Annotated in this window: 50 protein-coding genes and 1 pseudogene (1 of these 51 running past the window's edge); 33 read left to right on the top strand and 18 right to left on the bottom strand. The window is 65.6% G+C overall.

Features of this window, described 5'->3' with window-relative positions; all coding sequences use genetic code 11:
- The 5 genes from J7367_RS01620 to gvpU form a co-directional block, all read left to right on the top strand.
- Positions 1-169, top strand: the end of a protein-coding gene (locus J7367_RS01620; RefSeq protein WP_057658552.1) for an adenosine deaminase. Its footprint begins 1,388 nt before the window's first position; the window shows 169 of its 1,557 coding nt (coding positions 1,389-1,557); its start codon lies beyond the left edge, outside the window; the stop codon is at positions 167-169.
- Between the two features lie 148 nt (positions 170-317).
- Entirely contained in the window at positions 318-1,433 is a 1,116-nt protein-coding gene (locus J7367_RS01615; protein ID WP_057658549.1) for a nucleoside hydrolase, read from the top strand.
- 212 nt (positions 1,434-1,645) lie between these two features.
- On the top strand, positions 1,646-3,106 hold the full coding sequence (locus J7367_RS01610; protein ID WP_057658547.1) for an AtzE family amidohydrolase: 1,461 nt from the start codon (positions 1,646-1,648) through the stop codon (positions 3,104-3,106).
- Entirely contained in the window at positions 3,106-4,686 is a 1,581-nt protein-coding gene (ggt, locus tag J7367_RS01605; RefSeq protein WP_057658545.1) for a gamma-glutamyltransferase, read from the top strand. The genes J7367_RS01610 and ggt overlap by 1 nt, the downstream gene beginning before the upstream one ends.
- A 221-nt stretch (positions 4,687-4,907) precedes the next feature.
- Positions 4,908-5,366, top strand: a complete 459-nt coding sequence (gene gvpU / locus J7367_RS01600; protein ID WP_039574116.1) for a gas vesicle accessory protein GvpU — start codon at positions 4,908-4,910, stop codon at positions 5,364-5,366.
- Between the two features lie 187 nt (positions 5,367-5,553).
- Here the strand turns inward: gvpU and J7367_RS01595 are convergent, their stop codons facing one another.
- Positions 5,554-6,441 (bottom strand): alpha/beta hydrolase, encoded by an 888-nt coding sequence (locus tag J7367_RS01595; protein ID WP_057658543.1) that lies wholly within the window; start codon positions 6,439-6,441, stop codon positions 5,554-5,556.
- Between the two features lie 365 nt (positions 6,442-6,806).
- Here J7367_RS01595 and J7367_RS01590 point away from each other — a divergent pair, with 365 nt between their 5' ends.
- The 9 genes from J7367_RS01590 (at position 6,807) to J7367_RS01550 (ending at position 14,930) form a co-directional block, all read left to right on the top strand.
- Positions 6,807-7,739, top strand: coding sequence for a LysR family transcriptional regulator (locus tag J7367_RS01590; protein ID WP_057658541.1), 933 nt, complete (start codon positions 6,807-6,809; stop codon positions 7,737-7,739).
- Positions 7,740-8,306: 567 nt separating this feature from the next.
- Positions 8,307-9,527, top strand: a complete 1,221-nt coding sequence (locus J7367_RS01585) for an allantoate amidohydrolase (RefSeq protein ID WP_254894390.1) — start codon at positions 8,307-8,309, stop codon at positions 9,525-9,527.
- Positions 9,517-10,773 carry an alanine--glyoxylate aminotransferase family protein gene (locus J7367_RS01580; RefSeq protein WP_057658537.1) on the top strand — a complete coding sequence of 419 codons (1,257 nt, stop codon included), beginning with the start codon at positions 9,517-9,519 and terminating at the stop codon, positions 10,771-10,773. Before J7367_RS01585 ends, J7367_RS01580 begins: the two co-directional genes overlap by 11 nt.
- On the top strand, positions 10,770-11,660 hold the full coding sequence (puuE, locus tag J7367_RS01575; RefSeq protein WP_057658534.1) for an allantoinase PuuE: 891 nt from the start codon (positions 10,770-10,772) through the stop codon (positions 11,658-11,660). The genes J7367_RS01580 and puuE overlap by 4 nt, the downstream gene beginning before the upstream one ends.
- Positions 11,657-12,052, top strand: coding sequence for an oxalurate catabolism protein HpxZ (gene hpxZ, locus J7367_RS01570; RefSeq protein ID WP_057658533.1), 396 nt, complete (start codon positions 11,657-11,659; stop codon positions 12,050-12,052). Before puuE ends, hpxZ begins: the two co-directional genes overlap by 4 nt.
- The gene (gene uraD, locus J7367_RS01565) at positions 12,049-12,540 is read left to right on the top strand and encodes a 2-oxo-4-hydroxy-4-carboxy-5-ureidoimidazoline decarboxylase (RefSeq protein ID WP_057658531.1); all 492 of its coding nucleotides are present in this window, start codon (positions 12,049-12,051) and stop codon (positions 12,538-12,540) included. Before hpxZ ends, uraD begins: the two co-directional genes overlap by 4 nt.
- Positions 12,537-13,958 carry an FAD-dependent urate hydroxylase HpyO gene (gene hpyO / locus J7367_RS01560; protein ID WP_057658529.1) on the top strand — a complete coding sequence of 474 codons (1,422 nt, stop codon included), beginning with the start codon at positions 12,537-12,539 and terminating at the stop codon, positions 13,956-13,958. Before uraD ends, hpyO begins: the two co-directional genes overlap by 4 nt.
- On the top strand, positions 13,928-14,287 hold the full coding sequence (uraH, locus tag J7367_RS01555) for a hydroxyisourate hydrolase (RefSeq protein WP_081022932.1): 360 nt from the start codon (positions 13,928-13,930) through the stop codon (positions 14,285-14,287). Before hpyO ends, uraH begins: the two co-directional genes overlap by 31 nt.
- A gap of 169 nt (positions 14,288-14,456) precedes the next feature.
- Positions 14,457-14,930 carry a DUF1456 family protein gene (locus J7367_RS01550; RefSeq protein WP_057658527.1) on the top strand — a complete coding sequence of 158 codons (474 nt, stop codon included), beginning with the start codon at positions 14,457-14,459 and terminating at the stop codon, positions 14,928-14,930.
- Between the two features lie 181 nt (positions 14,931-15,111).
- On the opposite strand, the gene J7367_RS01545 is transcribed toward J7367_RS01550, so the two are convergent.
- Entirely contained in the window at positions 15,112-15,396 is a 285-nt protein-coding gene (locus tag J7367_RS01545; RefSeq protein WP_057658525.1) for a hypothetical protein, read from the bottom strand.
- A gap of 231 nt (positions 15,397-15,627) precedes the next feature.
- On the opposite strand from J7367_RS01545, the gene hrpB reads away from it, so the two are divergent.
- From hrpB to J7367_RS01530, 3 genes are all read left to right on the top strand, one after another.
- Positions 15,628-18,129 (top strand): ATP-dependent helicase HrpB, encoded by a 2,502-nt coding sequence (gene hrpB, locus J7367_RS01540; protein WP_057658522.1) that lies wholly within the window; start codon positions 15,628-15,630, stop codon positions 18,127-18,129.
- Positions 18,130-18,353: 224 nt separating this feature from the next.
- The gene (locus J7367_RS01535) at positions 18,354-18,785 is read left to right on the top strand and encodes a hypothetical protein (RefSeq protein ID WP_057658520.1); all 432 of its coding nucleotides are present in this window, start codon (positions 18,354-18,356) and stop codon (positions 18,783-18,785) included.
- Positions 18,786-19,071: 286 nt separating this feature from the next.
- Positions 19,072-22,065 carry a TonB-dependent receptor gene (locus J7367_RS01530; protein ID WP_057658517.1) on the top strand — a complete coding sequence of 998 codons (2,994 nt, stop codon included), beginning with the start codon at positions 19,072-19,074 and terminating at the stop codon, positions 22,063-22,065.
- A gap of 124 nt (positions 22,066-22,189) precedes the next feature.
- Here the strand turns inward: J7367_RS01530 and J7367_RS01525 are convergent, their stop codons facing one another.
- Both J7367_RS01525 and J7367_RS01520 read right to left on the bottom strand, forming a co-directional pair.
- The gene (locus J7367_RS01525) at positions 22,190-22,762 is read right to left on the bottom strand and encodes a pseudouridine synthase (RefSeq protein ID WP_007975003.1); all 573 of its coding nucleotides are present in this window, start codon (positions 22,760-22,762) and stop codon (positions 22,190-22,192) included.
- 92 nt (positions 22,763-22,854) lie between these two features.
- Positions 22,855-23,709: a class I SAM-dependent methyltransferase gene (locus J7367_RS01520; RefSeq protein WP_057658515.1), complete on the bottom strand. Its 855-nt coding sequence runs from the start codon at positions 23,707-23,709 to the stop codon at positions 22,855-22,857.
- A gap of 234 nt (positions 23,710-23,943) precedes the next feature.
- Between J7367_RS01520 and J7367_RS01515 the strand changes: the two genes are divergently transcribed.
- The 3 genes from J7367_RS01515 to xopE all read left to right on the top strand — a co-directional run bounded on the left by J7367_RS01515 (position 23,944) and on the right by xopE (position 27,455).
- On the top strand, positions 23,944-24,915 hold the full coding sequence (locus J7367_RS01515; protein ID WP_057658513.1) for an aldo/keto reductase: 972 nt from the start codon (positions 23,944-23,946) through the stop codon (positions 24,913-24,915).
- A 131-nt stretch (positions 24,916-25,046) separates the two neighbouring features.
- Positions 25,047-26,075: an NADP-dependent oxidoreductase gene (locus tag J7367_RS01510; protein ID WP_022557954.1), complete on the top strand. Its 1,029-nt coding sequence runs from the start codon at positions 25,047-25,049 to the stop codon at positions 26,073-26,075.
- 177 nt (positions 26,076-26,252) lie between these two features.
- The gene (xopE, locus tag J7367_RS01505; protein WP_057658511.1) at positions 26,253-27,455 is read left to right on the top strand and encodes a XopE/AvrPphe family type III secretion system effector; all 1,203 of its coding nucleotides are present in this window, start codon (positions 26,253-26,255) and stop codon (positions 27,453-27,455) included.
- Positions 27,456-27,762: 307 nt separating this feature from the next.
- Here xopE and J7367_RS01500 read toward each other — a convergent pair whose 3' ends face one another.
- Positions 27,763-28,179, bottom strand: a complete 417-nt coding sequence (locus J7367_RS01500; protein WP_057658510.1) for a hypothetical protein — start codon at positions 28,177-28,179, stop codon at positions 27,763-27,765.
- Positions 28,180-28,341: 162 nt separating this feature from the next.
- On the opposite strand from J7367_RS01500, the gene J7367_RS01495 reads away from it, so the two are divergent.
- Positions 28,342-29,205 carry a DUF2884 family protein gene (locus J7367_RS01495; RefSeq protein ID WP_042806243.1) on the top strand — a complete coding sequence of 288 codons (864 nt, stop codon included), beginning with the start codon at positions 28,342-28,344 and terminating at the stop codon, positions 29,203-29,205.
- Between the two features lie 264 nt (positions 29,206-29,469).
- Here J7367_RS01495 and J7367_RS01490 read toward each other — a convergent pair whose 3' ends face one another.
- The 5 genes from J7367_RS01490 to J7367_RS01470 form a co-directional block, all read right to left on the bottom strand.
- Entirely contained in the window at positions 29,470-30,171 is a 702-nt protein-coding gene (locus J7367_RS01490; protein ID WP_057658508.1) for an alpha/beta fold hydrolase, read from the bottom strand.
- 279 nt (positions 30,172-30,450) lie between these two features.
- The gene (locus J7367_RS01485; RefSeq protein WP_003488682.1) at positions 30,451-30,879 is read right to left on the bottom strand and encodes an organic hydroperoxide resistance protein; all 429 of its coding nucleotides are present in this window, start codon (positions 30,877-30,879) and stop codon (positions 30,451-30,453) included.
- Between the two features lie 99 nt (positions 30,880-30,978).
- Positions 30,979-31,440, bottom strand: a complete 462-nt coding sequence (locus J7367_RS01480; protein WP_022557949.1) for a MarR family transcriptional regulator — start codon at positions 31,438-31,440, stop codon at positions 30,979-30,981.
- A gap of 390 nt (positions 31,441-31,830) precedes the next feature.
- Entirely contained in the window at positions 31,831-32,925 is a 1,095-nt protein-coding gene (zapE, locus tag J7367_RS01475; RefSeq protein WP_022557948.1) for a cell division protein ZapE, read from the bottom strand.
- 78 nt (positions 32,926-33,003) lie between these two features.
- The gene (locus J7367_RS01470) at positions 33,004-33,666 is read right to left on the bottom strand and encodes an alpha/beta fold hydrolase (protein ID WP_057658554.1); all 663 of its coding nucleotides are present in this window, start codon (positions 33,664-33,666) and stop codon (positions 33,004-33,006) included.
- A 66-nt stretch (positions 33,667-33,732) separates the two neighbouring features.
- Between J7367_RS01470 and J7367_RS01465 the strand changes: the two genes are divergently transcribed.
- Together J7367_RS01465 and xopR are read left to right on the top strand one after the other, a co-directional pair.
- Positions 33,733-34,608, top strand: a complete 876-nt coding sequence (locus J7367_RS01465) for a membrane protein (RefSeq protein ID WP_007974993.1) — start codon at positions 33,733-33,735, stop codon at positions 34,606-34,608.
- 96 nt (positions 34,609-34,704) lie between these two features.
- On the top strand, positions 34,705-35,922 hold the full coding sequence (xopR, locus tag J7367_RS22475; RefSeq protein ID WP_280515201.1) for a type III secretion system effector protein XopR: 1,218 nt from the start codon (positions 34,705-34,707) through the stop codon (positions 35,920-35,922).
- A gap of 167 nt (positions 35,923-36,089) precedes the next feature.
- Here xopR and J7367_RS01455 read toward each other — a convergent pair whose 3' ends face one another.
- Positions 36,090-37,415 (bottom strand): GTP-binding protein, encoded by a 1,326-nt coding sequence (locus J7367_RS01455; protein WP_007974991.1) that lies wholly within the window; start codon positions 37,413-37,415, stop codon positions 36,090-36,092.
- 52 nt (positions 37,416-37,467) lie between these two features.
- Between J7367_RS01455 and J7367_RS01450 the strand changes: the two genes are divergently transcribed.
- Positions 37,468-37,863 (top strand): MerC domain-containing protein, encoded by a 396-nt coding sequence (locus tag J7367_RS01450; protein ID WP_176214988.1) that lies wholly within the window; start codon positions 37,468-37,470, stop codon positions 37,861-37,863.
- Between the two features lie 293 nt (positions 37,864-38,156).
- On the opposite strand, the gene J7367_RS01445 is transcribed toward J7367_RS01450, so the two are convergent.
- Both J7367_RS01445 and J7367_RS01440 read right to left on the bottom strand, forming a co-directional pair.
- Positions 38,157-39,875 carry an ExeM/NucH family extracellular endonuclease gene (locus J7367_RS01445; RefSeq protein ID WP_057658500.1) on the bottom strand — a complete coding sequence of 573 codons (1,719 nt, stop codon included), beginning with the start codon at positions 39,873-39,875 and terminating at the stop codon, positions 38,157-38,159.
- Between the two features lie 272 nt (positions 39,876-40,147).
- Positions 40,148-40,666: a c-type cytochrome gene (locus tag J7367_RS01440; protein WP_022557941.1), complete on the bottom strand. Its 519-nt coding sequence runs from the start codon at positions 40,664-40,666 to the stop codon at positions 40,148-40,150.
- A 282-nt stretch (positions 40,667-40,948) separates the two neighbouring features.
- Here J7367_RS01440 and J7367_RS01435 point away from each other — a divergent pair, with 282 nt between their 5' ends.
- From J7367_RS01435 to J7367_RS01420, 4 genes are all read left to right on the top strand, one after another.
- A complete protein-coding gene (locus J7367_RS01435; RefSeq protein ID WP_057658498.1) occupies positions 40,949-41,593 on the top strand; it encodes a DUF4198 domain-containing protein in 645 nt (214 codons plus the stop codon).
- Between the two features lie 181 nt (positions 41,594-41,774).
- Positions 41,775-42,086: a DUF3649 domain-containing protein gene (locus J7367_RS01430; RefSeq protein WP_042676199.1), complete on the top strand. Its 312-nt coding sequence runs from the start codon at positions 41,775-41,777 to the stop codon at positions 42,084-42,086.
- A complete protein-coding gene (locus tag J7367_RS01425; protein WP_057658496.1) occupies positions 42,083-43,699 on the top strand; it encodes a PepSY-associated TM helix domain-containing protein in 1,617 nt (538 codons plus the stop codon). Before J7367_RS01430 ends, J7367_RS01425 begins: the two co-directional genes overlap by 4 nt.
- A complete protein-coding gene (locus tag J7367_RS01420; protein WP_007968299.1) occupies positions 43,696-44,031 on the top strand; it encodes a DUF3325 domain-containing protein in 336 nt (111 codons plus the stop codon). The genes J7367_RS01425 and J7367_RS01420 overlap by 4 nt, the downstream gene beginning before the upstream one ends.
- 322 nt (positions 44,032-44,353) lie before the next feature.
- On the opposite strand, the gene J7367_RS01415 is transcribed toward J7367_RS01420, so the two are convergent.
- From J7367_RS01415 to J7367_RS01405, 3 genes are all read right to left on the bottom strand, one after another.
- Positions 44,354-44,881: an RES family NAD+ phosphorylase gene (locus tag J7367_RS01415; RefSeq protein ID WP_007974984.1), complete on the bottom strand. Its 528-nt coding sequence runs from the start codon at positions 44,879-44,881 to the stop codon at positions 44,354-44,356.
- Positions 44,878-45,252: a hypothetical protein gene (locus tag J7367_RS01410; RefSeq protein WP_005912295.1), complete on the bottom strand. Its 375-nt coding sequence runs from the start codon at positions 45,250-45,252 to the stop codon at positions 44,878-44,880. The genes J7367_RS01415 and J7367_RS01410 overlap by 4 nt, the downstream gene beginning before the upstream one ends.
- Before the next feature lie 86 nt (positions 45,253-45,338).
- On the bottom strand, positions 45,339-45,959 hold the full coding sequence (locus J7367_RS01405) for a TetR/AcrR family transcriptional regulator (protein WP_007968293.1): 621 nt from the start codon (positions 45,957-45,959) through the stop codon (positions 45,339-45,341).
- 128 nt (positions 45,960-46,087) lie between these two features.
- Here J7367_RS01405 and J7367_RS01400 point away from each other — a divergent pair, with 128 nt between their 5' ends.
- The 4 genes from J7367_RS01400 to J7367_RS01385 all read left to right on the top strand — a co-directional run bounded on the left by J7367_RS01400 (position 46,088) and on the right by J7367_RS01385 (position 53,324).
- Positions 46,088-47,251: an isovaleryl-CoA dehydrogenase gene (locus J7367_RS01400; protein ID WP_007974979.1), complete on the top strand. Its 1,164-nt coding sequence runs from the start codon at positions 46,088-46,090 to the stop codon at positions 47,249-47,251.
- Between the two features lie 10 nt (positions 47,252-47,261).
- Positions 47,262-48,872: a carboxyl transferase domain-containing protein gene (locus J7367_RS01395; RefSeq protein ID WP_057658493.1), complete on the top strand. Its 1,611-nt coding sequence runs from the start codon at positions 47,262-47,264 to the stop codon at positions 48,870-48,872.
- 240 nt (positions 48,873-49,112) lie between these two features.
- Positions 49,113-51,140: an acetyl/propionyl/methylcrotonyl-CoA carboxylase subunit alpha gene (locus J7367_RS01390; RefSeq protein WP_057658491.1), complete on the top strand. Its 2,028-nt coding sequence runs from the start codon at positions 49,113-49,115 to the stop codon at positions 51,138-51,140.
- A 99-nt stretch (positions 51,141-51,239) separates the two neighbouring features.
- Positions 51,240-53,324 (top strand): S9 family peptidase, encoded by a 2,085-nt coding sequence (locus tag J7367_RS01385; RefSeq protein WP_057658489.1) that lies wholly within the window; start codon positions 51,240-51,242, stop codon positions 53,322-53,324.
- Positions 53,325-53,553: 229 nt separating this feature from the next.
- On the opposite strand, the gene J7367_RS01380 is transcribed toward J7367_RS01385, so the two are convergent.
- On the bottom strand, positions 53,554-54,714 hold the full coding sequence (locus J7367_RS01380; protein ID WP_007963149.1) for a putative peptide maturation dehydrogenase: 1,161 nt from the start codon (positions 54,712-54,714) through the stop codon (positions 53,554-53,556).
- Between the two features lie 163 nt (positions 54,715-54,877).
- Here J7367_RS01380 and J7367_RS01375 point away from each other — a divergent pair, with 163 nt between their 5' ends.
- A complete protein-coding gene (locus J7367_RS01375; protein ID WP_033481077.1) occupies positions 54,878-55,177 on the top strand; it encodes an NHLP-related RiPP peptide in 300 nt (99 codons plus the stop codon).
- Between the two features lie 27 nt (positions 55,178-55,204).
- On the opposite strand, the pseudogene J7367_RS01370 reads toward J7367_RS01375, so the two are convergent.
- Positions 55,205-56,652, bottom strand: a pseudogene (locus tag J7367_RS01370) (tetratricopeptide repeat protein); the annotation flags it as partial.
- Positions 56,653-56,726: the final 74 nt, after the last annotated feature.

The following is a 56,726-nucleotide window of genomic DNA, read 5'->3' as shown; positions in this document are numbered from 1 at the left end:
GGACGCCGACGGTAAAGCTGCGCAGGCCTGCGCCACTGCGTTGCAGCGCGAAACAGATGATGCTGCCTGTCGAGCATTCCGCCAGGGCAGCGAGAAGGCTCGGCTGCAATGGCAGCTGGAAACCGACCTGGCCCAGTACGAGCGCACGCTGTTGCTGCAACACAGATAGCGCCGACAACGAGACATATGCAACGTAGGAGCGCGCCCGAGCGCGAACGGGCTTTACCGGTAACGCCCCGTCGCGCGCAGGCACGCTCCTACAAATGCCTCTGTCCATCGCCGGTGCAATGCCTTCAACCTTCCACGACAACAACGCAATGACCGACCCGCACCTCCCCTCATCCAAACGCCGCGTCATTCTCGAAGACGACATCGACGGCTTCACCCCCGCACAGCTGCTGCTGTTGCAATCGCCCGACGTCGAGGTGTTGGGCATCAGTGCCGTCAGCGGCAATATCTGGCGCGATGAGGTGCTGGCGCATACCTGCCGCCTGCTGGAACTGGCTGGCCATCCGCAGATTCCCGTACTTCCCGGCCCGGTGCATCCGCTGCTCAACAGCGAGTTGGCCACCGAACGCTGGGAAGCGCTGTACGGCAAACTCGTGTGGAAAGGCGCATGGACCAAGCACTGGGTGGACGGCGACACCGTGCAAAGCGCGCCGCGCTATCACGCCCCCGATGTGGTGCCCGATCTGGCCTTGGGCAATCCCAGTGTAGTGCGCCCCTCAGACGAGCCGGCCGCGTTGTTCATGCTGCGCATGGTGCGTCAGTACCCGCGCGAGGTAAGCATCATTGCCACTGGCCCGTTGACCAATCTGGCGCTGGCGCAATCGCTGGACCCGGCCTTTGCCACGCTGGCGCGCGAGCTGGTCTATATGGGTGGCAGCCTCAATCCGCGGCAGCAACGCAACAGCGTGAGTGCGCAGCAATTCGCACGCGAATTCGTCAATTCGCCGCGACGCGAGTTCAATATCCGCTGGGATCCCGAAGCGGCCAGCATCGTCATGCGCGCGCCGTGGCGCCAGATCACCATGGTGCCGGTCGACCCGTCCACCGCCACCGAACTCACCGCCGAGTTGCTGGCGCGCATGAGTGCGGCCGACACCACGATTGGCCACGCACTGCGCAGTCGCGAGCCGGGCTTTCCGATGTGGGACGAACTGGCCACGGCCGTGTGGCTGCGCCCGGAATTGGCGAGGCATACGGAAACGCTGTACGTGGACACCAACACTGCCTTCGATGCCGGGTACGGCGATATCTTGTCGTGGGCACCGGGGTATCAGCCCGGGCTGGGCGAGCGGGCGCAGACGGTGGTGCATGCGGTGGATGTGCCAGCATTCGAGCAGCTGCTGGTCGACCGCCTCACTGCTCCACAGCCGCCGGCAGTGGGATCGCCCCTCCCCGTCCTCCCTTCGGGTCCTCGATTCCCTTGATGGGGAGAAGGGGCCCGCAGGGCGGATGAGGGTGCGCTGCGCTGATGACGGCGCGGCGCTGATCTGAGGAGATCGCAAGCTATGTGGAGGAAAACGCCTGATACATCCCAACTCCCGGGGCATGCCCTCACCTCACAACCTGCACAGCACGCAGGCAAGCAGGCGAATCTCAAATCCCGACTCCCCCATCCCCGCTTTCCAACAGGTGATTCATGCAACTCCCAGCGCAGTGGCAGGCCGGCGTCGATCGCAATACCGAAGTGCTGCGCGGGCACGCGCAGCTGCTGGCCACCTTCCATGCGCCGCCTGCAACGGCGCATGATGGCAGCGGTTTGCGCGGCCAGATCGCCTCCATCGTCAGCACCACGCGCAGCCAGCCCACGCTGGCCGCGCGACTGGCCACCCAGACGCTGACACGCATCAACCAGGCCAACGACCGCCTGTGCGCCATTACCCACCTGCTGCCGGCGCGTGCCGCGGCCGATGCCGCGCGCGTGCAGGCTGCGCTTGCCGGTGGCAGCGACGGTGGCGCGTTGGCCGGCGTGCCGTTCGTGGTCAAGGACCTGTTCGATGTCGCCGGGCAGGTCACCACCGCCGGCGCCGCAGTGCGTGCGCATTGCCCGCCTGCCAGCCGCGATGCAGCGGTGGTGCAACGGCTCGGCGAAGCCGGCGCCGTGTTGGTGGGTACCGCCAACATGGACGAATTCGCGTACGGCTTCGCCACGGTCAATGCGCATTACGGCACCACCGCCAATCCGCACGATGACCAGCACCTGGCAGGCGGCTCATCGGGCGGCTCGGCGGCAGCGGTGGCCGCCGGGCTGGTGCCGTTCGCGCTTGGCTCGGACACCAATGGCTCCATCCGCGTGCCGGCCGCGCTGTGCGGCATCTACGGCCTGCGCCCCACGCACGGCGCCGTCCCCCTGGATGGGGTGTTTCCGTTTGTCGATGCGCTGGATGTGGTCGGCCCATTCGCCACCTCGGTGGCCGACCTGCGCCGCGTCTACGACGTACTGCGCGGGCAGCCGCTGCCTGCGTGCCATGCCGGCAAGCTGCGCGTCGCGCGGTTGGGCGGCTGGTTTGAGCGCAATCTGGATCCGGATCTGGAGGCCGGGCTGCAGACCCTGCTCGCCGCCTGCAACAGCCTTTCGTCGATCGACCTGCCCGAGGCCGAACGCGCACGCGCCGCTGCCTTCGTCCTGACCGCTGCCGAAGGCGGGCATCGTCACCGCAGCGCGCTCACCGCGCACGGCGCGCAGTTCGACCCGGCCACCCGCGACCGCCTGCTTGCCGGCTTGCAGCTGCCTGCCAGCGCCGTGGCCGATGCGCACCGCTTCGCGCAGTGGTTTGCCGATGCCATGCATGCGCTGTGGGACCAGGTGGATGTGCTCATCGCGCCAGCCACACCCTGCGTGGCGCCACGCATCGACCAGGACACCATCCAGATCGACGGTTTGCCCGTCTCTGCGCGTGCGAATCTGGGTATTTTCACCCAGCCACTCGGCCTGGCGGCCTGCCCGGTGCTGGCCGCACCGCTGCCGCGTCCCGGGCGCCTGCCACTGGGCGTGCAACTGATCGCCGCGCCCGGCCGTGAAGACCGCCTGTTTGCGCTGGCCGCGCAACTCGAGCGCGACGGCCTGCTCGCCTTCAGCCCACCGCCGGAGCCACGCTGATGTTGCATACCCTGCGCGCGCGCCGCGGCATGGTGGTCGCACCGCACCATCTTGCCGCACAGGCCGGACGCGATGTCTTGCGCGACGGTGGCAATGCCATCGAAGCGGCCGTCGCCACCGCTGCCTGCCTGGCGGTGGTCTACCCGCACATGACCGGCATCGGCGGCGATGGCTTCTGGCTCATCCACGAACCCGATGGCCGCGTGCATGCCATCGATGCCTGCGGCCGCGCGGCGCAGGCGGCCACACTGGATTTCTATCGCGGCCACGCCCACATTCCGTGGCGCGGGCCTGGCGCGGCCAATACCGTGGCCGGTACCGTCTCCGGCTGGGCGCTGGCCCTGCAGCAGGCAAACGGCAGCGTGTCGCTGCAACGCCTGTTGAGCGATGCGATCCATCACGCCAGTGCCGGCGTACCGGTCACGCTGGGCGGCGCGCAGGTGGCCGCCAGCAAGCGCGCAGAACTGCGCCCACAACCCGGCGCCTATGCCCAGATCTTCGAGCCGCACGGCGCGCCGCTGCGCGAAGGCGCGCTGCTGCGCCAGACGCAGCTCGCGCGTACCTTGCAGCGGCTCGCCGATGAAGGTCTGGAGAGTTTCTATCGCGGCGCGATTGCCCACGACATCGCCGCAGACCTGCAGGCATTCGACAGCCCGCTCGGCGCACACGACCTGGCGACCCATCGCGCCGACGCCAGCGTGCCGTTATCGGTTGTCATCCAGGGCGCGCGCCTCTACAACCACGCGCCGCCCACGCAGGGGCTTGCCTCGCTGTTGATCCTGGCACTGTTCGATCGCCTGGAGGCAGAAGACGCAGACAGCTACGCACACCTGCACGGGCTGATCGAAGCCAGCAAGCAGGCCTTCCTGATCCGCGACGCACACCTCGGCGACCCCGCCTGGATGACGCTCGACGCACAAGCCCTGCTCGACGACAGCGCCGCGCTCAATGCGCTCGCCGCACGCATCGACATGCGCGCCGCACTGCCGTGCCCACAGCCCTCGCAGGCAGGCGACACCGTCTGGTTCGGCGCCATCGACGCGCACGGCCGCGCGGTCAGCTGCATCCAGTCCACCTATTTCGAATTCGGCTCCGGCCTGGTGCTGCCGCGCACCGGCATCACCTGGCAGAACCGCGGCTGCAGCTTCCGCCTCGCCCCCGATGGCTGGAATGCGCTTGCCCCGGGACGCAAGCCCTTCCACACGCTCAACCCGGCGCTGGCCACCTTCGACGACGGCCGCGTGATGGCCTACGGCACCATGGGCGGCGAAGGCCAACCGCAAACCCAGGCCGCCGTGTTCTCCCGCTACGCCCGCTTCGGCATGCCGCTGCAGCAGGCGGTCAGCGCACCGCGCTGGCTGCTGGGCCGCACCTGGGGCGAAGACAGCACGGCGTTGAAGCTGGAAGACCGCTTCGACCCGGCCGTGGTGCAGGCCCTGCGCAATGCCGGGCATGCGGTGGAACTGCTGCCGGCGTACAGCGCGGTGATGGGACATGCCGGTGCCTTGGTGCGCGAGCAAGATGGCGTCCTGAGTGGCGCCAGCGATCCGCGCTCGGATGGAGCAGTGGCGGCGTGGTGACCACAGTGGTCGTTCCGCTGCGGCCGCGTCCCACGTGCGCCATGGGCGCGCACCGGATGAAAGCGTCCATGTGTCGCAAGACCGTGGTGCGGAAGCCTTCGTAGCGAACCCAACCACGGCAACTTTGGCGATCCGTGTGCCATGCTTAAGCACGCCAAGGGCGCGCCATCCACATCTGCGTTACGGCTAACGCGTCGTCCAATCCACTCAAGGAGAGCAACATGACAGACCAAGATCAACATCAACCGTCGCTGGAAGACGTCAAGCTGGCGTTCGATGGCCAGAGCGTGGATTGGTATCTGCAGAAGCTGGTCGGCATTGCCAACACCTCGGACGTGCAGTTCGGCGTCACCCTGTTTGTCGAAGGCATCGTCATTTCCGGCCAATTGGTCAGCGGGAAGCGCTATTTCGAGGCGTTCGCGCAGGAGTTCTCTGCTGCCTATCCGGGCGATGCCGATGAAAAAGAGGATATCCGTCGCGCGTTTGCCAGCCACGCCAGCATCTACGATGCCGAAGACGACACGCAGCAGAGCAGCACGCCGCCGCAGTTCATCCACCTGATCGATGCGCGTTGCTTCTCACCGGGCGGCCAGCCGCTGCCCAGCAACCGTGGCGTGTTGTGGCGCGGCAAGGTCAATGCGGTTTCCGGATTCACCCTTGGCTCGCTGTCGGCAGACTGAGCCCGCTGCCGTCTGCTCCAGTGTGAGTGCCCGCCATCTCACACTGGGCGACCAAACACTTGCTCAAGGCAGTGCAACGCCGCGCCAGGACGGCAGCAGGTAGCGGACATTGTGTCAGGCCGCCGCCGTCGGACCTCGGCGCACGATGGCGATGCAGCGTCCACGACGGCATCGGCCACGGCCCGCGTCATGCCGACGGCGCGAGGGTCCGCGACAAGAAATCACCGATGTAGTGCGCAATCTCCAGCGCATGCGTCTCCAAGGCGAAGTGCCCTGTCTCCAATAGATGCACTTCGGCCCTTGGCAGATCCGTGCGGTAGGCCTGCGCGCCGGCCGGGATAAAGGCGGGATCGTACTTGCCCCACACGGCCAGCAACGGCGGCTGATGGGCACGAAAATACGCTTGAAATGCGGGGTACGCCGCCACATTGCTGCGGTAATCCAGAATCAGGTCGAGCTGGATCTCTTCGGCGCCCGGGCGCGCCATGTAGGCGATATCCAGGGTGTAGCCGTCCGGCGACAGTGTGCCGGGCGCGACACCGGTGCCGTATTGCCACTCACGAATGGTCTGCGCCGACAACGATGCGCGGCAGGCCTCGCGATTGGCGGCGCTCGGCTCCCGCCAGTAGGCCTGCCAGGCGTCCCATTGGTCGCTGAAGCCCTCCAGGTAGGCATTGCCGTTCTGGCTGACGATGGCGCTCACCCGATCCGGATGCGCGGCCGCAAGGCGGAAGCCGACCGGTGCACCGTAGTCGAACAGGTACAGGCTGTAACGCGTCAGTCCCAACGCTTCGGTAAAGCCTTCGATCACCTTGTAGAGCGCATCGAAGGTGTAATCGAACTGCCCACGCGGCGGTGCCTTGGTCATGCCGAAGCCGGGGAGATCCGGGGCGATCAGACGGTATTGGCTTGCCAGCAACGGCATCAGGTCGCGGAACATGTGGCTGGCACTGGGAAACCCGTGCAACAGCAACAGGACCGGCGCGTCCTTGCGCCCTGCTTCGCGATAGAACACCTCGACATCGCCAACCTGCTCGGTGCGATAGCTGATGCGCTGGGTGGCGTCGTGGGACATGCTGCCTCCGTCAGTAATGGGGTGTGGGCGCCGCACCTGTCGGCTGCACGCAATCTGCCGGCCCCCAGCAACAGTGCGGTGCCAACCCAGCACAGGCGCAGGATGGAGCGACGCGCGTCCACCGACGGCGCATGTTGCCGGCGGGTGTTGATGGATGGGGCGGCGCAGATGCGGGTGCGGCAACGCGTGTGCAATGTCGGCCATGCTAGGTGCGCCGGCCTGGCACGAGAACCACCCTGGCGTTCAATGGAGCATTGCATCGCGCGCAATGCCGCAACCACTGTTGCGTTCGCATGCGCTGCATGGCGCATATGGCATCCAGGGGTTGATCACATCGGGCTGCTAGGCTGCGTGCCCGGTCGAAGGTGATTGTCGAAGACGAGGCGCAGGTGGACCGCATCCAGGAAATGACGCTGTTTGCCGCGCTGGCCGAGCACACCAGCTTTGCGGGTGTGGCGCGCCATCTGGGCATTTCCACCGCCACGGTCACGCGCACCATCGCTCAGCTGGAATCGCGGCTGGGCGTGCTGCTGGTGGTGCGCAGCACACGCACCATGCGGTTCACCGCGGCAGGGCAGCAGTATGCAAGCGACTGCCGGCGCCTGTTGGCCGAGCTGGAGGATGTCGAAAGCCGCGCCGCCGGCCTGCATGCGCTTCCCAGCGGCTTGCTCACCGTGACTGCGCCGCAGATGTTCGGCGCTCTGCATGTGACACCTGTCGTGGCGCACTTCCTCGGCCGCTATCCGGCCATGCGCGCCCGTGCCCTGCTGGTGGACCGTGTCGTGCCGCTGCTGGAAGAAGGCATCGATGTGGCGATCCGGATCGGCACGTTGCCCGATTCGTCGCTGACTGCCATCCCGGTCGGCAGCGTCCGTCGCATGGTGTGTGCCTCGCCCGGCTATCTTGCAGAACACGGCATACCGCAGCACCCGGACATGCTGCCGCAGCACGCAACGATTTCCACCGCTGCGGCAGAACGCACGCCCAGGTGGGCGTTCCGTCTGGATGGACGTGCGCATGAGGTGGAGGTTGCCTCGCGCCTGAGCGTCAGCGCATTCAACGCCGCCATCGTTGCCGCGGTGGATGGGTGGGGCCTCACACAAGTGCCGTCCTACCAGGTTCGCCAACACCTGCAGGACGGAACGCTGGTCAGCGTGCTGGATGCCTTCGAGATCGCGCCCGAACCGGTGCACGTGGTCTATGTCGAAGGCCGCCGCGGCTCGTCGAAGGTGCGCACGTTCGTGGACGAGTGCGTGGCTGCATTACGGCACGACCTTGGATGTGCGGACGGCGGTTGAGCGGCGCCAGGCAGCCCGGTCATGCCGTTGGCTGCCGCACGCGCGCGAACGCGCGCCTGACCGCAGCAGCGCCATGCAGTCGATCAGCAGATGCAGTTGCAGTGCGATCCTCCCGAACTCTACGACCAGCCGTCTCCGCCCACGTGCGCGCTTTTTCCCGACGTTTTCCTTCGCACGGGGTGTTCGCATGGCCTGCGCGTGATGCAGGCACCCGCGGCGGTGCGGTGCGTCCGCTGCGTTGCTGACGACGGGTGCGGGCAAGACGTGACCTACGGGCCGCTGGCACGCGCACGCGTTCGCAGGATGCAGTCGTCGCAGGGGCATGCCTGCGCCGGCAGCCCCATGCCAGCGGGCCAAGCCCGCGTTGCATTTTTTGCAGCCCAAGCCCGCGAAAAAACTCTTTGATGGCGACAGGACTGCCTCCCTATAGTCGAGGCGCCACCTCTCCCACCTGCTCCCGGACTGCACTTGCGCCCTCCGCGAGCCCCCGTTGGTCCGTCGATGCCCGCTGCCCTGCCGTCCCGCCAAGTCGCTCCCGACCTCGCTGCTCCTGGCGGTGCGCGTGCGGTGGCACGCTGCGACGCGCTGGGCGTTGGGCCCTACAGCGACAGCGATACCGGGCTATTCCGCGGCTGGCTTGGTCCTGCCCACCGTGCCGCGGTGGAACAGGTAGGCACCTGGATGCAGGCGGCCGGCATGCAGGTGCGCATCGATCCCCTGGGCACATTGGTGGGCCGATACGCCGGCACGCAGCCAGACGCACCGGCGCTGCTGATCGGCAGCCACCTGGACAGCGTGCGCGATGCCGGGCGCTACGACGGCCCGCTCGGCATCCTGCTCGGCATCGAATGCGTCGCCGCGCTGCATGCGCAGGGACGCCGGCTGCCCTTTGCCATCGAGGTCATCGCCTTCGGCGACGAAGAAGGCTCGCGCTTTCCCGCGTCCATGTTCTGCAGCCGCGCGGTGGCCGGCACGCTCGACCCCACCGCGCTGGCGGTCACCGATGCCGCCGGCATCACGGTGGCCAGCGCGCTGGCCGCGTGGAACCTGGACATCGCCCACGTGCACCACGCCGCCCGCGCCCCGGGCAGCGTGCTGGCGTATCTGGAAACGCATATCGAACAAGGCCCGGTCTTGGAAGCGGAAGGAGTGCCGCTGGGCATCGTCAGCGCCATCGCCGCGCAACGACGCTTCGCCCTGCGCTTCGAAGGTCGCGCCGGACATGCCGGCACCACCAGCATGGCGCTGCGCCGCGACGCCTTGAGCGCCGCGGCCGAAGCGCTGCTGGCCATCGAACGGATCGCCCGCGCTGGCAGCAGCGACCTGGTCGCCACCGTCGGCAAGCTGCAGGTGGCGCCCGGCGCCGCCAACGTGGTGCCGGGGCGTGTGGACTGCTCGATGGACGTACGTGCGGGCAGCGATGCAAGCCGCGACGCCGCCGTGCAGCAGATCCAACAGGCACTGGCGCAGATCGCCATCCACCGCGGCGTCGCCATCGCCATCGAGCCACTGCAGACGCTGGCCGCCAGCCCCTGCGCCCCGGCACTGATCACGCGCCTGGAACACGCGGTTGCCGCGCAAGGCATCGCACCGCGCCACCTGGTCTCCGGTGCGGGCCACGATGCCATGGTGATGGCAGCGCTGTGTCCCACGGCGATGCTGTTCGTGCGCTGCGCCGGCGGGATCAGCCATCATCCGGACGAACATGTCGATCCGGCCGATGCCGAGATCGCTTTGGCGGTCATGCGCCACTTTATCGACCACCTGGGAGATCCCCTTGTCACCTGATCTGCGTCAGCTGCACACCTTCGGCGAACTCGATCCTCCGCAGCGCCTGTTGATGGGCCCGGGCCCGGTCAATGCGCATCCGCGCGTGCTGCGTGCGATGGCGGCCGATCTGCTGGGGCAGTTCGATCCGGAAATGACCACCTACATGAACGAGGTGATGGCGCTCTATCGGCCGTTGTTCGGCACCGAGAATCGCTGGACGTTCCTGGTCGATGGCACCGCGCGCGCCGGTATCGAAGCGGCGCTGGTCTCGTTGGTCAGCCCGGGCGAGCGCGTGCTGGTGCTCAACTTCGGCCGCTTCGGCTTGTTGCTCACCGAAATCCTGGGCCGCCTCGGCGCCGAGGTGCACAGCGTGGATGCGCCGTGGGGCCAGGTGCTGCCGCTGGGCGCGATTGCCGAGGCCATCGAGCGCGTGGCACCCAAGCTGGTGGCCACCGTACACGGCGATACCTCCACCACCATGGCGCAGCCGCTCGATGGCGTCGGCGCACTATGCCGCGCAGCCGGCGCGCTGAGTTATGTGGACGCCACCGCCACCATCGGCGGCATGCCCATCGCCAGCGATCGCTGGGACGTGGATGTGGTCACCGGCGGTTTGCAGAAATGCCTGGGTGGGCCATCCGGCTCGGCACCCATCACCGTGTCCGAGCGCGCGGCCGCGGCCATCTTCGCGCGTCGCCATGTTGAACGCGGCATCGTGCGCGACGACATCGCCAACGGCAGCGGCCCGCGCATCGCCTCGAATTATTTCGACCTGGCGATGATCATGGATTACTGGTCGGACAAGCGCCTCAACCACCACACCGAAGCCACCACCATGCTGTACGGCGCCCGCGAATGCGCACGCGTGGCCTTGCAGGAAGGCCTGGATGCGCGCTTCGCGCGCCATGCGGCGGCCGGGCGCGCGGTCAGCGCCGGCATCCGCGCGTTGGGGCTGGAGGTCTTTGGCGACGATGCGCATCGCATGACCAATGTCACCGGCGTGGTGATTCCGCCCGGCATCGACGGCGAGGCGGTACGCCGGCGCATGCGCGAGGATTTCGAGATCGAGATCGGCACCGCGTTCGGCCCGCTGCAAGGCAAGATCTGGCGCATCGGCGCGATGGGCTACAACGCGATGAAGCACAAGGTGCTGATCACCCTGGCCGCACTGGAAGCGGTACTGCGCGCCGAAGGCTATGCCTGCACGCACGGCCTGGCGGTGGAAGCGGCACTGGCCGCCTGGCATGCGGAAGCGCAGGCATGAACGCCGCGCGCGACCTGCTCGGCTATGGGGCCAGCCCGCCTGCGGCGCACTGGCCCGGCGGCGCGCGCATCGCCGTGCAGTTCGTGATCAACTACGAAGAGGGCGCGGAGAACTGCGTGCTCAACGGAGATGCGGGCTCTGAGGCGTTTCTGTCGGACATGGTCGGCGCGCAAGCGCAGCCCGGCGCCCGCGCCATGGCGATGGAAAGCCTGTACGAATACGGCAGCCGTGCCGGCTTCTGGCGGCTGCATCGGCTGTTCACCGCACGCAACGTGCCGGTGACCGTGTTCGGTGTGGCGCAGGCATTGGCATCCAATCCGGACGCGGTGGCCGCGATGCAGGCAGCCGAATGGGAAATCGCCAGCCACGGTCTGCGCTGGATCGATTATCAACACGTGGACGAGGCCACCGAGCGCGCGCATATCGCGCAGGCCATCGCCGTGCATACGCGCGTCACCGGCAGCCGCCCGCTGGGTTGGTATCAGGGGCGCACCAGCCCCAACACCGCCCGCCTGATCGCCGAAGAAGGCGGTTTTGTCTACGACGCCGACAGCTACGCCGACGACGTGCCGTACTACGACAGCCGCCACGGCCGCGCGCAGTTGATCGTGCCGTACACGCTGGATGCCAATGACATGAAATTCGTCGCCTATAACGGTTTTGCCGATGGCGAGCCGTTCTTCCGCTATCTGCGCGACAGCTTCGAGCAGTTGCGCAGCGAAGGCGGGCGCATGCTCTCGATCGGCCTGCACGGGCGCATCGTCGGCAAGCCGGCGCGTGCGGCAGCGCTGGCGCGCTTTGTGGACCACGTGCTGGCCAGCGGCGATGCCTGGATTGCGCGCCGCATCGATATCGCGCGCCATTGGCTGCAGGTGCATCCGGCATGAGCATCGCAAGCGCCGACATCGATCTGCCCGAGGTGATCGCGCAAGTGACGGCCGCCTTCCATGCCTATGAAACGGCGCTGATGGGCGACGACATCGCTGCGATGGATGCGCTGTTCCATGCAGCGCCCAGCACCGTGCGTTATGGCGTGGGCGAAGTGTTGTACGGCATCGATGCGATCCGCGCATTTCGCAGCGGCCGCGGTGGCTCGCCGCAGCGCCGGCTGACGCATGTGCAGGTGCATGGTTTCGGCCACGATTTCGCCACCACCCACGCCGAATTCATTCGAGACGGCAGTACTGCACGCGGGCGGCAGAGCCAGAGCTGGGTGCGCTTTGCCGACGGCTGGAAAGTGGTGGCCGCGCATGTCTCGCTGCAAGGCACGCACGCATGAGCGTGGTCGACGACCCCGGGCTGGACGATGCCGCCTTCATGGCGCGCTATCGCGACCTGTTCGAACACTCGCCGTGGGTGATCGAACGTGCGCTGCGGCGACGGCCGTTCGCTGATGTGCACAGCGGCCTGATGCAGGTTGTTTACGACGCATCGCCGCAAGATCAGGTCGCACTGATCCGCGCCCACCCCGAGCTGGCCGGCAAGGCCGCGCTCGAGCGCACGCTCACTGCCGCATCGGCCGCAGAGCAGGCTTCGGCCGGGCTGGACCGGCTCGACGAAGACCAGTTCAAGCGCTTCCACGCGCTCAATCAGGCCTATCGCCACCGTTTCGGATTCCCGTTCGTGATCTGTGTGCGACTGCACGACAAGGCCGGCATCCTGGCCGCGCTGGAGCAGCGCCTGGACGCATCGCGCAACGCAGAGATCGCCACCGCCATTGCCGAAATCGGCAAGATCGTTCACCTGCGCCTGGAGGCACTGCCATGAGCCTGGCCCACCTCGAACGTACCCTCGCCCACGACCTGCAATGCCTGGCCCACGGCGGTGATGCCTGGGTGCAACCGCGTGTGCATCCGGGCGGGCACGTCTACGACGTGATCATCGTCGGCGCCGGGCAGAGCGGCCTGGGAGCGGCGTTCGCGCTGCAACGCGAGCGTGTGCACAACGTGCTGGTGATCGACGAAAACCCGGCCGGCCAGGAAGGCCCGTGGGTGACCTACGCACGCATGCAGACCTTGCGCACGCCCAAGCACATCACCTCGATCGATCTGGGCGTGCCATCGCTCACCTTCCGCGCGTGGTGGGAAGCGCAATACGGCAGCGCCGCATGGGACGCGCTGGACAAGATCCCGCGCGCGCTTTGGATGGATTATCTGCGCTGGTATCGCACAACGCTGCGCTTGCCGGTGCGCAACGCCACCCGCCTGGTCCGGGTGGAACCGGACCTGGCACCGGGCATCCATCGCCTGCATCTGGCGATGGGCGCGCCCCTGCTCACACGCAAGCTGATCCTGGCCACCGGTATCCAGGGCGGCGGCCAGTGGGTGGTGCCCGAGTGGATCAGCCGCGCCCTGCCCGCGCATCGCTACGCGCATACGTCCGGCCACATCGATTTCGCCGCACTGGCCGGCAAGCGTGTGGGCATTCTGGGCGGCGGCGCCTCGGCTTTCGACAATGCCTGCTTTGCGCTCGAACAAGGCGTCGCCAGTGCCGAGGTGTTCGTGCGCCGCAGCGAATTGCCGCGCATCAATCCGTTCCGGCACATGGAACAGGCCGGCATCATTCCGCGTTTTCTGGCACTGCCGGATGCAGACAAGTATCGGATGATGGCCAGCTTCTTCGCGCACAACCAACCACCCACCAACGACACCTTCCAGCGCGCCTGTGCGCATGCCGGCTTCGCGCTGCACCTTGGCGCGCCGTGGCTGGACGTGGCCGAGCGCGACGGCGAGATCGTCGTGCGCACGCCGCAGCGCGAACACCGCTTCGATTTCCTTGCCATCGCCACCGGCCTGGTCACCGATCCGCGGCTACGTCCGGAACTGGCCGCGCTGTCCGGGCGCATCGCCTGCTGGGGCGACCGCTATCGGCCACCGCCTGGCCAGGCCAATCCGGTGCTGGACGCACATCCCTATCTGGGACCCGGGTTCGAACTGCTGCCACGCACGCCCGACGATGCCGCGCTGCTGCATGGGCTGTTCGCCTTCAACTATTCGGCGCTGATCAATCACGGCCCGTCGGCCGCGGCACTGTCCGGACTGAAGGTGGCACTGCCGCGGCTGGCCCGCGCAGTGGCCGACCAGTTGTTCCTGGACGACCGCCAGGCCATCGTCGACCAGTATTTGGCCTACGACCAACCCGAATTCATTGGCCAATGGCCGCAGCGCACCCAGGCGGTGGCATGAGCACGCTGTCCACGCACGTGCTGGACACCGCCAGCGGCCGCCCCGCCGCCGGCGTGCCGCTGCGGCTGTTCGCTGGCGATACGCTGCGCTTCGAGGGCGTCACCAATCTCGACGGCCGCTGCCCGGACCTGGCCGCGCTCGCGCTGCAGCCCGGCCGCTACCGGCTGGAATTCGACCTGGCACGCTACTGGCAGGCCACCGGCATGGCGCTGGCCGACCCGCCGTTCCTGGACCGCATCCCGATTGCCTTCGGCATCGCCGACGACGGCCACTACCATGTGCCGCTGTTGCTCTCCCCGTACGGGTACTCCACCTACCGCGGCAGCTGAGCGCTGCGTCGTGCCGCAATGCAGGCCGTTTGGACCCTTCTGCACGATGGTCTGCGCTTCCATCGCACTGCCAGCGCGGGTGACCCGCTGCGCACCGTGTCAGACCGGTTTCACTCAAGCCCCGTAGAATGGCCGCTTTCCGGCGACAGGCCGGGGCACCGGAACGGTCATGATCCACAACGATGTACTGCGCAGCATCCGCTATATGCTCGACCTCAGCGACGACAAGGTGGTGGACATCACCCACCTGGCCGACCCCGAGTTCGCGCTCGACAAGCCGCAGGTACAGGCCTGGCTGAAGAAGGAAGACGAGCCGGGCTTTGAGCCCTGCACCGATGCGATGCTGGCGCGTTTTCTGGATGGCCTGGTGCTGCGCTTCCGCGGCCGCGACGAGAGCCAGCCGCCACGCCCGCTGGAAACCCGCGTCGGCAACAACCTGGTGTTGAAGAAGCTGCGCGTGGCCTTCGAACTGAAGGAGGTCGACATGCACGCCATCTTCGCCAGCGCCGGTTTCCCGCTGTCCAAGCCGGAACTTTCCGCACTGTTTCGCCAACCCGGCCACAAGAATTTCCGGCCCTGCGGCGACCAGTTGCTGCGCGCCTTCCTCAAGGGCCTGACCGCCCGGATGCGCGAAGCGGGATGATCTTCAGCGCACGCGCTTGGCCGCTGGCGATTGTCCAGCGGATGGCCTTTGTCCGGCGCAAGAGCATTGTTGAGAACCGCACGCACGACCTAAATCACCACCACGGTACGAATGACCGTGCGCCATCCGTACCGTAGGCGTCAGATTACGCGTGACGGCGCCCAAAACGCAGCAGGTGCGATCAGCTGAAACGTCTGTTGCGGATCTGCTCGCGTTCTTGTTCGGTCATATCATCCATGTGGATGTAGTGGACGCCTTGTCCGCGCGGGGCACTGAGAAGCTGCGACTCGATGTCCTCCTGGTCGCCGTCGGGCGAGGAGATCAGACCCACGATGGTACCGTGCGGGGCAACCCGCCATAGCGCCACACGTTGGAAGACGCGCACTTGGTCGGTATCGGTCGCTTGGGGATAGGTAGCGTACCAACCATCGGCAGGCAGGTAGCGATAAGAACCGTAGTCGTTCATAGCGTCTCTGGATTGGCGGAGTGGCCTGCTGATTGTGGAAAGACCTTGACCGAAGTGGATACGGGGATTTCCGATTTAGCGCTGCGATTACGTATCTCGCACCCGATGTTTCGCTGCAGCGTGGAGCGTTTCGTGCGCTGTATGAGGGTGAGCCAGAACGCAGCGGGCTGCCGGCAGTGGCGCACAGGTCTCTGTCGCACTCTATGCAGCAGAAACGTATCCTTCCCGCGCATGACCGACCCCGCTTTTCCGATCTCCCCGTTATTGCCGCAGATTCGCGACAGTCTCGCCGCGCATCCGCGGCTGGTGCTGGAAGCGCCGCCCGGCGCCGGCAAGACCACCCAGGTGCCGTTGGCGCTGCTGGACGCACCGTGGCTGGCCGGCCGCAAGATCGTGATGCTGGAGCCGCGCCGCGTGGCGGCCCGCAGCGCGGCGCAGTTCATGGCGCGCCAGCTTGGCGAGCCGGTCGGCGAGACGGTGGGATATCGCATCCGCTTCGAGAACAGGACCTCCGCGCGCACCCGCATCGAAGTCGTCACCGAAGGCATCCTGACCCGGCTGATCCAGGACGACCCGATGCTGGAAAGCGTCGGCGTGCTGCTGTTCGACGAATTCCACGAACGTCATCTGGCCGGCGACCTGGGTCTGGCGCTGGCGCTGGATGTGCAGGCGCAAGTGCGCGATGACCTGCGCATCGTGGCGATGTCGGCCACGTTGGATGGCGAACGCCTGGCCGGCTTCCTGGAAGCGCCGCGGCTGAGCAGCGCCGGGCGCAGTTTCCCGGTGGAAATCGCGCACTTTCCGGCGCGCCGCGACGAAGCGCTGGAGCCGCAGACGCGCCGCGCGGTGGAGCACGCGTTGTCCACACATCCCGGCGATGTGCTGGTGTTTTTGCCCGGCCAACGCGAGATCGCGCGGGTGCACGGCGCACTGCAAGATGTGCTGGATTCGGCGGTGCAAGTGCTGCCGCTGCATGGCGAGCTGTCGGTGGAGGCGCAAAGCCAGGTGCTGCAGCCCGACCCGCAAGGCCGCCGCCGCGTGGTGTTGGCCACCAACGTGGCCGAGTCGTCGGTCACATTGCCTGGCGTACGCGTGGTGATCGACAGCGGGCTGGCGCGCGAGCCGCATTACGACCCCAACAGCGGATTTTCGCGGCTGGACGTAGCGGCCATTGCGCAGGCCTCGGCCGACCAGCGCGCCGGCCGCGCCGGGCGCGTCGCCAGCGGCTGGGCGTACCGGCTGTGGCCGCAATCGCAACGGCTGGAGCCGCAGCGCCGCGCCGAAATCACGCAAGTGGAACTGGCCGGCCTGGCACTGGAACTGGCCGCCTGGGGCAGCAGCGCGCTGCGCTTTGTGGATGCGCCACCCAGTGGCGCGCTGGCCGCCGCGCACGAGCTGCTGCAGCGGCTGGGCGCGCTCACCGCAAGCGGCGGCGTCACCGCACTCGGCCGGCGCATGCTCGCGCTGGGCACGCACCCACGCCTGGCAGCGATGCTGGCGCAGGCCGGCGAGGCGACGCGTGTCGCGCTGGCCTGCGATCTGGCCGCGCTGCTGGAAGCACGCGATCCGCTGCGCCAGGGTGGCGATGGGCTGGCTGCGCGTTGGCGGGCGCTGGCGGCATTTCGTCAGGGCCGCAGCGCGGCCGACGCCAATCGCGGTGGCCTGGCTGCCATCGACAGCGCCGCCAAACAATGGCGCCGCCGGCTGCGCTGCGACAGCGTCCCGCCATCCAGCGTCGAAGCGCACGCACTCGGCGACCTGCTATCGCATGCGTTCCCCGATCGCATCGCCGCACGCCACCCCGCCGACCCGCTGCGCTACCTGCTCGCCAACGGCCGCAGCGCGCGCCTGTTCGACCATAGCGATCTGCGCGGCGAACCGTGGCTGGTGGCCAGCGAGCTGCGCTACGAAGCCAAGGATGCGCTGTTGCTGCGTGCCGCGCCGGTGGACGAAGCCTACCTGCGTCGCAGCCTGGCCGAGCGCTTCGTGCAGCAGGACGTGGTGCAGTGGGACGCGGACAGGCGCGCGCTGGTCGCCCGCCGCCAATCCAGCTTCGACCGTATCGTGCTCGACAGCCGCCCGGCCGGCCGCGTCGATCCGGCGCATGCCGCAGGCGCGCTCACCGACGCAGTGCGTCAACTCGGCCTGGACGCCCTGCCGTGGACGGAGAACCTGCAGCAATGGCGCGCACGCGTGCAGTCGCTGCGGAGATGGATGCCCGAGCTGGCGCTGCCCGATCTCTCCGATGCAGCGCTGCTGGAGACGCTGGACACCTGGCTACGCCCGGCCTTCGCCGGCAAGACCCGCCTGGACGCGCTGGATGAAGCCAGCCTGGGCGAAGCGCTGAAGGGCGCGCTGCCCTGGGAGGGCCGCCAGTCGATCGACCGCCATGCGCCCACACGCATCAGCGTGCCCTCCGGCATGGAGCGACCAATCAGCTACGCCCTCGACCACGCCAGCCAACCGCTACCGCCGGTGCTGGCGGTCAAGCTGCAGGAACTGTTCGGCCTGGCCGAAACCCCACGCATCGCCGACGGCCGTATCCCGTTGACCTTGCACCTGCTGTCCCCCGGCGGGCGGCCGCTGCAGGTGACCCAGGACTTGAAGAGTTTCTGGGCGAATACGTATCCGGACGTAAAAAAAGAGATGAAGGGGCGGTATCCGAGGCATCCGTGGCCAGATGACCCTTGGACGGCTTCAGCAACCCACCGAGCAAAACCACGCGGCACCTGAGAGGCACCGACCCTCAGCGGCGGTGAAACAGACGGGCGCTTGAAATTTATTGCAGCGCGGACGGCTGCAGCAACCCACCGAGCAAAACCACGCGGCACCTGAGAGGCACCGACCCGCGGCGCGCTACCTAACCGTAAGCCAAACGGCACCCAGCTCCGCTGACGCCGCCTATACGCATCAGCGCACAGACTGCAGATCACGTACTCAGAAAGGAAACGCCTCCGATGAGCAAGCTGACTGTGATCACCGAACGCGCCCTGGAGCGTGCCCTGGAACTGGCCGGCACTGCAGGCGACCAGTTGCGTCACGCCGCGTCCAACGCGGGCGATCAGGCCCGCAACGCCGGCAGCAGCCTGCGTCATTTCGGACCGAGCGCAAGCGAATGGCTCAAGACCGGCGCCGCGCTCGGTGCCGTGCGCACCGGTGGCAAGGCTGCCAGCAAACTGGTCAAGCGCAACCCGGCCGTCACGGTTGCTGCCGCGGTCGCAGGCCTGGGTCTGATCGGCTACGCGGTGTATCGCAAGCGGCAGCGTGACCAGCAGGTGCTCGGCGGTAACGTGCATCGTCTGGACCGCGAATATGCCAACAATGCCAACGCACGGCGCGCGGCCTATCAGCGCCGCAGTGCAGTGACCCCGAGCGACGGCATCGAATAAGGCGACATTCGAAGCGAACCCTCAACGCCACGGCCTCGCGCTGTGGCGTTATCGTTTGTGGCATGCAATCCAGTGCATTGATGTCAGCGTCTGACAAACCACCGGAACTGCCATAGCGATTAGATCTAGCGACATGACAACATTCCATTTCTGAATAGCGGGTTGCGCGGTAATTAATAGCCGCGGGGTCTCACATCGCAATCAGTGCCATACATCACAGTGTGAACAGCACAGTGTGTCTGTGGCCGATGTGCTCCCACTTCCCGATCTCCAGAAGTGATGGTTCATGACGGCTCTCTCCCCCACGTTACGGCCTAGCGCGCTCGCGCTGGCGTTGTTGTTTGCCAGCGCATCGCCGCTGGCCCATGCACAATCCACCACCGGCAGCATTGCCGGCCAGGCGCCGACATCGGCCACACGCATTGCGGTACGCAGCGATACCGGGCTGACCCGCGAGGTCGAGGTGGACGCACGCGGCCGTTACGCGTTGGGCCAATTGCCGTTGGGCACCTATTCGGTCGTGGCCAAAGATGCCGCCGGCAATGTGCTGACCTCGCGCCAGGCGGTGACGCTGACGGTAGGCACCACGACCGACGTGTCGTTTGGCGCGGTGACCCAACTGGATGGCGTCAGCGTCACCGCAGATCGCGCAGCAGCGGCGATCGACGTCACCACCGTGGATTCGCGCACCGTCATCACGGCCGAACAACTGCGGCGGTTGCCGTTGGGCCGTTCGGCCGAAGCGATTGCGCAGCTGGCACCAGGTGTGGTCGGCAATGGCGGCAGCGGGACCTACAGCGGCCCGAGTGGCGAGCAATTGGTGAGCTTCGGCGGCTCTTCTGCTGCGGAGAACGCGTATTACATCAATGGCTTCAACACCACCGACCCACTCCGCGGCCTGGGTGGCCTGACCTTGCCTTACGGCAGTATCGATCAGCAGGAAATCTACACCGGCGGCTACAGCGCAAAGTACGGCCGCTCCGATGGCGGCGTGATCAATGCCGTGGGCAAACGCGGCACCAACGAATGGCATTTCGGTGGTCAGGCGCTCTGGGAGCCGGCATCCACGCGCGCCGACAAGGACGACGTGCGCTACCCGGCCAACGGCGCGTTGTACCGCCCCGACAGCCAGGACCGGCAATGGGTGTCCACCCAAAGCGTGTATGCCGGCGGCCCGTTGATCCAGGACAAGCTGTTCGTGTTCGGCTCCTATGAACTGGAACGTCGCCAGGGTCGCGAACTGGACAGCGTGGAAGACACCAATGCCGACACCAGCTATCAATACGACCGCCCGCGCTGGTACGGCAAGCTGGACTGGAACATCACCGACAATCACTTGCTGGAACTCACCGGCGCATCCAGCCGCAATGTGTATCGCGGCAGCATCTACAACTACGATTACGCGGCGCTGACCCGCGGCAGCCTGCGCGGCCAGGACGACACCACCAAGACCGGCGGCAATCTGTGGAGCGCCAAATACACCGGTTATCTCACCGACCGCCTCACCGTGAGCGCGCTGTACGGCAAGATGAAAACCGATGACTACGTCGGCAACCCCGCTTACGACGGCTCGCTGACCTATCTGTCCAACACCTCGCTGCAGAATCCCGCACTCAACGGCGGCAACCCGATCACCAACGCGCAGACGACCTCGCTGCTGGTCGACCCGGATCGCGGCAACCGTACCGACAACCTGCGATTGGATCTGAATTACGTCATCGGCCAGCACTCGATCACTGCCGGAATCGACAACCAGAACGCGCGCGCGCTCAATCGCGGCTCGGTGACCTCCGGCGACGGCTATTACTGGATCTATGGGCAATCCAACCCCAATGTGCCGATCAATACCGGCCTGGGTGTGCCGGCCACCGGCGGCATCATCAATGGCGAAGACGGCTATTACGTGCGCCGATACATCTCCAGCGCGTTGGCCTCGGTACGCTCGGCGCAACGCGCGCAATACATCGAAGACAACTGGCAGGTCAGCGACAGGCTGTTGCTCAATCTGGGGCTGCGACTGGACCAATTCACCAACTACAACCGCGATGGCGATGCCTACATCAAGCAATCCAGCGGGCAGTGGGCACCGCGCCTTGGCTTCAGCTGGGACGTCGAGGGCGATGGGCGTTTCAAGGTGTTCGGCAATGCCGGGCGCTACTACCTGGCGCTGCCGCTGAATCCGGCCTTCAACGCGGCCGGCGCCACCTTGGCAACATCCACGTACTACACCTACGGCGGCATCGATGCCAACGGTTACCCCACCGATCTGACCCAGTTCACGCAAGCGGTGTCGTCCAACAACAATTACGGCGTGCTGCCCGACCCGAAGACCGTCGCTACCTCCGGCATCAAGCCCTCGTTTCAGGACGAATTCATCCTGGGCTTTTCCAAAACACTGGGCGAGAGCTGGGTGTACGGCGCCAAAGCCACCTACCGTCTATTGCGCAGCGGCGTGGACGACTACTGCGACATCGATGCGGTCCTGGCCAAGTCCGATGCGCTGGGCTACAACGTCACCAAGCAGAGCAATCCGGTCAGCTGCTGGTTGATCAATCCCGGCAAGGCCAACACCTTCACCCTGGTCGACACCGGCGGCAACTACGTCAGCGTGCCGCTGAACAACGCCGAGCTTGGCATGCCCGCCTTCAAGCGCAACTACTACGCGCTCAATCTGTCGCTGGAGCATCCCTTCGACAGCCGCTGGTACGCAAAGGTCGATTACACCTTCTCACGCAGCTATGGCACCACCGAAGGTCAGCTGCTCTCCAACATCGGGCAGACTGCGGTGGCGACATCTCAGGCCTGGGATTACGCGCAGCTGATGGAGCATACCAACGGCCCGCAGAGCAACGACCACACCCATCAGCTCAAGGTGTACGGCTATTACCAGCTCTCGCCGCAGTGGCTGGTGTCGGCGAACCTGGCCGTGGTCACCGGCGCGCCGTTCAGCCCGCTCGGCTCGTACGGCCCCAATTTTGAAGATCCGGCTGGTTACGGCATCGCCTATCACTACTACCAGGGCCAACCCGCACCTCCTGGCAGCCAGGGTCGCCTGCCGACGATGACGCAACTGGATCTGGGCCTTGCCTACCGTCCCGACTTTGCCGATGGCAAACTCGGGTTCAATCTGGATGTATTCAACGTGTTCAATACGCAAACTGCGTTGTGGCGCTATCCCTATTCGGAGCTTGATCCAGGGCAGCCGGATCCGCTGTATGGCGCGGCAAACGTGCGACAGGCGCCGCGCTCGCTGCGGGTCAGCGTGAGCTTCGATTATTGAGTGTGGGTGCAGGGGACGTTTCGCCGCCCTGCGCTTGAGGTCAGCTCACAGCAGGACGATGCAGCCGCCAGGCACGCGCGGCCGGTGCTGATGCCGTCGGTTCGCACACCGCGTGCGCGTCGGTTCAGCGCCGGCTCCGGCTCGGCCGTGCGTTGGTTGTCGCTTCAACGCGCCACTGCCCGGGCGCCAACGTCTCCAGCCGCCAATCGCCGATGGCCACGCGCACCAGGCGCAAGGTCGGCAAGCCCACCGCTGCGGTCATGCGCCGCACCTGCCGGTTGCGGCCTTCGGTGATCTGCAGCTCCAGCCAGGCATCGGGCACGGTCTTGCGCACGCGCACCGGTGGATCGCGCGGCCACAGCTGCGGTGCCGGGTCGAGCATGCGCACCTGTGCCGGCCGGGTGGGGCCATCGTTGAGCACCACCCCGTCGCGCAATGCCTGCAGTTGTTCGGCTTGTGGCGCGCCTTCCACTTGTACCCAGTACGTCTTGGGCTGTTTATGGCGCGGGTCGGTCAGCCGATGCGCCAATGCACCGTCGTCGGTCAGCAACAGCAAGCCTTCGCTGTCGTGGTCCAGGCGGCCTGCGGCATATACATCGGGCGGCAAGCCGAATTCGGCCAGCGTGCGTTTGGGCGGCTGCGAGCGGTCGCTGAATTGCGAGAGCACACCGTAAGGTTTGTTCAACAACACCAACATTGCCAATCCTGTTGCGCGACGCGCCGCACGAACCCGATGCCGTCAAATATCTGCATGCCGACACGCGCAACGTGCCGGCATGCAGGTCTGCGTCAGCGCTTGACGAACTTCAAGGTCATGCGGTCGCTCTCGCCGATGGCCTGGTACTTGGCGTCGTCGGCCTTGTCATGGCTGTTGCTGGGCGGCAGCGTCCACACACCGCCTGGGTAATCCTTGGTGTCGCGCGGGTTGGCGTTGACCTCGCTCTTGCCAACCAGGGTGAAACCGGCGGCTTCGGCCATTGCAATCAGCTGCGTCTGGCCAACGTAGCCACTCTTGTCGTCGGCCGGCACATCGGCCTTGGCGCGATGTTCGACCACGCCGAGCACGCCACCGGGCTTGAGCACCTTGTAGAAGCCGGCGAACATCGCCTCGGCAGTGCCGGCCATGCGCCAGTTGTGCACGTTGCGGAAGGTCAGCACCAGGTCGGCGGAGTTGTCCACGCCGAAGGACGGCGACTTGGGAACATACGACACGAGCGAGGGCTTGCCATACACTTCCGGCTTGGCATGGAACTTCTTTTCCAGCTCGTCGCGTGCACGCTGCGCGTACTCGCGGCTGCGGCCTTCCGGTGCCGACGCCGGGTCGACCACGGCGGCCACGTACTTGCCCTTTTCGCGCAGGTACGGCGCCAGGATTTCCGAATACCAGCCGCCGCCCGGCGTAATTTCGATGACGGTCTGGGTCGGCTTGATGCCAAAGAACGCCAGCGTCTGGCCAGGGTGGCGATATTGGTCGCGCTGCACGTACGCGCGGTCGCGCCAGTTGCCATCGATGGCCGCCTGCAATGCGGCGTCGGGCGCCGGCAAGGTCGCGCTATCGGCTGGCTTTACCGCCATCGCCAGCGGCGCGCTCATCGCCACCACCACACCCATCACACATGCACAGGCCAGCTTGTTGCGGATCATCGCAGCACCCTCATCCGGGAAAAGTAGCGCGAGCCTAGCATGCGCTCCAGGGCCTGCCTGCCATCTGCCCGTCGTGCATTCGCGCAAGGCCTGTTGCGGCCTCCCGTTGCCCATATGTTCAGATCCTGTGAGCTGCCGAGGACGATCTGCGGAACGCTGAATCCACGCAGATGTCACACGCAACATCGGTGTGCGTGACTATCCTGTTGCCAGTTCGAATCAGGAGCATCCACGATGACCCAACCCCGCGCACTCGGCCGCTCCGGCCTGCAGCTTCAACCGATCGTCTTCGGCGGCAATGTGTTCGGCTGGAGCGCCGATGAGGCGACCTCGTTCGCCTTGCTCGATGCATTCGTGGATGCCGGCTTCAATCTTATCGATACGGCCGATGCTTACTCCGGCTGGGTGCCCGGCAATCGCGGCGGCGAATCGGAAACCATCATCGGGCGTTGGCTTGCGCGCAGCGGGAAGCGCGACAAGGTGCTGATCGCCACCAAGGTGGCCAAATGGAGCGAGCATCCCGGTCTGTCGCCGGACAACATCGCAGCGGCAGTGGAAGATTCGCTGACGCGTCTGCAGACCGATGTGATCGATCTGTACCAGGCGCACGAAGACGACGAATCGATTCCGCTGGAAGCCACGCTGGCCGCGTTCGGCCGATTGATCGAACAGGGCAAGGTGCGTGCGATCGGCGCGTCCAACTACAGCGCCGCGCGCCTGCGCGATGCGTTGGATATTTCCGAGCAGTACAGACTGCCGCGCTACGAAAGCCTGCAGCCGGAATACAACCTGTACGATCGCGCCAGTTACGAAGCCGAACTGGAGCCCCTCGTTCGCGAGCGCGAGCTGGGCGTGATCAGCTACTACTCGCTGGCAAGCGGCTTTCTCACCGGCAAATATCGCAGCGCAGACGATGCCGGCAAGAGCAGCGCACGCGGTGCATCGGTGGTCAAGCAATACGTCAACCCGCGTGGCCTGCGCATCCTGCAGGCGCTGGACGATCTGGCCGTGACGCACAACGCCACGCCTGCACAGATTGCGCTGGCCTGGCTGATCGCGCGCGCCGGCCTGACCGCGCCGATCGTCAGCGCCACCAGCGTGACCCAGTTGCATGATGTGCTGGCAGCCGCACGCGTGGCACTCAGTGCCGATCAGATTGCGCAACTCGACAGCGCCAGCGCGCCGGAGTCATCGGACTCCCGCTAGTACATCAGTGGGCATGTCGCGTCGTTGCCGAACATGCACCCTGTACCTGTGACAGCACTCCCTCGCGCAGCCGCATCAGCGGCTGTGCCCACCCGACCGCGCATGCGCGGACTGTTTGCGAGCCATCCCCCATGACGTCCATCATCAACCGCCGCATCGTGCTGGCATCGCGCCCGCACGGAGAACCCAGCGCAGACAACTTCCGCATCGAAGAGGTCGCCGTCGCACCGACTGGCCACGATCAGATTCTGGTCCGCAATCACTTCCTGTCGCTGGACCCGTATATGCGTGGCCGCATGGACGAAGGCCCCTCCTACGCCGCGCCGGTGGCCATCGATGCCGTGATGGAAGGCGGCACCGTCGGCGAAGTCATCACGTCCAATCACGCCGACTATCATGCTGGCGATCTGCTGGTGCTGCCCGGCGGCTGGCAGACGCATAGCCTGCTGACCCCGACAACGCCCTTGCGCAAGCTGCCCAAGGACGACAGCCTGCCACCGAGCACCGCGCTTGGCGTGTATGGCATGCCTGGCTTTACCGCGTATGCGGGCCTGCATGAAATCGGCAAGCCACAGCCCGGCGAAACGCTGGTGGTCGCTGCCGCCAGCGGCCCGGTCGGCGCCACGGTGGCGCAGCTGGCACGCCTGCAGGGCCTGCGCGTGGTCGCCATTGCCGGCGGCGAAGAGAAAGTACGTTACCTGCGTGACATGCTGCATGTGGATGTGGCGCTGGACCACCGCGCCGACGACTTTGCAGAGCAATTGCGTGCCGCAACACCGAACGGCATCGACATCTATTTCGAAAATGTTGGTGGCAAGGTGTTCGATGCGGTGCTGCCGCGGCTCAACGACTTCGCACGCATCCCGGTCTGCGGCGTGATCGCGACCTACAACAGCCGCGGGCAAGCCCACCCCGGCCCGGATCGCCTGCCCGACTTCATGGGCCAGGTGCTGCGTAAACGCCTGACGGTGCGCGGCTTCATCCAGCACGATTTCATCCGCCTGATGCCTGCCTTCCTGCGCGAAATGGGCCAGTGGCTTCGCGAAGACAAAATTCAGTACCGCGAGCACGTGCTGCACGGCCTGGACAGCGCCCCGCAGGGCCTGATCGACGTATTGCGCGGCAAGAACTTCGGCAAGGCCGTCGTCGCGCTTGCCTAGCGATAGTCACCGCGCTCTTTACCACCCGCTCGCTTTTGCGATCTCCATTCCAAGGCAATGCGATGAGCGGGGCGCCAGCGCCAGTCACTCGTGATCCCACACACGACTTCGGCGAACTGACAACGCGCGCAGAGACCCTTGCCAAACTTGATGCCAGGGTCATGATCGGAGCGCGACATGGGACTATGCATTTCAAAGCCGGCGACGTCAGGGTCGAGCGTGGCAGCGTCACCCGAACGCCACCCAAACCCTGCCTCAGAGCAGCTTAACCCCCACCCGCCTTCCGTTCCCGAGACGTCGGTTTCACCTAGCCTGCAGGGCTTGGTGACACGCGGCGCTCCCCGTGCGAGGCGGGGGCGTTCTGGAAAACCGACCCTGCAGCCGCACGAAGTTCAGCAGACCGCCTATCAACTCGGAATGCGCCTCAGCGGCAGGCCCATCGAAGACGTTCGCGACCGTCAACGCCTGGCCGACGCCACGGCGACGGTGCACGAGACACGGCTGGCCTTGCACCATGGACGAGGTAATATCGAGGGCGATTTGCGGCTCAGCAATGGGCGCAGCTCCACTTGTAGTTACCTGTCTTACAGTTTCCTGTCTTACTGGCCCGGTAAACATGACATCAATTTGATGGCAGGTTGCGCGCTGGCTGTCGGCGCAGGCAATTGTGACCAAAACGCAGCGATCAACACACGCCGTCATGCGGTCCGCATGGAGGGTGGCGGGCAGATCATGAACGTCTGTGACGAAGCGTGCGCCCACATGTACGCGCTGTACCAGCCCCCAGGCTCGGCGGAGGCGGAAGACTCGGCTGTCGTTCTCGACTCATGGTCCGATGGTCCGGCGGTTCTGCTCAGGGATTCGGGCTGGGCCGGAACATACGGCACATCCACCTATGTGATTGAGCGCTTCGACAAGCCCGGTGCAATCGATGCGCTGGCCAGGACCCGCGCATTGCAAGCCGAAATCGAGGATCCGCAAACCGAGTTCCATGCACATCTGCGCGGCGTGGAGAGCGTCGTTCGCACCCCGCCCGTACCTCGCAAGATTTATGCCTCGACTACGGTCATCGACCCCGATCTGGCCGAACGCACGCGTCAGCGGCTGCAGGAGCTCGCGCCGCGGACGCGTAAGGCGCTGGCCGCCGATGCTGCGCGGCAAGCCTATGGCCTGGATGACGCACAGCCCATCTCGCCGCGCACGACTGCAGCGATCCTGAAAGATGCCGCGCGCCTGGATGCCTTGGGTCGCCCGCCTTTGAGTTGGGCACCAACTTCTCACACACGGCTGAAGCGTTTTGTCACCAGTGCCCGGACCAATGCAAGGCAGGCTTTCTGGTATGGGCGCGGGTGGCGCCCGCCTGTCAGGGGGACGATATGAGAACGCCCCTTTCAATCGGGCGAACAGCTGCATTCAGCGATATACCGTCGTCGGCCTGATGGGCTGGCGGCGGCATGCCGAACGCATGTGCTGCGCAATACGTCGTTGGGGGACGGCGGAATTCGGCTGCGCGGCACCGGCAACCTGTGCGCAAGACCGTGCCGTAATGCACGATCCGTGCAGAAACCCAGGGTTGAAGATGCTCAGGTGATGCTGCCAGGCGAGATGCACCTTTGAGCGAACGCGCAAGCGTCAGCTGTGACCCACGTGCAGGACACATGACCGCGAGGGTGCGGATCGATTGCCACTAGTTAACCGGCCCGATCGCCATCGCCTGGCGGTCGATGCGGTGCTTTTCCGCAAGCGCCTGCATGCCTTGCAAGGTCGAAGCAATCAGGCTCGCGTAACGCAGCCGCCATAAGGTGGCGCGGTCGTTGTCGTCGTGCGTGCTGCCCAGGCCGTCGAGCACCTGCGGCAGACGGCGATCGGCAAGCGCAGATGCGGCCAGGTAGGGCTTTGCAGGAGCGATGACATCCACCGGCTCGCGCCAGTCGTTGGCCACCTGCCGTGCGATGCCGGCCAGGTGCGAAAGCTGGTGCATGCCGATCAGCGTCTCGTGCAGCATCTCGCGGCATGCCCATTGCCACAACGCCACCTTTTCCGATGGGTCCTGCGCAATCTCGGTAAGCGCCAGGTCTACCTTTTCGATGCGTGGGTCGAGCATTGTGCGGCTCCGATGCTGCTGTGCAACATAATTCACACCATCGGCCGTGAGAATCAAGTGAGCTAGTCGTTTGAATGCTGTCAGTGCGCCGATGCTCGACCGGGTTCACGCTTCGCTGCCGTCTGTCATCGCGTGCACCATCGGCACCCTGACTTCCTGCCCATGGCGGCGTCCTGCGCCGTGCGCAATGCTGCTGGCCCCGATTCCAGGGCCAGCCCCATGCGCAGTCCCGTGTTTCTCGCACCGTTGTGGCTGCTGGTGGCCTGCGCCGCGCAGGCCCAGACCACGGCCCCGCGGCTGTCCTCGCAGCAATGCGATGTCAGCACCTCCTACGACGTACTGGCGGACACCGGCGGCATCTGGCTGCGCCGCAAACAGGGCCTGCCGCGCGAGATCTTTTTCCACGGTGGCGAGCTCAACGTGGACCGCCAGCCGCAGCCGGTCAGCGCCGCCGACGCGCAACGCCTGCGCGAACTGGAGCAAGGCACGCGCGCGCTGATGCCGGCAGTGGCGTCGATCGCCCAGTCGGTGGTCGACATCACCTTCGATGCGCTGAACGGCGTGGTGCACGTGCTGTCCGGCAGCGCGCGCCAGCAGCGCAAGGTGGAGCAGCTACGCACAGCCGCACGTGCGCAGGTCGATGGCAGCCTCGGGCGTGGGCGATGGGAGCAAGCGTTGTTCGACGAGCGCTTCGAAGCCCACGTCGAACAAGCCGCCGAAGAACTGGCCGGTAGCCTGACCCGCAACGTGCTGTGGACGGTCATGACCGGGCGTACTGCACAGCTGGAGCGCCGCGGCGCGGAACTGGACGCGCAGATGGAACAGCGGATGCAGGCGCGCAGCGATGCGCTGGAAGCACAGGCACAGACGCTGTGCACGCAGGCGCAGGCGCTGTACGGGGTACAGCAGGCGCTGGACTATCGCTTCCAGGGCGAGCGGCTGCAGATGCTGGAACTCAACACGCATCAGCAGAAACACGATGCCGATGCAGCGGTGTCCAGCGCTGTGGCGACAGCTGCGCATTGACCTTGCGCTGCAGCGCAAGCGGCCTTGCAAGCCTGATGGCAGCACAACGCTGGCTTCATAACGGCTCGCATCACAACGGCTCGCTGCGGCAGGATGGCCACCGTGACTGGGCACGACACCTTGCCTGCATCAAGGCATGCATTGCATCGGCCGATGGCGCGCCGATCACCGCCTCCAACCGCCGGTTCAGAGCCCTCGCGTACTGGCCGACGCCATCCCGCCGCATGGCCAAGGTATGGCTGCCTCAGCTCGGTGGTTACAGCGTCAGGCGAGCAGCCATTCCCGCAGTGCGTCCGACACCGCCTGCGGCTGCTCCAGCGGCGACAGATGGCCACACGCAGGCACCTGCACCAGACGCGCGCGTGCAGCTAGTGCGGCCATTTCCTCATGCAATGCAGGCGGAGTGATCGCATCGTCCTGGCCGCATAGCACCAGCAACGGACCGGCATAGGCGCGCAGCAGCGCGCGGCCGTCTTCCCGCTGCAGCCGGTTCTGCCGCAGGAACACCTCCACGCCCAGGCGCTGGGTCATGTCACGCACCCGCTCCAGCAAGGCCTCGTCCTGCCAGCGCGAGGGATGCACGTAGTGGCGCAGCAGCCGCTCGCCGAACCCGTGGAAGGCATTGGCGCCACGCACGCTCGCTTCCTGCGCGCGCCGCTGCGCCGCACGCTCGGGCGAATCGGCACGTGCGGAAGTGTCCAGCAAGGCCAGCCGCTCCACACGCTCCGGCGCGATGCGCAGGATCTCCTGCGCGACGTAGCCGCCCAACGAAAATCCGGCCAGTGCAAAACGCAGCGGCATCTGCGCCAGCAGCTGCATTGCCAGCGCACGCATGCTGTCGCCCTGGGTAATGTCGCCGGCCACGCAATAGGCGACGTCGGCCAACGCCACGCGCTGCGCCTGCCACAACTGCGCATCGTTGAGCAGGCCGGGGAGCAGCAACAAGGTGGGACGCGGTGCGCTCATGCGCAGGAAGGTCCGACCGGGGTCGCAGAAGCAGGTACCGTCATCGCAGCAGTGTGCCGGGCAGCGACGCCCATCGCCAGCCCGGGCGGGCGCACCCTGACGTGGGCCGCATCGGCCGGTATGCCAAGGTCGATGCGCATGCCAGTCAGCGCTGGCACCGCGGTGCCGATCGCCTGCGCTGTTCAGGGCAGCGCCGCCTGCCGCAACACAACGGCCCGGCGCATGCGCCGGGCCGTTGCTGACTCCACCACGTGTTGCGCGTGGCGATGCTGGCGTGGATCAGGCCAGGGTCAGGGTGACGTCGATATTGCCGCGAGTCGCATTGGAGTACGGGCAGACCTGATGGGCCTTGTCGACCAGCGTCTGCAGTTCGGCCTTGTCCATGCCCGGCACGGCGATACGCAGTTCCACCACGATGCCGAAGCCGCCCGGGATCTGGCCGATGCCGACGCTGCTGTCGATGCTCACTTCGCCCGGCAGCTTGAGCTTGTCCTGGGCAGCCACGGCCTTCATCGCACCGATGAAGCAGGCAGCATAGCCGGCTGCGAACAGCTGCTCAGGGTTGGTGCCGTCGCCGCCGGCGCCGCCGAGCTCGCGCGGGGTGGACAGCTTGGCGTCCAGCGCCTTGTCCGAGGACACGGCACGGCCTTCGCGGCCGCCGGTGGCAGTGGCATGGGCGGTGTAGAGGACTTTTTCAGGTGAGGCCATGGTGCTTCTCCAGGGTGAGCGCTAGGGGCGCATGAGGGGTTCAATAGTTGACGATTGAATCGTGTACGACGTGTTGCAAACCGGTGATCTACCGGGAGCTCACCCGGCGCCCAGACTGGAGCGTAGCTTCTCCAGTTCCTGCTTGAGTTGACGCAGTTCGTCCAACGAACAGGCCGACGCACAGAACACCTGTTCCGGTACCGCGCCAGCCTTGCCGCGCAACGCACGGCCGGTCTCGGTCAGCGCGATGATGACCTGGCGCTCATCGTTGGCCGCACGCGTGCGGGTCACCAACCCGGCCGCCTGCAGGCGCTTGAGCAACGGCGTCAGCGTGGCCGAATCCAGATACAGGCGCTCGCCGATCTCCGACACGCTGCGTTCGTCGGTCTCCCATAGCACCAACATGACCAGGTACTGCGGATAGGTCAGATCCAGCGCCTTCAACAACCCGCGGTAGAGCTTGTGCATCGCCAGGTTGGCCGAATACAGCGCAAAGCACAGCTGGTTGTCGAGCTGCAGCAATGCGTCGGTGCGGGCGTCGGTGGCTGTGCCGGTATCCATGGATGCAATTTACATAGCGCGCAATCTAATTGCAAGCGATTTATTTACGTCCTAGGCGTTGTCCCGCCAGAACAGTCGACCATTGCCCTCAAGACTTCCGACTTGGAGTGGCGCTGCGACTTCGTAGTGGCGCTGCAGGAGCAGCGCTGTGGGAGAGATGCCATAGCTGCTTGGGACATGGCGGCGGCACGCATCGCGATCGTCGGATACGCATGGCAGCGCCCGCGGCGCCTCATTGGATCCACCAAGCAATTGAAAGACGCACCAGCAACAACGCCGACTATCGTCGTCAGCCGATGTTGAGCGATCACTTTGCCGGCAGTGCGGTACCAGCACCGCACCTGCACGGCAGTGGCAATCGCATAGGTCCTCGCCTACCCGATCATCCGCTCACGCGCGATGCGCCGTTGCCAGGTAATCCGCGCTCTGCATTTCGATCAGGCGCGAAGCGGTGCGCTCGAACGCACCGGCCAGGCGCTGGCCGCTGTACAAGGCCGGCGGTGCGTCCTGCGCGGTGCAGACCAGATTGACGTGGCGGTCGTATAGCTCGTCGATCAGGTTGACGAAGCGGCGCGCGGCGTCTTCGTTCATGCGGTCGAAGTGCGGGATGCCACCCAGCAACACAGTGGTGAACTCGCGCGCAATCTCGATGTAGTCGCTGGGACCGCGCGGGCCTTCGCAGAGCGCAGCAAAATCGAACCAGGCGATGCTCTTGCCGCGTGCGCGCACCGGAATCTTGCGCGCCTCGATTTCGATATTGCCGGCGCGCGCTTCGGCGTTGCCGCTCAACTCGGCCCAACGCTGCGCAAGCCAATCGTCGGCCTGCGCATCCAACGGCGCGCGATACACCGGCGAGCGCGTCAGCGCGCGCATGCGGTAATCCTCGGTGCCTTCCGCGTAAAGCTCCACGCAGAACTTCTGCAGCAACCCGATCGCCGGCATGAAACTGTCGCGTTGCAACCCGTTGGCATAGAGATTTTCCGGCGCGGTGTTGGACGTGGTCACCAGCGTCACACCTTCGGCGAACAGGCGTTCGAGCAAGCGTGCCAGCAGCATCGCATCGCCGATATCGGTAACGAAGAACTCGTCCAGCACCAGCACGCGCAGGTTCTCACGCCACTGTTGGGCGATCCGGGCCAGCGGATCGCTTTGACCGGCGTGCTCGCGCAACTGCTCGTGCACGCCGCGCATGAAACGGTGGAAGTGGGTGCGGTATTTCTGCTCGATCGGCAGGCCGTCGTAGAACAGATCGACCAGAAAGGTCTTGCCGCGCCCGACACCGCCCCAGAAGTACAAGCCGCGTACCGGCTCGGGTTTCTTCCAGAATGCCGACAGCCGGTCCAGCCAACCATCCTGCGCGCTGTCCACCAGCGCCTCGTGGATGCGATCCAGCTCCGCCAGGGCCGCCTGCTGCGCAGGGTCGGCGCGCCAGTCGCCGCGTTGTACGCCGGCGGCGTAGCGCTGCGACGGGGTCATCTCACTCATTGCATTCTCCGCGGGCCGGCTGTGGCCCGGACCGCTCAACAGCGCATCGCCTGGCGATACGCATGGGCCATGCCGCGGTCAGACTGCGGCCGGCAACCAGCGCCGGACACCATGCTGGATCGCACCGCGCAGGTCGATCAATTTGCGGTGGAAGAAATGGCTGGTATCGGGCATGCGCACCAGCTCGGGTTGCTGCTCCAGGGTTTCCAGCCAGTCGTAGACCGCTTGCGGGTCGACGATCTCGTCGGCATCGCCCTGGATCACCAACCACTGCGCAGGCGGCTGGATATCGCTGAAGTCCCAGCGCCCGGCCGGCGGCGCGATCGAGATCAGCACCTGCGGTGCGAGCGCTTCGGCAGCACGCAGCGACACATACGCGCCGAAGCTGAAACCGCCCAACCACAACGTGTGGCCTGGCTGCTGCGCACGCACCCACTCGGCAACCGCACGCAGATCGTCCTGCTCGCCACCCCCATGGTCGAATGCGCCGGCCGAATTGCCGACGCTGCGGAAATTGAAGCGCACCACGGTGATGCCCAGCTCGCGCAGCGCGCGCGTGGCCATGGTGACGACCTTGTTGTGCATGCTGCCGCCCTCGGTGGAGAGCGGATGGCAGAAGATGGCGGTGACCGCGTGCGCGACAACATCCGGCTCGGGCAGATCGACCGCGACATCCAGCGGGCCCACCGGCCCTTCCAAGGTCAACGCAGCCGATTCGGTAGGGAATGAGGGATTGGACATGCCTGCATAATAGCCGCCCCGCCGGCCGCGTTCATCGCCCTGCCTGCACACTTCGTTGCGTTGCCCATGCATTTTCTGCTGTTTGCCGTTGTCTGCAGTGTCCTGGTGTCGGTGCTGTTGAAGCTTGCGCCACGCCACCGGATCGACGTGTTTCAGGCCATTACCTGGAACTACGCCACCGCCGCACTCCTGGCCTGGCTGATCCTGCATCCTGCGCTGGACACACTGCGCTCCACGACCGCTCCCTGGTTGGCGTTGCTGCTGCTGGCCGTGGCGCTGCCCTCCATTTTCCTGGTGCTGGCGCGGTCGGTCGCGGTGGCCGGCATCGTACGTACCGATGTTGCGCAACGCTTGTCGTTGGTGCTTTCGTTGGCCGCTGCCTTCACCGTTTTCGGCGAACCGGTCAATGGCTGGAAACTGGCAGGGCTGGCGCTGGGCATGGTGGCCATCGTGTGCATCGTGCGACGCCCCCGTCACCACGTCGCGGCCGATCCGCTGCCGAGCACAACCGGCCTGCCCTGGCTGATGAGTGTGTGGATGGGCTTTGCGCTCATCGACCTGCTGCTTAAGCACATTGCGCAGGCCGGGACACCATCGCTGACCTCGTTGACGTTGTGTTTTGCGCTGGCCTTCCTGCTGATGCTTGGCGTGCAGAGCGTGCGTTGGGCACGTGGCGCACGCCCGAGCGCCCGCAGCATGCTTGCCGGCGTGCTGTTGGGTGCGCTCAATTTCGGCAACATCCTCTGTTACGTACGTGCCCACCAGGTGCTGCCTCACAGCCCGGCGACCGTCTTTGCCAGCATGAATCTGGGCGTTGTCGTGTTGGGGGCACTGGTCGGCAAATTGGGATTTGCCGAACGCCTTGGCCTGCGCGGCTGGTTGGGGCTGGCAGTGGCGGCACCGGCCATCGCGGCGATCGCCTGGGGAATCCGCCTGGGTTGACGCTCGCGTTCGGCCTACGCGACGCCGGTTCGCCACCGGCCTTCCGCGCCGGTTGGCGGTCGCTAGCATGAGCGTGCATTCCTGCGGGAGTTTGTGATGCGCCTGACTTCGTTCTTTCGCAGCACTCATCCGGTTGCTCCGGAGCCGCTCAATCCGGCAACCACCGACACGACAATGACCGCGGCGACGCCGTCGCTGCACTCACTGTCTCACGCGCCCAAGGCCAGCACCGCGCAGGGTGCGGCCAAATCGCGGCAAGGCATGCTGGCATCGGCGCGCAAGTCGCTGGCGACGCTACGCAAACAGCTGCCGTCGATGTGCATGGGAGCGCCAGCCACGAAAATAGCGCAGAGCCAGCCTGCGCTGGCCGCACCCGCACCGAATGCTGCCAGGCGAGGCGAGAACCAGCGCCCACCGGTACCGCAGGCTGGCGTCGATGCGCGATGGCAGGCGCCCGATGCGATGCCTCCGCCGCCCAGTCGTGTGCCGACGCGCACAGCAGCGCCACCGCAGCAACCGCCGTCCGCACCACGCGCGGCAGAACGCTTTCAGCAACGTCAGGGCGGCCCCGAGGAACTGCGGCAACAGCGCTTTCCAAGCTCAGCCAGGCGCGATCAGGTGTGGCAGCCGCAGCAGCCAACGCGCCCCTCGCGGCCGGCACCGGCTGCGTCCCCGAAAGCGGCGACACCGGCTCCGCCCTCGCCGTCCAGGCCGCTACGCCCGGTGCGCAACATGAATCTGGAATTGGCCGCGCTCAACGAGCAGTGCCATCACATCAGCCGGCGCCTCTACAAAGAGCGTCGGGCGCCTAGCCCGGAGGAAAGGTCGGTGTTCGAGATGCGTGCGGCCCTGATCGCCGAGCGCGACGCCGTGCGCGATCGGCAGCTCGATGGGATGTTGGAGGTACTGTCGCCATTGGAGACGATCGCTGCGCCGAACACCACCAGCAGCCCGCTAGCCATGGTCCAACGGAATGTGATGCAGTCCAACCGACACGCGCTGCTTGAGGTACGCCGCAAGAAGCTCGACATGACCAAGATGGCGAGGTATTACACACGCGCACAACGGCGCCTGGAATCTTTGAAGGAGAGCGATGCCCCGCCCGACAAGATCCAACGCCTGGAACGCATGATGCAGGGCTACGCCAACGTGCTGGCGCTGCAAGACATGGTCAAGCGCACCGACGACCAGTTGCATCGGATGGATGCGCCACGCTTGATGGACAGCATCCCCACGACGGCGCAAGAGCGTGCGCTGGCCGAGCAGAACGAGCGCGACGCCCATCAGGAGGCGATCGACAACGGCTATTACTGAGGATTGAGCGCTTCGTCGTTGCGCGCACAGCATACGCGGACCGCCAGCGCCCGCGCAGGCCTCGGCGGTCAGCCACGACGCGGTGTGCCACTGACCTCAAACTGCGGTGTCGCCCGCTCGGCGAGGCTGGCGATGGCGTCGACTTGGCAAGCAGCGGCAGTGCGCCGTCACCTTGCCCAGTGCGGGAAGGGGTCTTCCAGCAGTTGCCATTGCGCCGGCCCTTGCCGTAGTTCCTGGTCGCTGAGCAGGCAGGCGTCCAGCGCGGCGCGTGTGCGCGGTGCATCCATGTCCACGCCGATCACCGCCAGCTCCTGGCGGCGATCGCCCCAGAGCGGATGCCACAGCCGCTGCATCGCGGCGTATTCGCTGGCATCGCCTACCTCGTGGGGTTGCGGCAGCGGCGCGGTCCAGCACTGCGTCTGTTGCCGCTGCCAGCCGATATCGGTGTAGGGCAGCGGCGTGATGCTGGTCTGCAGCGGCTGGCCGACTGCCTGCGCATCGACACGGTGGCGCGCAGCGAACCAGAACCCGGCCGCGCTGGTCTGGGTGGCGCCGCCCACGCTGGACAGTTCGCCCACCCAATCCATGCGGCTGGCCAGCCAGAAGAAGCCCTTGCTGCGGATCACCTGCGGCAAACCGCTGTGCACCATGCGCGCGAAGCGCTGTGGATGGAATGGCCGGCGCGCGCGATACACGAAGCTGCTGATGCCGTATTCCTCGGTCTCGGGCGTGTGCTGGCCGCGCAGTTCCTGCATCCAGCCCGGCGCCAGCTGCGCACGGGTGAAATCGAAACGCCCGGTGTCCAGCAGCTGCTGCAGCGGCACTTCCCCGTGCGCGGCATCCACAATCGCCGCATCGCGGTTGAGCGCACGCAGCACGGCGCGAAGACGTTGCAGCTGCGGGGCGTCGATGCGGTCGCGCTTGCTGATCACCAGCACATCGGCGAACTCCACCTGTTCGCCCAGCAACTGCACCAGCCCGCGCGTATCGTCCGGGCCGGCTTGCTGGCCCAGTTCGGCCAACGTGGCAGCCGAGCCGAAGTCCTCAAGGAAACGGCTACCGTCCACCACCGTCACCATGGTGTCGAGCCGGGCGATGTCCGACAAGCTGAAACCATCGGCATCGCGCACCGCGAAGGTGGCTGCCACCGGCATCGGCTCGGCAATACCGGTCGATTCGATCAGCAGATAGTCGTAGCGGCCCTGCTCGGCCAGACGCCGCACTTCCTGCAGCAAATCGTCGCGCAGCGTGCAGCAGATGCAGCCGTTACTGAATTCCACCAGGGTCTCTTCGGTACGCCGCAATGCCGCGCCGCCCTCGCGCACCAGCTGCGCGTCGATGTTGACCTCGCTCATGTCGTTGACGATGACCGCCACCCGCAAGCCGTCGCGGTTGTGCAGGATGCGATTGAGCAAGGTGGTCTTGCCCGCACCCAGAAAGCCGGACAACACGGTGACGGGAAGGCGCGCATCGCGCTTGGGGGACAGAGACATCCTGAGAGCCTGGCAGAAGAGAAGTGTTACTATATAACATCAATCCGACCGGATGCTTCCGATGCGCGCCACCGCCTCCCTGCTGGACAGCTCGGCCATCGCCTTGTCCGGGCTGTGCCTATTGCATTGCCTCGCCCTGCCGCTGCTGGCGGCCACGCTGCCGCTGCTGGGTGTCTGGAGCCGGGCCGAGTGGGTACATGTGGTGTTCGCCACGGCGGCGGTGCCGCTGAGCGGCTACGCGCTGTGGAGCACGCATCGCCGGCACGCGCTGCCGGCGCCGGTCTGGGTGCTGGCGCTGTGCGGGCTGGCCGGTCTGGTTTTTGGAGCGAGCGGTCTGGCCGGCGATGCGCTGGAGACACCGGTCACGGTCGCCGGCAGCCTGCTGCTGGCCAGCACGCATCTGCTCAATCTGCGGCTGCGTCGCCGACATGGGGCATGCGCGAACTAGCGACCGGTCGGCGTACGGCGCCATTGCCGGAGCGGCGCCAAGCGGGAAGTGAGGTGGCGCACGCATCGCCGATCGATGCGCGCCTTGCTGGGCTCGAGCACCTCAACGCATGCCGCGCGTCAGTGTCAGTGCTGCCGCCGTGATCACCTTCGCGTCATCGTCCGTCGCGTCCGCTTGGCTTGACGACGGCCTACGCAATCCTCGATGACCTCCCGGTTTGCAGCAGCACGCTCGTACCCAATTCGCCCAGGCACGCGCACAGCGTGCAGCGTGCACAGCCACGATCGGCAGCGCTACAGCGAAAAACCCAGCAACACCGGGTCGTGATCGGAACTGCGCCACGGCCCGGGCAGGTTGCGCTTGGCGTAGCCGGCGGCGTCCATGACATCGGCATTGATATGCCATTCGGCCGCGCCCCGCAGTTGCTTGGCCATCGCCGGGCTGAGCAGCGCATGGTCCAGCCGCCCGCTCAGGCCGTCGTAAACGTAGCTGTAGGGCTGCTTCACACCGGCCACTGCAAACGCGTCCTGCCAGCCGCTGGCGCGCAGGCTGCGCATCGGCATTTCCATCGCATAGGCATTGAAGTCGCCCAGCAGCACGGCGAGCTTGGTCTGCGCACCAGTGGGGTCGGTCTGCAGCCACTGGTGCAACCGCTTGGCCGATTCGGTCCGGGTGGCATTCCAGCAGGCCTGGCCGTCCTGCTGATCGGCGTCGGCCCCGCTGGCGTTGCCGCAGCCCTTGGACTTGAAGTGATTGGCGACCACCACGAAGGTGGCTCCGCGCGCACTGCGGAACGCCTGCGCCAGCGGCACGCGACTGTGGTTCTCGAACGGCCCGCCGGTCAGCGTGGCCGGCTTGCCGACCGGGGTGACCTGCGAGCTGCGATAGAGGATGCCGACCCGGATCGCATCGTCGCCCGGGCCGCTGCCGGTATCGACGAACTGCCAATCCTTGTCCTTGCCGGCAGCGTTGAGCGCGGCCACGAGTTGCGATACCGCCGCATCGGCGCCGTTGCCGTCGTTTTCCACTTCCATCAACGCAGCCACGTCGGCACCCAATGGCACGATGGTGGCGACCAACTTGGCCAGCTGCGCCTGGAATTGTTCGTGCGTGCGTGCGCCACGCTTGGTCGGGAAGCCACCGCCACGGCCATTGCCGTTGAAGAAATTCTCCAGGTTGAACGAGGCGATACGCAGATCGCCGCCCACCTGCGGCGCAACGGCTGTGGGCATCGCCGGCAAGGTCAGTGGACCCAGCACCTGGATGCGGTAGTTGCCGTCGTAGCGTTGGTCGACGATGCCATCGACCGATTTGAGCAGGCTGCCGCTGCGCAACACCGGATCGGCCGGCAGATACGACACCGTCCTGGGGCTGCGGCCGTTGCGCGCATCGTCCAGCAACACGCGACGGCGTGCGTTATCGGCCTGCGCCTGCACGAACGCCGGCGTGCCGGCAGCGGCGACCTCGCTCGGCTGCCACAGGCGTCCGCCGAACGCGGCGACCAGCTCGCCGTCCGTGTCCAGGCGGTCGCTGCCATTGAGCGTGAGCGAGGCGATGCGCACGTGCTCGCCTTCCAGCGCTTCCCAGTTGGCCGGCGGCCCGCTGAGCATGCGTACCGGCACCGGCTGGCCACTGGCAAGCCGCTCGATGCTGCTGGCGTCCACGCTGGTCAGGCTCGCCTCGCCACCTGCCGAGACCTCGCGCACGGTGCCGACGATGCGCACGCGGTCGCCCACCGCCAGTTCGGCATTGCCGGCCCCGGTGACGAACAGGCCATGCGAGCGCCGCGGCTCGAAGCCGGGCTGCTGCACGAACAGGCCGGCCAGCCCCACGCGCGTATCGGCGGTGACGATTCCTTCCACCTCCACCACCCGGCCATCGTACGGGCTGCGGCTGTCTTCGCCCTGCACGTCGGCAATCGAGAGCCGCTGCGCGGCACCATCGGCAGCGCTGCACAGCAACGGAGCCAACAGACCAACCAAACCGAGCACAACCAGCGGGCGAGGCGACATCGAACGACTCCAGTAAGTGAATCCAAACGCAAACGCCGCCCGGAAGGCGGCGCGTGATAACGAAAGCGCAGAAACAGGCTAGCAAACCAGGGGGAATGACCGCCAGGCACGTGCGCTGGGCAACCGTGATGCGGCTATTGCGTGCCCCAATGCAGTGCTGCAGCGCCTACGCACGATCTGCACGCGACGCGCTCCATGGCAACGCAACGCGGGCGATAAGCTGTATCAGGCGCGAATCGCAGACCCATCTTCCCCGGCAGCTTGCCAAGCCCTTACTTGAGGTTGCCCAGCATCCAATCGACGGTGGCGCGCACCTGCTCTTCGGTCAGTGCCGGGTTGCCACCCTTGGGAGGCATGATGCCGCCATCCGGACCGGTGTAGCCCTCGATCGCGTGTTTGTACAAGGTGTCCTTGCCCTGGGCGATGCGTGCATCCCAATGCGAATGGTCCAACGTGGGCGCCTTGCCGACACCGGTGGTGTGGCAGGCGGTGCACAGATTGTTGAAGATGGTCTTGCCGTCGGTCGTACCGCCGTAAGCAGACTGCGAGGCGGCCTTGGCCAGCGCTGCGGCCTGGGCTGCGGCCTGTGCGGACGCGCCAGTCGCACCGGCATAGACCGCGCCGACAGGCGCAATGCGTTGCAGCACGCGTTTGGCGGCAGTCGGCGAGACTTCGTCGGGGATGGCGCGTTGCAAATACGCTGCCAGGGCGATCAGGCCCAGGGTGATCACCACGAGTAAACCGATCACCATCGAGAATTTTTTCAGGAACTCGAGGTCGTAATTCCGCACGCGCTCACCCCTGGCTGTTGGTCGAAGACCTCTGCTAGCGCCGGAGTATAGAGCACACTTTGCGCCAGTCTGACCAGCCTGCATGACAGTTTTCGCAGAGGTGGGAGCTGCACGCCCGGCGGGCGGACGCTCCTGTCCACGGGCACGCTCGCCTCGTCTGGTCAATTGCCGCAGCGCCGCATGCCGCGCATTGGTCTCCGTTGTGGGAATTGCGTATCATTCCCAACAACTACGGTGGCGCGGTTCTCGCCTCGCCGGTCCCGTCCCTGAGGAGTCGCCGCGATGAAATCCTTCCTGCTGTCCTGCCTGGCCTTGGCCAGCATCAGCCTGTCTGCCCAGGCCCACGAAATCTGGATCGAGCGCGACGGCAGCGGCCCGGTGCGCATCTTCTTCGGCGAGCCGGCGCAGGAAGCGCTGGACCACGGCCAAGACGAGATCAAGCGCGTGGTCAAGCCGAACGTATTCGGCACTGCCGGCAAGGCCGGCCCGCTGCAGCGCGGTGCCGAGTTCCTGACCGCGCCGCTGGCCGGCAGCGGCGATGCGTGGTTGAGCGACGACAGCGTGTTCGAGCCATGGAAGGGGGAAGCCGGCGGCTTCGAGACAGTGAGCTATTACGCACGCGCCGGCCGTACCACACCGGCTGCAAAGCTCGATTTCGAACTGGTCCCCACCGCTGCCAATAGCAATACGCTGACCGTGCTTTATCGCAACAAGCCACTGCCCAAGGTGGAAGTGACGGTGATCGACCCGCAGAAGTGGCAGAAGACGCTGACCTCCGATGCCAAGGGCCAGGTGACGCTGCCCAAGTTGCGCGCTGGCCGCCACATCCTGGTAGCCACCAACAAGGAACCGGTGCAGCGCGAGATCGCCGGCAAGCAGGTGTCGATGGTGCATCACATCAGCACGCTGACGTTGCTGGCCGAGTAAGCATGGTCGGCACGCCTCCCGCGCACGCATGGAACAGGCGCCGTCGCTGCGTCGCGGCGACGCCTGGCTTGCCCGTTCCACGCCCCACGCGGTGGCCACTTGCGTTTGCCGGCCCACCCGGCTCGGCAACGTTGCGCTGCGGTGTGGCGGTTGCTCCACGTCCATCGCGCACGGTGGCGTGATGTCCAGCGCATCGCCCTTGCCGCTTGCCTGGTTCAGGCGCCCCTGGCTGGGGGTGCTTGCGCGCACGCTGGCAGCCATCTTCGGCGGCTACGCGCTGGCCAGCGCCACCAATCTGTTGTTGGCGCTGGTGTTGCCGATGCCGCGCAGTGAAGCGGTATTGAGCAGCATGCTGATCGGGATCGTGGTGTGCGCGTGTGCGCCGTTATGGGCCTTCGCCACCGCCAGCGTGTGGCGCGCCTGGGCCGGCATCGCAGTGCCGGCGGCGCTGATGTTTGCGCTGGCCGCGTGGCTGCAACGGAGCGCGACATGAAGCAGGGCTTTCGCCAGTCGATAGCGTGGCTGCATACCTGGACCGGGCTGCTGGTCGGCTGGGTCTTGCTGCTGATCTTCATGGGCGGCACGGCCAGTTATTACCGCGACGAAATCAGCCGCTGGATGCGCCCGGAGTTGCCCACCACCACGGTGAGCACCGCCACTGCGCTGCGCAGTGCCGAGCAGTATCTGCAGACACACGCAGCCGATGCAGTGAGCTGGAACATCACCTTGCCGGATACGCGCACTCCGGTGGTGAGCATGTACTGGCAGAATCCCGCGCCCGCCGACGGCAAACCTGTCGATCGCCGGCAGATGTACGGCACGGCGATCATCGACCCGGCTACCGGCAAGGACATCGCCGCACGCGACACGCTGGGCGGCGAATTCTTTTACCGGCTGCATTTCGACCTGCATTACGTGCCGGTGATGTGGGCGCGCTACATCGTGGGGTTCTGCGCGATGTTCATGCTGGTGGCGATCATCAGCGGGGTGATCACGCACAAGAAAATCTTCAAGGACTTCTTCACCTTCCGCCCCGGCAAGGGGCTGCGGTCATGGCTGGATTTCCACAACGTCAGCGCGGTGACCGCGTTGCCGTACCACGCGATGATTACCTACACCGGCATCGTGACCTTGATGTTCATGTACCTGCCGTGGGGTATCAAGGCGCGCTATGCCGGCGATGAAATGCGTTTCTACGACGAGGCGGCCAATCGGGTGGCCGATACGCGCAAGGCCGCGGGTGTACCGGCACACATGCTGCCGCTGGAGCAGTTCGTGGCACGTGCGCGCAGCGATTGGCGTGGTGGCGAGGTGGGCAGCGTGGCGGTGTCACTGCCCAACGATGCGCATGCTGCCGTCGGGGTGAGTCGATTGGCCGACAACCTCTCCACCGACGTGCCTTCCATCCTGTTCGATGCCGTGAGTGGCGAGCGCCTGCAACGCAGCGGGCCACCGGGCGGTGCCAGCCAGACGCGCGGGGTGATGGTGGGTCTGCATCTGGCCCATTTCGCCGGGCCATGGCTGCGTGCGCTGTTCTTCGGCTCCGGCCTGCTGGGCTGCCTGATGGTGGCCAGCGGCGTGGTGATGTGGGCGGTGAAAGAACGCCCCAAACATCTGAAGGCGGGGCGCATCGGCTTCGGCCTGCGCCTGGTGGACGCACTCAACATCGGCACCGTGGCCGGTTTGCCGATCGCCTTTGCCAGTTTCTTCTGGGCCAACCGCGTGTTGCCGGTGAGCCTGGATGCGCGCGCAGCGATGGAGGCCAATGTGTTTTTTGCTGCGTGGGCCACGGCGTTGCTGGCTGCATTCGTGTGGCCGCGGCGTGCGATGTGGAGCTGGCAGCTATATCTGGGCGCGGGATTGTTTGCGCTGGTGCCGGTGCTCAACGCAATCACCACTGATGTGCATCTGGGCGTGACGCTGCCGGCCGGGCAGTGGACACTGGCCGGTGTGGATCTGGTGTGCCTGTTCCTGGGTCTCTGCCTGGGGATCGCCGGCGTTCGCCTGCAGCGTTGGAAAGCGCCGCAGCCGGCTTCGGCGCGACGCGCGCGCGCTGCTGCCGCAACACCTGCACCGCCAGCCGCGCCGCTCCAGGAAAGCGCATGAGCGTGCTGTTATTGCTGGCGTTGAATTTTTCCGGCTTTGCTGCCCTGTGCCTGGCGATGGACAAGCATCAGCAAGAGTTGCGCGGCCGCCTGCTGGGCACTACACGATCGCGCCAACTGCGTGTATTGGGTTGGTTGCTGCTGAGTGTCACCTTCGCGTTGGCGGTGCATGCGCAGGGCTGGGGCATCGGCGCAGTGCTGTGGCTGGGCACGTTGACCGCCAGTGCGGCGGTGCTGTCGCTGTGGCTGCTGCCGTATCGGCGCAGCGCGATCGTGCCGGCCGCGGTGGCTGCGCCAGTGCTGGCGGGCGTGGTGCAGGTGCTGATTGGTTGAAGGTTGGTCGCGGCTAACCAGATGTCTACCGCGTGCGTTTGCATGCCTAACCGGCGTCAACGATCAGCATAAAGAGTACGAGCGACCGGCCGATGGGCTCGCCGAGCTAACGCGAGAGGCGATGGACTTGATCGTCAATCTACGCGTGCGCTGGTTCCGTCAGTCGTGTTTCTGGAGGGCGACCGCGTCTCCTGCAGCGCGAGGCGTTGAGACCCTCCTCGCTACGCATTGGATTATCGCCACAAGCACGTGCCGTGACGTTCGCGATACCGATGTCGAATGACGCGCTGCACGTGGTGCGCGCACATCAGCGCGTGCCGAGTCACACCACCGTCGGCGGATCGCCCCAACTGCGGCCATCGCGCGGCAGGCGGCCATCGTCGAGGACGCGGAGGACGCGCTCGGGCTGCAGCATGTCCAGAAACAGCACCACGTTGACGCCTTCGGGCCGCGCCATGCTGGGGAAGATCACGCCGGGGATCTCCGCTTCGCGCAGCAGGTCGCCGAGCACCCAGCTCACCGGTTCGATCTTGTTGACCAGCGCCTTGCGCCAGTCGTCGGCCCAGTCGGCCCACACCGCATCCCAGCTGGCATCGAGCAGACGCAGATCGGCCAGTGCCGGAAGATCGGCGGCGTAACTGACCAGTGTCAACGGTGGCAGGAACGGAGCGGCCTGGGCATATTCGGCCGCGGCGGTTTCCAGTTGCAGCGACAGATAGAGCGCCGGCTGGCCGAAGCGATTGAAGCGCCCGCCCGAGCGCGCCGCACCGGCACCGCTCAGCGGTTCGGCGGCCCAGCGCGGGGTAAAGGCGCGATAGAGCGTGCAGTGCGCCGGGGCGCTCAGCTTCAACCGGCGGACCCTGCGGCGACCGTGCGCAGATAGGTCAGCGCATCGTCGGTACGCCCCTGCTTGACCACTTCCAGCAAGGTGGCGAACTCGAACGCGGGGATCGGCGTGTTCTTGAGATGGAACACGACCTGGCGCTCGTCCGGTTGCACCTGCGCCATCGCCACCAGCAGCCGCGACAGGTTACGCAGCAAGTCTTGGACGCGCGGGCTTTCCGGGTGCACGCGCAGGCTGTTGCGGTGCACGCCGGCCAGGTCGGCGAGTTCCTGTTGCGAAAGATCCAGCAGACTGGCCATGGCCGAGGGCGACAGGATGGTCCGGTCCGGCACCCGCAGACGTTCGGTCAAGGCCAGTGGATTGAGAACGGCGACCATCGCACGGCTCCGGCAACGTAGGCGCACAGTATATGCACAGTCGGCTGCATCTGGAAGGCACATCCGTATGTGCGGTCAGTGCACTGTCAGCCGCTCGCTTGCGCTGCCCCCACCGCGCGCAGACAGAAGCCGCAGATCGCTTCGACCAGTTGCTCGCCCTGTTGCGGGTCGCCACGGCTGGGGGCGATCGGCCCCACCAAGGCCTCGGTAAACGCGCCGACGATGCAGGCAGCCGCGGCGTCCAGCGACTGCTGCGGAAACTCCCCGGCCGCCACGCCTTCGGCAAGCAGCTGGCGAAACACCTCACCGAAGAGGCGGCGGCCGCGGATGCGCTCGGCGTCGACCTCGCTCTCCACCGGCTCGGCGATGAAGGCGTATGCCAGCGCCGGCCCGGCCAGCGCCCGCCGTACGAAGGTGGCGATCGCGCTACGCAGGCGCTCGGCCGCGCTGGCCTGGGTGGCGGCGATGGCACGCAGGATGGCCATTTCACGCTGCACCGCCTCGTTTAGAACTTCCACGAAAAGTTCGGCTTTTGACGGGAAATGTCGATAAATCTGCCCGGTCGATACGCCCGCAGCCGCGGCCACCGCGGTGACCGGTGCATTGCGGTAGCCGCCTTCGGCGATCAGGACGCGGGCCGCGTGCAGGATCCGTTCGCGATTGCCGGCCAGGCGTTCTTCCATAAGGGCGGAGCGTCGATAAGCCATGGTGTGATTCTTGGTTCAATAGTTGAATTTTAGTTCACTTTTTTGTTGTGGGCCGCTAGTCTGGCCGCATTCGCCGCGCGGTCCGCCCGCTCCCACCCGGCACATCCCGATCCCTGTGGAGTTGTTGCATGCATGTGCCGTCCTTGAACTTCGAGCTTGGCGAAGAGATCGACCTGCTGCGCGAAAGCGTGGCCGCCTTCGCCAGCCACCATATCGCTCCGCTGGCCGCGGCAGCCGACCACGATAACGTGTTCCCCGCCCAGCTATGGCGCCTGCTCGGCGAACAAGGCCTGCTGGGCCTGACCGTAGAAGACGCGTACGGCGGCAGCGGCATGGGCTATCTGGCGCATGTGGTGGCGATGGAAGAGATTTCGCGTGCTGGCGGTGCGATCGGCTTGTCGTATGGCGCGCACTCCAATCTCTGCCTGAACCAGCTGCGCAAGAACGCCAGCCACGAGCAGAAGCAACGCTACCTGCCCAAGCTGTGCAGCGGCGAGCATGTGGGCGCGCTGGCGATGAGCGAGGCCGGTTCCGGCTCGGATGTGGTGTCGATGAAGCTGCGCGCCGATGCGCGCGGCGACCGCTACGTGCTCAACGGCAGCAAGATGTGGATCACCAACGGCCCGGATGCCGACGTGCTGGTGGTGTACGCCAAGACCGACCCGGACGCCGGCGCGCGCGGCATCACTGCCTTCATCGTGGAAAAGGGCATGCCGGGCTTTTCCACCGCGCAGAAGCTCGACAAGCTGGGCATGCGCGGCTCCAACACCTGCGAGCTGGTGTTCACCGATTGCGAAGTACCGGCGGAAAACGTGCTCGGCACGCTCAACGGCGGCGTACGCGTATTGATGTCCGGGCTGGACTTCGAACGCGTGGTGCTGGCTGGCGGCCCGCTCGGGCTGATGGCCGCAGCGATGGATGTGGTGCTGCCGTATGTGCACGAGCGCAAGCAGTTTGGCGAGCCGATCGGCACCTTCCAGTTGATGCAGGCCAAGCTGGCCGACATGTATGTGGGGCTCAATGCCTGCCGCGCGTATGTGTATGCGGTGGCACGCGCCTGCGATGCCGGGCGCACCACCCGCCAGGACGCAGCCGGCGCCATTCTTTACGCCGCCGAGAAGGCAACCTGGCTGACCGGCCAGGCCATCCAGGTGCTGGGCGGCAACGGCTACATCAACGACTATCCCACCGGACGCCTGTGGCGCGATGCCAAGTTGTACGAAATTGGCGCGGGCACTTCGGAGATCCGCCGCATGCTGATCGGCCGCGAGTTGTTCGAACGCACCGCCTGACGGAGCCACCATGAGCGTGATCGATAGCCAGCTGCAGGTCAGCGGCGAGACTTTTCAACACAACGCTGCCGCGATGCGCGCGGTGATCGACGACCTGCGCCGCACCCTCGCCCAGACCGCCCGCGGCGGCAGCGACGCCGCACGCGCCAAGCACACGGCACGCGGCAAGCTGCTGGCGCGCGAGCGCATCGATGCCTTGCTGGATCCAGGCAGCGCCTTGCTGGAAATCGCGCCATTGGCCGCCCATGGCATGTACGACGACCAGGTCCCGTGCGCGGGCGTGGTGGCCGGCATCGGCCGCGTGTCCGGCGTGGAATGCGTGATCGTCGCCAACGACGCCACCGTCAAGGGCGGCACCTATTACCCCGTGACGGTGAAGAAGCATTTGCGTGCGCAGGAGATCGCGCAGCAAAACCGGCTGCCGTGCATCTATCTGGTCGATTCCGGCGGTGCATTCCTGCCGTTGCAGGACGAAGTGTTTCCGGACCGCGACCACTTCGGGCGCATCTTCTACAACCAGGCCACTCTATCCGCCCAAGGCATCCCGCAGATTGCATGCGTGATGGGATCGTGCACCGCTGGCGGCGCCTATGTGCCGGCAATGAGCGATGAGACGGTGATCGTGCGCGAGCAAGGCACCATCTTCCTGGGCGGCCCGCCGCTGGTGAAGGCCGCCACCGGCGAAGAGGTCAGTGCTGAAGACCTGGGCGGCGCCGATGTGCATACGCGCATCTCAGGTGTGGCCGATCACTTCGCCGACAACGATCTGCAGGCGCTGGCGCGCGTGCGCGCCATCATCGCGCAGCTCAACTGGCGCAAACCTGCCGCGTCGTTGGCGCTGCAGGCACCATTGCCGCCACGCTATGCTGCGGACGAACTGTACGGCGTGATTCCTGCCGACACGCGCAAGCCGTTCGATGTCCGCGAAGTGATCGCGCGCATCGTCGACGATTCGCGCCTGGACGAATTCAAGCCACGCTATGGCAGCACGCTGGTCACCGGGTTTGCGCACCTGCATGGCTACCCGGTCGGCATCATTGCCAACAATGGCATCCTGTTTTCCGAGTCTGCGCTCAAGGGTGCGCACTTCATCGAGCTGTGCACGCAGCGCGGCATTCCGCTGGTGTTTCTGCAGAACATCACCGGCTTCATGGTCGGGCGCAAATACGAACATGGCGGCATCGCCAAGGACGGCGCCAAGCTGGTGATGGCGGTGGCCTGCGCCAAGGTGCCCAAGTTCACCGTGGTGATCTGCGGCTCGTTCGGTGCGGGCAACTACGGCATGTGCGGGCGCGCGTACTCGCCGAACTTCTTGTGGATGTGGCCGAACGCGCGCATCGGCGTGATGGGCGGCGAACAGGCGGCCAGCGTGTTGGCCACCGTGCGCCGCGATGGTATCGAAGCCAAGGGCGGTACGTGGTCGGGCGAAGACGAGGATGCGTTCAAGGCGCCGATCCGCGCGCAGTTCGAGCAGCAAGGCCATCCGTATTACGCCAGTGCTCGGCTGTGGGACGATGGCATCATCGACCCGGCCGATACGCGCCGCGTGCTGGGGCTGGGATTGTCGGCGGCCCTGAACGCGCCGATCGAACCCACGCGCTTTGGTGTGTTTCGCATGTGAGGTCATGGGGTGCACTGCAGCCGCAGTTCTGCGTGCTGGGCTGCCCGTGCTGGTGCGCAGGCTGGAGTGAGGTTCTGTCGTATGCGTGCCGGCAATCGCGGACGTTTGCGCAGGTGGCTTGCAGCCACACAACGCCGCGTGACAACCAGCCTGCTTGCACTCGATGTCCGTGTGCAACAGACAAGCCGTTTATCTTCGTAAGACGACCCGCCGCTACGGCGACGTGCAGAGACTGATCCGATGACCCAGCGCGACCCTATCGCCGCAGCAACGCAAGCGCCCTTCGACAAGATCCTGATCGCCAATCGCGGCGAGATCGCCTGCCGGGTCATCGCCACCTGCCGCGCCCTGGACATTGCGACGGTGGCGGTGTACTCGGATGCAGACCGCAGTGCACGGCATGTGCGCATGGCGGACGAGGCGGTGCATATCGGCGCCGCCCCCGCGCAGCAGAGCTATCTGCGTGGCGAAGCGATCCTGCAAGCGGCACGCGCCACCGGTGCGCAGGCGATCCATCCCGGTTATGGCTTCCTGTCGGAAAACGCGGCATTTGCCGAGGCCTGCGCGCACGCTGGCATCGTCTTCATCGGTCCGCCGGCAGCGGCGATCCGCGCGATGGGCGACAAGAGTGCGGCCAAGGCATTGATGCAACGGGCCGGCGTGCCGCTGACGCCGGGTTACCACGGTGACGAGCAGGCGCCGGCATTCTTGCGTGCGCAAGCCGATGCAATCGGCTATCCGGTGTTGATCAAGGCCAGTGCTGGCGGTGGCGGCAAGGGCATGCGCCGTGTGGATGCCAGCGCAGCGTTCGACGATGCGTTGGCCAGTTGCCAGCGTGAAGCGCAATCGGCATTCGGCAATGCGCACGTGCTGGTGGAAAAATATGTCCAACGGCCACGGCACATCGAAATCCAGGTGTTCGGCGATACGCATGGCGAGGTGGTGTACCTGTTCGAACGCGACTGTTCGGTGCAGCGCCGCCACCAAAAGGTGCTGGAAGAAGCGCCCGCGCCCGGCATGAGCGAGGCCAGGCGCGCCGCGATGGGCAAGGCGGCGGTGGATGCGGCGCAGGCGGTGGGCTACGTGGGTGCCGGCACCGTGGAATTCATCGCCGGCCCGGACGGCGATTTCTATTTCATGGAAATGAACACCCGTCTGCAGGTGGAGCACCCGGTGACCGAATTGATCACCGGCACCGATCTGGTCGAGTGGCAATTGCGGGTCGCCGCAGGCGCGCGCTTGCCGCGCAGGCAGCACGAGCTGCGCATCCACGGGCATGCGCTGGAAGCGCGCCTGTACGCCGAAGATGCCGAGCGTGGCTTTCTACCCTCCACCGGCACGCTGCGTCAGTTGCAGATGCCTGCTGCCAGCGCGCATGTGCGCGTCGATGCGGGCGTAGAGCAAGGCGACACCATCAGCCCTTATTACGACCCGATGATCGCCAAGCTGATCGTCTGGGATACCGATCGCCCGGCCGCATTGGCACGCATGCGCGCGGCGTTGGCGCAATTCCACGCGGTAGGTGTCACCACCAACAGTGCATTTCTGTCGCGCCTGATCGCGACCGACTCGTTCGCGTCGGCGAATCTGGACACCGCTTTGATCGAGCGCGAACACGCTGTGCTGTTTCCAGAGGCGCGCAGCCCCGACAACGCCTGGTGGTGCCTGGCAGCGGCGTTGATTGCCGATACATTGCCGGCAGTGGCCGTTGATCCGGCCGATCCGCATTCGCCGTGGCAGCACACGGACGGTTGGCGCATCGGTGCGCATGCAGCGCAGCGCATCATCCTGGAAGCGAACGGCGAGCGCCGCCAACTCGCTGTGCGCCCGGATGCCGATGGCTGGCAAGTCACCAACGCAGACCAGACCCATACCTTGCGCTACCACCGGCACGAGACGGGCTTGCGCGTGGAGATGGATGGCCGGCAATGGCGTGTACAGGTGTTGCGCGACGGCGCCACGCTGACCCTGATCGGGGCCACGCAGCGGGCCGTCTTCCGTCACCACGATGCGCTGGCAGAAGCCGACCAGCCCACCCAGGAGGCCGGCGGACTGACCGCACCGATGCCCGGACGCATCGTGTCCCTGCCCGCAACAGTGGGCCAGCCGGTCGCCCGTGGGCAGGCATTGGTGGTGCTGGAAGCGATGAAGATGGAGCACACCCTGCACGCGCCCAGCGATGGCACGATCCAGGCATATCTGGTGGTCGAGGGCGATCTGGTGGCCGACGGTGCGGCGCTGGTGGAATTTGTGTCCGCGTCTGCGTAGCGGCGCATGGCAGGGTGACCAACGGCACGTTCGCCTGCGCGCACGCTGCCGCTAGCGTGGCAAATCGGCCGGCTCGGCCGCCTTGCCACCGGAGTCCCCATGCATCGCCTGCTTCTTGTTTCCAGCATGCTGCTCGCGCTGTCTGCGTGCAGCGACAAACCTGCACCCGCTCCCGAGAAAGCGGCAGCACCTGCACCGGCTGCCACGGCGCCCGCGGCGCCGCCCGCGCTGATCACCCGCGATGCGCTGTTCGGCAATCCCGAGCGGGCCAATGTCAGCATCAGTCCGGACGGCAAGTACCTCAGCTGGGTGGCGCCGCTGGAAGGCGTGCTCAATGTCTGGGTTGCGCCGGTGGATGCGCCCGACCAGGCGCGCGCAATCACCAAGGACACCGCACGCGGCATTCGCAATTACTTCTGGACCTATCAACCCAATACCTTGTTGTATCTGCGCGACAACGGTGGCGATGAAGATTTCCACCTGTTTTCAGTCAATTTGAACGACGGCAGCAGCAAGGATCTCACCCCGTTCAAGAAGACCAATGCCGAGGTGTATCGGGTCAGCGCACAGCATCCCGAATCGATCATGGTCGGCATGAACGACCGCGATGCCAATTGGCACGACCTGTATCGCGTGGACCTGGCCTCCGGCAAGCGCACGCTGGTGCAGAAGAACACCGACAGCCTGGATGCCTACCTGCTCGATGGCGACTACCAGCTGCGCTACGCCACGCGGGCCACCGACGATGCCGGCAGGGAGTTGCTGGTGCCCGATGGCAACCGCTGGAAGAGCGTGGACCGCATTCCGTTCGAGGATGTCACCAACACCGCACCGGAGGGCCTGACCGAGGATGGCAAGACGCTGTACATGCAGGATTCGCGCAACCGCGATACCGCAGCGCTGTATGCCATCGACACGGCCAGCAACACGCGCACGCTGCTGTTCGAAAACCCGCGCGCCGACGTCGGCGCCACCTTGAACGACCCCAAGACCGGCGCGGTGCAGGCGGTGTCCACCGACTACCTGCGCGAAGAATGGAAGCCGCTGGACAACGGCATTGCCGCGGATCTGCAGAAACTCAAATCCCTTGGCGGCGGCGATGCCAGCGTGGCCGCGCGCACGCTCGACGACCGCATCTGGATCGTGGGCTATTCCGCGGCAGAGACCCCGCTCACCTACTACCGCTACGATCGCGCCGATGGGGGCAAGCTGACCAAGCTGTTCTCCGCACGGCCCGCACTGGAGGGCAAGCCGCTGGTGCCGATGTGGCCACAGGAGCTGACCGCACGCGACGGCCTCAAGCTGATCAGCTACCTCACCCTGCCGGCCGAAGCCGATGCCAACCACGACGGCAAGGCCGACAGGCCGGTGCCGTTGGTGCTGTTCGTGCACGGCGGCCCATGGGCGCGCGACAGCTACGGCTACGGGCCATACGAGCAATGGTTGGCCAACCGCGGCTATGCGGTGCTGGCGGTGAATTTCCGTGGCTCCACCGGCTTCGGCAAGGCGTTCACCAACGCCGGCAACGGCGAGTGGGCCGGCAAGATGCACGACGACCTGCTCGACGCGGTGCAATGGGCGGTCAAGCAAGGGGTCACCAAACCGGACGAGGTCGCCATCATGGGTGGCAGCTACGGCGGCTATGCCACGCTAGTCGGCATGACGTTTACCCCGGACGCCTTCAAATGCGGCGTGGATATCGTGGGCCCGGCCAATCTCAACACCTTGCTCGGCACCGTGCCGCCGTACTGGGCCAGCTTCTACAAGCAGCTGACCCGGCGCATGGGCGACCCCGCCACCGAAGCCGGCAAGCAGTGGTTGACCGACCGCTCTCCGCTCACCCATGTCGACAAGATCAGCAAGCCGCTGTTGATCGGCCAGGGCGCCAACGACCCACGCGTCAAACAGGCCGAAAGCGACCAGATCGTCAACGCGATGAAGGCCAAGAACATTCCGGTCACCTACGTGTTGTTCCCCGACGAAGGCCACGGCTTCCGCCGCCCGGAAAACAGCAAGGCCTTCAACGCAGTGACCGAAAGCTTCCTGAGCCAGTGCCTGGGCGGCCGCTTGCAACCGATCGGCGCGGATCTGGAAGGCTCCAGCATCACCGTCCCGGAAGGCGCCGACAAGATCAACGGCCTGGGCGAGGCCTTGAAGACGCATACGCAGGCGATTCGGAAGTAAGTCCACGCCGGACTTGTTCTAGCCAGGACACGAAGACCGACGGTACTCCGCCGTCGGCTTTCGCAGGCGCTACGCACCACCGCAGCGCTGCTCGGATCGTCAGCGAGCGGCGCCAGATATCGAAGGGTAAACCAGGTGTATCACGGGCAGCGACCAATTCGTCGACGGCACACGCTTCGACATCGCGAGAAAGCAAGCAGACTGACCTCACACGATTGTCCGTCGCGGCTCACGTCGCTGCGGACCAAATCGCACCAAGAGGATCCAGCTCTGCTGTCACCATGGTCGCAGCGCGCCAGCCAAAACCGCATACAGCGAGAACGCCTTGCGACGTCGGGTCCAACCCAAGCGCGCGCTCAAGATGTTTCTCGTTCACCGCACCGGTAATAAACGCACCCAAACCGAGGTCGGTGGCCGCCAGATACAGCGTCTGCGACAAGTGCCCAGCTTCCAGCGCAACCACGCGATACCCTTTGGCATGCTGTCTGTATTTCCAGAAGGTTCGATCAAAGCGCGGCACCAAGGCAACCAGCACATGCGCGTCTGCGAACCAGTGCTGCTGTCCTACAGCCTGCATAACGAAGTCATCGGAGCACGCTAGGCCTGACACACGCTCTAAGGCGTGACTATCTGCACGATAGTGGTACACGCCAGATTCCAGATCCTGGACGTTTCTCACCAAAAGATAAGCCTCGATAGGATGCAACCCGCCACCGGAGGGAACATTCTTTTTAAGGAAAACCAGGTCATCGCCCACCTTCACCTTGGCATGCGCAGCGAACACCCGCTGCAGCATATGGGCGAACGTCTGTAGAGGAACGGGCCTGCTCTGATCGAAATTACGACAGGTGACACGCCGTGCCAGCAAGTCGTCAAAATCGTTTGCGACCGTGGGCGGCAGTCCGATGAGTGTTCGATGGTCATTCGTCGGCAACACCTCCGGGGGCGCGGGCCCCAAGACACGCCGCATTGCCACCGCTGTATCGGTGCCAGAGTCCCGGGTGTTCTTGACTGCATCTACGCCATCCCATCGCGTAAATGCGTGCAGTACCGCAGCAAGCGGATGCCAGTGCGAGGCCCTCAGACGCGAATCGGCTTGAGCAAAGCTGCTGCCTTGCGTGTGTTCCTCCATCACCAGGCCCTGCGCGATCAAGCCGTCAAGCGCCTCACTGTCGTATGGCAATCGGCTCGTCCAACTGGAGGGACTCAGCTCACCCAGCAACGTCCGCTGAGTTTCTGACACTGCCACCGGGGCATCGAGATGCGGCGCCAATGCAAACCACTGCATCGAATGGTCCAAGCCATTGCCGCCTCTCAGAAGACTCTCCAACGTATAAGACACGGTCTCACGTGGCTCCAGCACGACAATTGCGCAACGCTTGACCAACATCATGTTCTCCAGCGATCTGAGGTACACCGTATGCAAAATATTTCTGCTTCAGGGATAACGCCCCGTCGCTGCCTAACTTGAGCCCAATGCGTGATACCGCTCAAGCCGGCCACCTTAGGGCCGCTATGTGTTACTTGATCCCACTGAGGTGCCATCGATGCCAATGCTGAAGCTTGAACCTGCTGTCGCAAGCAACCTGATCGATCTACTGTCTACCGACGATGCCTTTCGTGCATTATTCGTCTCCGACACATTAGAGGCACTGCGACGGGTTGGGCACATCGCCGCACCTGGCGACGACATCGAGGCATTCGTTCGCGATTGCGCATGCAATATCCAGTTGGCCGATAAGGATGTAATCGCAGGTGCGCGTGAGCAGATCAACACCATGCTGACGTCAGGGACCTCACACATCGTCCCTCAGCTGGATGCCGGTTACAACGGCGATAGGACGCTCAAATAAAGGACAGTTTTCTGGCAGGCTGCAGGTTTACCCCTGCGCCTCTGCTATCCACGAATCTTCCGCTGTTCTCAGATCGACCAGATTGAGCGGCTGCAGACAGTACCCGCATTCGATCTCCGCGTAAGCCAACCCTCGATGCTGGCGGATCCAGTCGTGTTGAATGCGTGCATCTGCGTTACGCTGTCCAAGTCGGGCAGCGCGCATTGCGGTTGCCCGTGTCTGGAATCGCGACATCGAATCCAGATAGGGACTGAGCATGCGGAATGCATCGTCTGGCCGCTGCTCGGCCAATAGAATTTCCGCATCGACAACCGCACCCAGTTCCACCACCAAGCGGTTGGCGTACGCCAGTGGCGCCACCTTGACCTGTTGCCGGACCTTGGCGGCACCATGGGTATCGCCGGCGCGGGCCATGATGAGCGCGGCAGCCAATGCGGTGGACAAGTTGTCGATCCTATCGATTGGGACATCTGCGCCCAAATCCCGCAATGCCAACATTGCCCCCTCGTTGGCGACCTGCGCGGCTTTGGGTCGCTGCCCGGAGGCAAGCAACGCAGTCGCTAGCGGGACGTAATAGTTGATGCGATCAGTTCCTCTCCTGGTCAATCCTGCACTCAGTCCGACTTGGGCGTGCGCGACTGCGGCGTGCAGATCCCCTTCATCAAGAGCGATGGTGGTACGCGTGATGTCGGCATGGAAATTGCTCTTGTCCACTTGAGCAAGCGCATCACGGGCGCCCGAGTAGTCACGCTTCGCAGCCGCGACGGCAGCTTGACGCAGCAGCGCGCCATTCCATCCTGATCCGACCGCTTTTTTTACTGCCTGATCGGCTTGATCGTATTGACCAAGAGCCAGCAAGATACGTCCATACATATCGAGCGATACGCTGCCTGCGCCGGATCAAGAATCTGCACGCCCCAGCTTTTTACGTACAGCGCCTCGCGCGGGGGGAGCCTGGACTTGAATTGCTCGGCAACTCTGAGCGTTTCGGTCGCCTTCTTGTAATCGACATTGGCGAAATGGGCGCGCACTTGACCAAGCCAGGCCAGCGCAAAGTGCGGATCGATATCGACGGCTTTTTGGAAGAAATCCAAAGCAGCAACGTATTTCCCTTCCGAGTAACGTTGTTGTCCTAGTGCATAAGCGCGCAACGCATCGAGACTAGATGTGGTGACATCCGGCAAGGCAGGGCTGTTTTGTCGAATACTGTCGCGGTTCTCGCCGAGCTGCGTCCTCAGTTCGCCGGTCACGGTATCAACGGCAGAAAGAATCGACGGATTTGAGCCGAATGCGGTACTCACAGCGACAGTCTGCTGGGTTTTCGGGTCGACCACTTCCACGACGAAACGTGTGCGCCCCCCAACGTAACCCACAGAAGGAAGTAACACCGCTCGCGCACCGGTGCGTAATGCGACATCCGACGCGTTCTTGCGGTCCAGCGGATCTTTGGCGGGATCTTTGCGCATCAGTGCTAAGGAAGGTCTGAACAACGAGACCTGACAGGGCGGAAGGTGGCGTCGTTCCGAAGAGTGGCTTTTGGAACTTCGGA

The sequence above is a fragment of the Xanthomonas sp. D-36-1 genome, assembly GCF_017746155.1.
In the GTDB taxonomy this organism is placed as follows: domain Bacteria; phylum Pseudomonadota; class Gammaproteobacteria; order Xanthomonadales; family Xanthomonadaceae; genus Xanthomonas; species Xanthomonas cissicola.
Note: the sequence above shows the minus strand (reverse complement) of the source record. Positions and strands in the feature narration are given on the sequence as shown.

What these genes read in the sequence shown, in the direction of transcription:
- J7367_RS01615 (WP_057658549.1), top strand. Translation starts at nt 318, where the DNA reads ATGACCGACCCGCACCTCCCCTCATCCAAACGCCGCGTCATTCTCGAA.
- J7367_RS01610 (WP_057658547.1), top strand. Translation starts at nt 1,646, where the DNA reads ATGCAACTCCCAGCGCAGTGGCAGGCCGGCGTCGATCGCAATACCGAA.
- ggt (WP_057658545.1), top strand. Translation starts at nt 3,106, where the DNA reads ATGTTGCATACCCTGCGCGCGCGCCGCGGCATGGTGGTCGCACCGCAC.
- gvpU (WP_039574116.1), top strand. Translation starts at nt 4,908, where the DNA reads ATGACAGACCAAGATCAACATCAACCGTCGCTGGAAGACGTCAAGCTG.
- J7367_RS01595 (WP_057658543.1), bottom strand. Translation starts at nt 6,441, where the DNA reads ATGTCCCACGACGCCACCCAGCGCATCAGCTATCGCACCGAGCAGGTT.
- puuE (WP_057658534.1), top strand. Translation starts at nt 10,770, where the DNA reads ATGAACGCCGCGCGCGACCTGCTCGGCTATGGGGCCAGCCCGCCTGCG.
- hpxZ (WP_057658533.1), top strand. Translation starts at nt 11,657, where the DNA reads ATGAGCATCGCAAGCGCCGACATCGATCTGCCCGAGGTGATCGCGCAA.
- uraD (WP_057658531.1), top strand. Translation starts at nt 12,049, where the DNA reads ATGAGCGTGGTCGACGACCCCGGGCTGGACGATGCCGCCTTCATGGCG.
- hpyO (WP_057658529.1), top strand. Translation starts at nt 12,537, where the DNA reads ATGAGCCTGGCCCACCTCGAACGTACCCTCGCCCACGACCTGCAATGC.
- uraH (WP_081022932.1), top strand. Translation starts at nt 13,928, where the DNA reads ATGGCCGCAGCGCACCCAGGCGGTGGCATGAGCACGCTGTCCACGCAC.
- J7367_RS01550 (WP_057658527.1), top strand. Translation starts at nt 14,457, where the DNA reads ATGATCCACAACGATGTACTGCGCAGCATCCGCTATATGCTCGACCTC.
- J7367_RS01545 (WP_057658525.1), bottom strand. Translation starts at nt 15,396, where the DNA reads ATGAACGACTACGGTTCTTATCGCTACCTGCCTGCCGATGGTTGGTAC.
- hrpB (WP_057658522.1), top strand. Translation starts at nt 15,628, where the DNA reads ATGACCGACCCCGCTTTTCCGATCTCCCCGTTATTGCCGCAGATTCGC.
- J7367_RS01535 (WP_057658520.1), top strand. Translation starts at nt 18,354, where the DNA reads ATGAGCAAGCTGACTGTGATCACCGAACGCGCCCTGGAGCGTGCCCTG.
- J7367_RS01530 (WP_057658517.1), top strand. Translation starts at nt 19,072, where the DNA reads ATGACGGCTCTCTCCCCCACGTTACGGCCTAGCGCGCTCGCGCTGGCG.
- J7367_RS01525 (WP_007975003.1), bottom strand. Translation starts at nt 22,762, where the DNA reads ATGTTGGTGTTGTTGAACAAACCTTACGGTGTGCTCTCGCAATTCAGC.
- J7367_RS01520 (WP_057658515.1), bottom strand. Translation starts at nt 23,709, where the DNA reads ATGATCCGCAACAAGCTGGCCTGTGCATGTGTGATGGGTGTGGTGGTG.
- J7367_RS01515 (WP_057658513.1), top strand. Translation starts at nt 23,944, where the DNA reads ATGACCCAACCCCGCGCACTCGGCCGCTCCGGCCTGCAGCTTCAACCG.
- J7367_RS01510 (WP_022557954.1), top strand. Translation starts at nt 25,047, where the DNA reads ATGACGTCCATCATCAACCGCCGCATCGTGCTGGCATCGCGCCCGCAC.
- xopE (WP_057658511.1), top strand. Translation starts at nt 26,253, where the DNA reads ATGGGACTATGCATTTCAAAGCCGGCGACGTCAGGGTCGAGCGTGGCA.
- J7367_RS01500 (WP_057658510.1), bottom strand. Translation starts at nt 28,179, where the DNA reads ATGCTCGACCCACGCATCGAAAAGGTAGACCTGGCGCTTACCGAGATT.
- J7367_RS01495 (WP_042806243.1), top strand. Translation starts at nt 28,342, where the DNA reads ATGGCGGCGTCCTGCGCCGTGCGCAATGCTGCTGGCCCCGATTCCAGG.
- J7367_RS01490 (WP_057658508.1), bottom strand. Translation starts at nt 30,171, where the DNA reads ATGAGCGCACCGCGTCCCACCTTGTTGCTGCTCCCCGGCCTGCTCAAC.
- J7367_RS01485 (WP_003488682.1), bottom strand. Translation starts at nt 30,879, where the DNA reads ATGGCCTCACCTGAAAAAGTCCTCTACACCGCCCATGCCACTGCCACC.
- J7367_RS01480 (WP_022557949.1), bottom strand. Translation starts at nt 31,440, where the DNA reads ATGGATACCGGCACAGCCACCGACGCCCGCACCGACGCATTGCTGCAG.
- zapE (WP_022557948.1), bottom strand. Translation starts at nt 32,925, where the DNA reads ATGAGTGAGATGACCCCGTCGCAGCGCTACGCCGCCGGCGTACAACGC.
- J7367_RS01470 (WP_057658554.1), bottom strand. Translation starts at nt 33,666, where the DNA reads ATGTCCAATCCCTCATTCCCTACCGAATCGGCTGCGTTGACCTTGGAA.
- J7367_RS01465 (WP_007974993.1), top strand. Translation starts at nt 33,733, where the DNA reads ATGCATTTTCTGCTGTTTGCCGTTGTCTGCAGTGTCCTGGTGTCGGTG.
- xopR (WP_280515201.1), top strand. Translation starts at nt 34,705, where the DNA reads ATGCGCCTGACTTCGTTCTTTCGCAGCACTCATCCGGTTGCTCCGGAG.
- J7367_RS01455 (WP_007974991.1), bottom strand. Translation starts at nt 37,415, where the DNA reads ATGTCTCTGTCCCCCAAGCGCGATGCGCGCCTTCCCGTCACCGTGTTG.
- J7367_RS01450 (WP_176214988.1), top strand. Translation starts at nt 37,468, where the DNA reads ATGCTTCCGATGCGCGCCACCGCCTCCCTGCTGGACAGCTCGGCCATC.
- J7367_RS01445 (WP_057658500.1), bottom strand. Translation starts at nt 39,875, where the DNA reads ATGTCGCCTCGCCCGCTGGTTGTGCTCGGTTTGGTTGGTCTGTTGGCT.
- J7367_RS01435 (WP_057658498.1), top strand. Translation starts at nt 40,949, where the DNA reads ATGAAATCCTTCCTGCTGTCCTGCCTGGCCTTGGCCAGCATCAGCCTG.
- J7367_RS01430 (WP_042676199.1), top strand. Translation starts at nt 41,775, where the DNA reads ATGTCCAGCGCATCGCCCTTGCCGCTTGCCTGGTTCAGGCGCCCCTGG.
- J7367_RS01425 (WP_057658496.1), top strand. Translation starts at nt 42,083, where the DNA reads ATGAAGCAGGGCTTTCGCCAGTCGATAGCGTGGCTGCATACCTGGACC.
- J7367_RS01420 (WP_007968299.1), top strand. Translation starts at nt 43,696, where the DNA reads ATGAGCGTGCTGTTATTGCTGGCGTTGAATTTTTCCGGCTTTGCTGCC.
- J7367_RS01410 (WP_005912295.1), bottom strand. Translation starts at nt 45,252, where the DNA reads ATGGTCGCCGTTCTCAATCCACTGGCCTTGACCGAACGTCTGCGGGTG.
- J7367_RS01405 (WP_007968293.1), bottom strand. Translation starts at nt 45,959, where the DNA reads ATGGCTTATCGACGCTCCGCCCTTATGGAAGAACGCCTGGCCGGCAAT.
- J7367_RS01400 (WP_007974979.1), top strand. Translation starts at nt 46,088, where the DNA reads ATGCATGTGCCGTCCTTGAACTTCGAGCTTGGCGAAGAGATCGACCTG.
- J7367_RS01395 (WP_057658493.1), top strand. Translation starts at nt 47,262, where the DNA reads ATGAGCGTGATCGATAGCCAGCTGCAGGTCAGCGGCGAGACTTTTCAA.
- J7367_RS01390 (WP_057658491.1), top strand. Translation starts at nt 49,113, where the DNA reads ATGACCCAGCGCGACCCTATCGCCGCAGCAACGCAAGCGCCCTTCGAC.
- J7367_RS01385 (WP_057658489.1), top strand. Translation starts at nt 51,240, where the DNA reads ATGCATCGCCTGCTTCTTGTTTCCAGCATGCTGCTCGCGCTGTCTGCG.
- J7367_RS01380 (WP_007963149.1), bottom strand. Translation starts at nt 54,714, where the DNA reads ATGTTGGTCAAGCGTTGCGCAATTGTCGTGCTGGAGCCACGTGAGACC.
- J7367_RS01375 (WP_033481077.1), top strand. Translation starts at nt 54,878, where the DNA reads ATGCTGAAGCTTGAACCTGCTGTCGCAAGCAACCTGATCGATCTACTG.